The sequence below is a fragment of the Sorangium aterium genome (genome assembly GCF_028368935.1).
Taxonomy (GTDB): domain Bacteria; phylum Myxococcota_A; class Polyangia; order Polyangiales; family Polyangiaceae; genus Sorangium; species Sorangium atrum.
The window spans coordinates 115,344-173,014 of sequence record NZ_JAQNDK010000006.1 but is presented as its reverse complement, the minus strand read 5'-3'; the positions used below and the strand labels follow the sequence as shown (position 1 = coordinate 173,014).

At 70.4% G+C, this 57,671-nt stretch carries 36 protein-coding genes (2 of these 36 cut by a window edge); 18 read left to right on the top strand and 18 right to left on the bottom strand.

Going from position 1 to position 57,671, the window contains the following annotated elements:
• On the top strand, window positions 1-854 hold the 3' portion of the coding sequence (locus POL72_RS44725; RefSeq protein WP_272103033.1) for a CAP domain-containing protein. Its footprint begins 703 nt before the window's first position; only the last 854 of its 1,557 coding nucleotides appear in the window; its start codon lies beyond the left edge, outside the window; it ends in the stop codon at window positions 852-854.
• Between the two features lie 318 nt (window positions 855-1,172).
• Here POL72_RS44725 and POL72_RS44720 read toward each other — a convergent pair whose 3' ends face one another.
• On the bottom strand, window positions 1,173-1,931 hold the full coding sequence (locus POL72_RS44720) for a DUF3455 domain-containing protein (RefSeq protein WP_272103032.1): 759 nt from the start codon (window positions 1,929-1,931) through the stop codon (window positions 1,173-1,175).
• Between the two features lie 528 nt (window positions 1,932-2,459).
• Here POL72_RS44720 and POL72_RS44715 point away from each other — a divergent pair.
• Together POL72_RS44715 and POL72_RS44710 are read left to right on the top strand one after the other, a co-directional pair.
• Window positions 2,460-3,197: a hypothetical protein gene (locus POL72_RS44715; RefSeq protein ID WP_272103031.1), complete on the top strand. Its 738-nt coding sequence runs from the start codon at window positions 2,460-2,462 to the stop codon at window positions 3,195-3,197.
• 179 nt (window positions 3,198-3,376) lie between these two features.
• Window positions 3,377-3,970, top strand: a complete 594-nt coding sequence (locus tag POL72_RS44710; protein ID WP_272103030.1) for an HdeD family acid-resistance protein — start codon at window positions 3,377-3,379, stop codon at window positions 3,968-3,970.
• A 43-nt stretch (window positions 3,971-4,013) separates the two neighbouring features.
• Here POL72_RS44710 and POL72_RS44705 read toward each other — a convergent pair whose 3' ends face one another.
• Window positions 4,014-5,144 (bottom strand): alpha/beta hydrolase family protein, encoded by a 1,131-nt coding sequence (locus POL72_RS44705; protein ID WP_272103029.1) that lies wholly within the window; start codon window positions 5,142-5,144, stop codon window positions 4,014-4,016.
• A 217-nt stretch (window positions 5,145-5,361) separates the two neighbouring features.
• Complete coding sequence (gene sigJ / locus POL72_RS44700; RefSeq protein ID WP_272103028.1) at window positions 5,362-6,243, bottom strand: RNA polymerase sigma factor SigJ; 882 nt, start codon at window positions 6,241-6,243, stop codon at window positions 5,362-5,364.
• A 100-nt stretch (window positions 6,244-6,343) separates the two neighbouring features.
• Between sigJ and POL72_RS44695 the strand changes: the two genes are divergently transcribed.
• Window positions 6,344-7,207 (top strand): hypothetical protein, encoded by an 864-nt coding sequence (locus tag POL72_RS44695; protein WP_272103027.1) that lies wholly within the window; start codon window positions 6,344-6,346, stop codon window positions 7,205-7,207.
• A 114-nt stretch (window positions 7,208-7,321) separates the two neighbouring features.
• Here POL72_RS44695 and POL72_RS44690 read toward each other — a convergent pair whose 3' ends face one another.
• Together POL72_RS44690 and POL72_RS44685 are read right to left on the bottom strand one after the other, a co-directional pair.
• The gene (locus tag POL72_RS44690; RefSeq protein WP_272103026.1) at window positions 7,322-7,723 is read right to left on the bottom strand and encodes a YciI family protein; all 402 of its coding nucleotides are present in this window, start codon (window positions 7,721-7,723) and stop codon (window positions 7,322-7,324) included.
• 160 nt (window positions 7,724-7,883) lie between these two features.
• Window positions 7,884-8,798: an AraC family transcriptional regulator gene (locus POL72_RS44685; protein WP_272103025.1), complete on the bottom strand. Its 915-nt coding sequence runs from the start codon at window positions 8,796-8,798 to the stop codon at window positions 7,884-7,886.
• A gap of 123 nt (window positions 8,799-8,921) precedes the next feature.
• Between POL72_RS44685 and POL72_RS44680 the strand changes: the two genes are divergently transcribed.
• Window positions 8,922-9,530, top strand: coding sequence for an ATP-dependent Clp protease proteolytic subunit (locus tag POL72_RS44680; RefSeq protein WP_272103024.1), 609 nt, complete (start codon window positions 8,922-8,924; stop codon window positions 9,528-9,530).
• 179 nt (window positions 9,531-9,709) lie between these two features.
• Here POL72_RS44680 and POL72_RS44675 read toward each other — a convergent pair whose 3' ends face one another.
• Window positions 9,710-13,108: a DUF7452 domain-containing protein gene (locus POL72_RS44675; RefSeq protein ID WP_272103023.1), complete on the bottom strand. Its 3,399-nt coding sequence runs from the start codon at window positions 13,106-13,108 to the stop codon at window positions 9,710-9,712.
• Window positions 13,109-13,119: 11 nt separating this feature from the next.
• Window positions 13,120-14,565 carry a DUF1501 domain-containing protein gene (locus POL72_RS44670; protein WP_272103022.1) on the bottom strand — a complete coding sequence of 482 codons (1,446 nt, stop codon included), beginning with the start codon at window positions 14,563-14,565 and terminating at the stop codon, window positions 13,120-13,122.
• An 850-nt stretch (window positions 14,566-15,415) separates the two neighbouring features.
• Here POL72_RS44670 and POL72_RS44665 point away from each other — a divergent pair.
• Window positions 15,416-16,318 (top strand): nuclear transport factor 2 family protein, encoded by a 903-nt coding sequence (locus POL72_RS44665; RefSeq protein ID WP_272103021.1) that lies wholly within the window; start codon window positions 15,416-15,418, stop codon window positions 16,316-16,318.
• A 56-nt stretch (window positions 16,319-16,374) separates the two neighbouring features.
• On the opposite strand, the gene POL72_RS44660 is transcribed toward POL72_RS44665, so the two are convergent.
• Window positions 16,375-18,378, bottom strand: a complete 2,004-nt coding sequence (locus POL72_RS44660; protein ID WP_272103020.1) for a bifunctional serine/threonine-protein kinase/formylglycine-generating enzyme family protein — start codon at window positions 18,376-18,378, stop codon at window positions 16,375-16,377.
• Window positions 18,379-18,580: 202 nt separating this feature from the next.
• A complete protein-coding gene (locus tag POL72_RS44655) occupies window positions 18,581-20,962 on the bottom strand; it encodes a glycoside hydrolase family 9 protein (protein WP_272103019.1) in 2,382 nt (793 codons plus the stop codon).
• Between the two features lie 315 nt (window positions 20,963-21,277).
• Between POL72_RS44655 and POL72_RS44650 the strand changes: the two genes are divergently transcribed.
• From POL72_RS44650 to POL72_RS44630, 5 genes are all read left to right on the top strand, one after another.
• A complete protein-coding gene (locus tag POL72_RS44650; RefSeq protein ID WP_272103018.1) occupies window positions 21,278-21,544 on the top strand; it encodes a hypothetical protein in 267 nt (88 codons plus the stop codon).
• A gap of 161 nt (window positions 21,545-21,705) precedes the next feature.
• On the top strand, window positions 21,706-22,080 hold the full coding sequence (locus POL72_RS44645) for a carbohydrate kinase family protein (protein WP_272103017.1): 375 nt from the start codon (window positions 21,706-21,708) through the stop codon (window positions 22,078-22,080).
• Between the two features lie 237 nt (window positions 22,081-22,317).
• Window positions 22,318-28,056 (top strand): AAA family ATPase, encoded by a 5,739-nt coding sequence (locus POL72_RS44640; protein ID WP_272103016.1) that lies wholly within the window; start codon window positions 22,318-22,320, stop codon window positions 28,054-28,056.
• A 290-nt stretch (window positions 28,057-28,346) separates the two neighbouring features.
• Window positions 28,347-34,316, top strand: a complete 5,970-nt coding sequence (locus POL72_RS44635; protein ID WP_272103015.1) for an AAA family ATPase — start codon at window positions 28,347-28,349, stop codon at window positions 34,314-34,316.
• A 111-nt stretch (window positions 34,317-34,427) separates the two neighbouring features.
• Window positions 34,428-36,185 (top strand): ATP-binding protein, encoded by a 1,758-nt coding sequence (locus POL72_RS44630; protein ID WP_272103014.1) that lies wholly within the window; start codon window positions 34,428-34,430, stop codon window positions 36,183-36,185.
• A 23-nt stretch (window positions 36,186-36,208) separates the two neighbouring features.
• On the opposite strand, the gene POL72_RS44625 is transcribed toward POL72_RS44630, so the two are convergent.
• Window positions 36,209-37,525: a metallophosphoesterase gene (locus POL72_RS44625; protein ID WP_272103013.1), complete on the bottom strand. Its 1,317-nt coding sequence runs from the start codon at window positions 37,523-37,525 to the stop codon at window positions 36,209-36,211.
• A 201-nt stretch (window positions 37,526-37,726) separates the two neighbouring features.
• Here POL72_RS44625 and POL72_RS44620 point away from each other — a divergent pair, with 201 nt between their 5' ends.
• The 6 genes from POL72_RS44620 (at window position 37,727) to galK (ending at window position 44,500) form a co-directional block, all read left to right on the top strand.
• The gene (locus POL72_RS44620; RefSeq protein ID WP_272103012.1) at window positions 37,727-38,629 is read left to right on the top strand and encodes a bestrophin family protein; all 903 of its coding nucleotides are present in this window, start codon (window positions 37,727-37,729) and stop codon (window positions 38,627-38,629) included.
• A gap of 176 nt (window positions 38,630-38,805) precedes the next feature.
• Complete coding sequence (gene aroE, locus POL72_RS44615; RefSeq protein ID WP_272103011.1) at window positions 38,806-39,630, top strand: shikimate dehydrogenase; 825 nt, start codon at window positions 38,806-38,808, stop codon at window positions 39,628-39,630.
• Between the two features lie 441 nt (window positions 39,631-40,071).
• Window positions 40,072-40,836, top strand: a complete 765-nt coding sequence (locus POL72_RS44610; RefSeq protein WP_272103010.1) for a dienelactone hydrolase family protein — start codon at window positions 40,072-40,074, stop codon at window positions 40,834-40,836.
• Between the two features lie 29 nt (window positions 40,837-40,865).
• Window positions 40,866-41,594 (top strand): hypothetical protein, encoded by a 729-nt coding sequence (locus tag POL72_RS44605; RefSeq protein ID WP_272103009.1) that lies wholly within the window; start codon window positions 40,866-40,868, stop codon window positions 41,592-41,594.
• A gap of 304 nt (window positions 41,595-41,898) precedes the next feature.
• Window positions 41,899-43,101, top strand: a complete 1,203-nt coding sequence (locus tag POL72_RS44600) for a vWA domain-containing protein (RefSeq protein ID WP_272103008.1) — start codon at window positions 41,899-41,901, stop codon at window positions 43,099-43,101.
• 286 nt (window positions 43,102-43,387) lie between these two features.
• On the top strand, window positions 43,388-44,500 hold the full coding sequence (galK, locus tag POL72_RS44595; protein WP_272103007.1) for a galactokinase: 1,113 nt from the start codon (window positions 43,388-43,390) through the stop codon (window positions 44,498-44,500).
• Between the two features lie 73 nt (window positions 44,501-44,573).
• Here galK and POL72_RS44590 read toward each other — a convergent pair whose 3' ends face one another.
• From POL72_RS44590 to POL72_RS44560, 7 genes are all read right to left on the bottom strand, one after another.
• A complete protein-coding gene (locus POL72_RS44590) occupies window positions 44,574-45,566 on the bottom strand; it encodes an NAD-dependent epimerase/dehydratase family protein (RefSeq protein WP_272103006.1) in 993 nt (330 codons plus the stop codon).
• 24 nt (window positions 45,567-45,590) lie between these two features.
• Window positions 45,591-46,595: an ABC transporter permease subunit gene (locus tag POL72_RS44585; protein WP_272103005.1), complete on the bottom strand. Its 1,005-nt coding sequence runs from the start codon at window positions 46,593-46,595 to the stop codon at window positions 45,591-45,593.
• A 2-nt stretch (window positions 46,596-46,597) separates the two neighbouring features.
• Window positions 46,598-47,680: an ABC transporter permease gene (locus tag POL72_RS44580; RefSeq protein WP_272103004.1), complete on the bottom strand. Its 1,083-nt coding sequence runs from the start codon at window positions 47,678-47,680 to the stop codon at window positions 46,598-46,600.
• The gene (locus POL72_RS44575; RefSeq protein ID WP_272103003.1) at window positions 47,673-49,211 is read right to left on the bottom strand and encodes a sugar ABC transporter ATP-binding protein; all 1,539 of its coding nucleotides are present in this window, start codon (window positions 49,209-49,211) and stop codon (window positions 47,673-47,675) included. The genes POL72_RS44580 and POL72_RS44575 overlap by 8 nt, the downstream gene beginning before the upstream one ends.
• Before the next feature lie 98 nt (window positions 49,212-49,309).
• Window positions 49,310-50,338, bottom strand: a complete 1,029-nt coding sequence (locus POL72_RS44570) for an ABC transporter substrate-binding protein (protein WP_272103002.1) — start codon at window positions 50,336-50,338, stop codon at window positions 49,310-49,312.
• Between the two features lie 937 nt (window positions 50,339-51,275).
• Window positions 51,276-51,791: a hypothetical protein gene (locus POL72_RS44565; RefSeq protein ID WP_272103001.1), complete on the bottom strand. Its 516-nt coding sequence runs from the start codon at window positions 51,789-51,791 to the stop codon at window positions 51,276-51,278.
• 106 nt (window positions 51,792-51,897) lie between these two features.
• On the bottom strand, window positions 51,898-54,369 hold the full coding sequence (locus POL72_RS44560; RefSeq protein ID WP_272103000.1) for a U32 family peptidase: 2,472 nt from the start codon (window positions 54,367-54,369) through the stop codon (window positions 51,898-51,900).
• Window positions 54,370-54,749: 380 nt separating this feature from the next.
• On the opposite strand from POL72_RS44560, the gene POL72_RS44555 reads away from it, so the two are divergent.
• Complete coding sequence (locus POL72_RS44555; protein ID WP_272102999.1) at window positions 54,750-57,506, top strand: MXAN_6577-like cysteine-rich protein; 2,757 nt, start codon at window positions 54,750-54,752, stop codon at window positions 57,504-57,506.
• Window positions 57,507-57,601: 95 nt separating this feature from the next.
• On the opposite strand, the gene POL72_RS44550 is transcribed toward POL72_RS44555, so the two are convergent.
• On the bottom strand, window positions 57,602-57,671 hold the 3' end of the coding sequence (locus POL72_RS44550; protein ID WP_272102998.1) for a CheR family methyltransferase. The gene runs 902 nt beyond the window's last position; only the last 70 of its 972 coding nucleotides appear in the window; its start codon lies beyond the right edge, outside the window; the stop codon is at window positions 57,602-57,604.

The following is a 57,671-nucleotide window of genomic DNA, read 5'->3' as shown; positions in this document are numbered from 1 at the left end:
TCGTGCTCGACAGTGGCGGGGTCGTGTTGGCCCCGACGCCGAAGCGTTTCTCCCCCGGAGACACCCTGGCGCTCGACCTGCGCGCCCCTCCCGGCCTGGTCGATCCCGCGTTCTACATCGGCGCGGAGGGGGGCAAGGTGACAAGACAGCGCGTCACGCCCGGGCCGGACGGGAAGATCACGTTGCGTCACAAGCTGCCCATGAAGCCCGGACGCTACTTCGTCGAGCTGAACGCGATTCAGGTCACGAGATCCGACGTGGCTCCCGACGAGCTCTGGCACCGGCCAGTCTTGCTGTTTCCCGTCCATGTCGGGGTCGCCGAGCCGGCGGCGCCCGACAGCTTCATCCTGAACCCATCGCCCAATCCGCCGGACCGCGCGGCCTGGGCGGATGCGATCGTGGCCGCGTACAACGCGGAGCGGCGTCGGTTCGGCCTCGCGCCGCTCACTCTGGACCCGGCGGTGGGGGCGATCGCGGCGAGGCGGAGCGAGTCGACCGCGCGCGCGGACGAGGTTCTGCCGCCAGACGATACCCTCGCTGCACAGCTGAAGGCGAACGGGGTATTGCCAAGGCAAACCTGGCAGTTCACGGGGAGCGCTGAGTTCATCTCCGAGCACGTGGCCGTGATGCTTCAGAACCCTTCGTCGAGGTATGCTCTCCTTTCTCCCGGGGCGACCCGGATCGGGATCGGCATCACCGCCGGCGCTCCTCCTCCTGCCGAGGATCCATCTTCCGAGGAGCCATCAGGCGAGGTGCCCAGCTGGTATGTCGAGCTGGTCGTGAACGAGAGACCGGCGCAACCAGGTGAAGCGCGGCCAGCGCAACCAGGTGAATCGGCGCGACCGGCTCAATAAGCCCAACCGGCTCAGCCGGCCCAGAACGCCCCTGTTCGGCAGCCGCTGGCCGAAAGCAGCCAGCGGATGGCTCGCGCGTCTCACCCGCGACCGATGCACGCGTCAGGCCAGGGAGGAGAGTGCGCTCCGCTGGCTACGCAGGCGCACCCTCGAGCCCAGGCGCCGGCCGCAGGACGTAGGCGGGGACCACCACCCGTTGGCGTGCGCCTACGATCGCCTCCGCGGCTGCGCCGCGGCAGAGATCGCGCCGCTCGGACGAAAGGGCGATGAGCAGATGCTGTTCGAGAGGATCGCAGCGGGCTCAGAGATCGAGCAAGCTCACGGGTTCGCGTAGAAGTAGTAGGCCGCGCTGTAATCGACGCGCGCCTCGGCGCCGTCGTGCGCTTTGTCGCAGCCGTCCGCCGGAGCCTTGCCACCCACGGTCTGAACGCGCTGAATCCACGCGACGTGGCTGAGCACGCCTTGCCCCTCGGTCGATTTGATCTCCAGGAGCAGCCAGGGGATCGCGGTGGCGTCGGGAGCATCGACCTTGGCCTTCATGGCGCCGACGACCTTGCTGCCGTCTGCCGCTTCCCACGTCGGGCCGCCGTAGTGCTTGCCCAGCGTTTTTCCTGCCTCGTCCGACAGCGTCGCGTCCGGGGCCTTGAGCGTCCATTCGAATTTCGCCTTGGGCTCCTTCTTCTTGCCGCACACGTAGATCTGTGCGCCCTTGGCGTTCGCCTTCAATACGAGGTTGGCCGTGCTCGGCGCTTTGATGGCATCGGGTGTTTCGGGGGGCGCCAGCTTGGGGACGCTCGCAGGCGCCGCAGGCTCGGTCGCGGGCGTCGCTTGCACAGGCGCCGGTGCCGACGGCGGGGGCGCGACGGGCGCGGGAGCTTCGGCGCTCGCAGGCGGCTCGCTCGGCGGCGGGCTCGAGGGGCTCGGCGTCGACCCCGCGCAACCAAAACCAATGAAGATGAACCCAATCGCATAACGCGCATTCATGATGAATTCCTCTCTGATCGCAGCGGCACGGGGGTCAGGAAATCCAAACGCGATCCGAAAGTCAATCTCCTCGTAGTGGCCGTCCCACCGCACAGCCGCTCTGAAGGGCGGCCGTCCTCCGCGCTGGTAAGCGGCTCCGACGCCAGCGGCGGACGCGTGGTGACCGAGAGGCGGGCAACCTGGGGTAAGCCCGGGGTGCGGATGGGGACGCTCCGTCCGCTCGCGGCGCCCTCGTCAGCCGGAGTGGGCAGGTGAAGCGCATCCACTGAGCGAAATCGTCAACGGCGACGGGCACCATCACCTGCAGGGGTAAAATGTAAAATCAACCAGGCCGGCGGCCCTGCTCGTGAGGGCCGGCGCGGGCGGGGCGCGGGCAGGCGCGGGCAGGCGCGGGCGAGGCAGGCGCGGGCAGGCGCGGGCGAGGACTGACAGCCGACCGAGGTGCGGCGGAGGTGGCAGGAACACGATCTCGCCGGTGGCCGCGACGCTTGACGACGGGGGGCCGGACTCGATGTAGCGCGCATGGGGCGACCATCCACCGGGCGACGTCCGCAGTTCCCTTCCACGGTGCCACGACCGGTCCGGGCGCGCGCCGGGCGCACACCGACCGAGCAGACTCCGTTGGCGGTGCGGACCTTCGGCGTCGGCGTCGACGAGGCGACAAGAGCGCACGTGCGCCAGAGCCTCGGGGCCAAGCTCGGGCGGTTCGCGCGTAGCATCGAGCGGCTCACGGTGCGCTTCACGGACGTGAACGGGCCACGCGGCGGCGTCGACGTCGCGTGCGACGTGAAGGTCGTCCTGAGCGGGCACCCCAGCGTCGTCTACCAGATGCGAGGCCACGAGCCGCGCGAGACGATCGACAGAGCCATCCCGGGGATCGTACGGGCAGTGCAGAGCGCCCTCGAGCGCGCGCCGCGCGCCGCACCACGCGCGCCGGCGCGCGGCACGAAGCGCACGGCCCGAGCGGCGAAGCGCAGCGCCGCGGCTCCGGCGCGGCTCGGCCATCCGTCGCCCGAGGGCAGCTTCATCGGGCGGCGCGTGGGGCGCAGCGAGGAGAACCTCGAGAGCGCGCTGGAGCGGCCGGAGAAGTCGCGGCGTGACTTTCCGGTCGACACGGCCGCTCCGGGGCGGAGCGCGACCGACCGAAAGGCGGGCGGCGGCTCGACGGCGCGGCGTAACACGATGCGGAGGGCACGGAAGGCCACCGCGACGCTGGAAGACTCGGCGCAGGACCGCCCGTCGCGCAAGTCGACGCGCAAGAGCGCCAATCGCGCGAAGCAGGGCTCGAAGCTCCAGCGACGCCAGGTCCGGCAGGCGGCCACTCCGAGCGCCAGGGCCGCGAAGGCCACCGCCCGCTGATCCGGCGGTGCGCTCCTGGCCGCCCTCGGCCGTGACGCCTCCTACGAGCGCCAGGCACAATGTTCCCGCCGGCGCGCTGGCACGGACGATGCTCGAAGCGGACATGGTCCCGGCCACCTCGTCCGCGCGCGGCGGGCGACCGACGGGACACGCATGCTCCACGAACCAGAGGAGTGTCCATGGTCGGTCCGCTCGGAGAGTCCCCGAAGCCGCTGCGCTTCGCGCCCGTCGACGTTGCCACCGTGCGGGAGAACCGCGGTTGGTTCCTCGCGATCGGCGTGGCCTCGATGGTGCTCGGGGTGCTCGCGTTCCTCCTGCCCTTCGTCGCCCCTCGGGCCACCGCCATCGCCCTCGGCTGGTTGATCGTGCTCGCCGGCGTGGTCGAGGGCAGCCACGCCATCCAGAGCCGCGGCTGGGCCGGCGCCGGCGGGGAGTTCGTGAGCGCCCTCGTGCAGGTGGCGTTCGGGCTTCTCCTTGTGCTCTCCCCGATGACCGGCAAACTCGCGCTGATGGTGATCGCAGCGGCGTACTTCGTCGCCGAGGGCGCGCTCAAGCTCATCCGCGCCTATCAGCACCGCGGGCTGCGGGGCTCGGGGTGGCTCGTGTTCGACGGCGTCCTGTCGCTGGCGCTCGGGATTCTGATCCTCACGGGCGGCGTCACCACCGCCGTGAGGGTGCTCGGCTTGCTCGTCGGAATCAGCCTCCTGACGGGCGGCATGTCGATGATCCTGATCGCGCTGGGCGCCGCTCGCGTGCTCCACACGCGAGCGTGACGGAGACGGGGATCATCGGACGCCGGTTCGAGGGCGATCCCCTCTAGGGCAGATTGGCAGAAGAGATGTTCCAGGTCCTGTCGCTGCAGAAGCGGCAGTTCGCGCCGACGAGCATGCCCTTGCCGGTGGCCGATTCGTCGCCCTTGAGCCACCAGTTGAGCCACGCCAGGCTGACCTGCGTGAACTCGCCGCCGTTCCGGGCCCACAGATCGCCCCCGTGGTCCGCGCCGACCTTGGCGAACATCATGACCGGGATATCCCCCTGGGCGGCGATGTTCTCGAAGTCTCTCGCGCCGTTCTCGTTCGCGCCCAGGCTATCCGCGGTGCCGGTGACGATCAATACGGGGGTGTGAATCGAGTTGTAGAAGGCCTGATTCACCGAGAAAGAGCCGCTGCTCGTGTGTCCCCATGTCGTCATTCTGGGATCTGCGGCGGTCCCCGCCGCCATCAAGCCGCCGCAGGAGAAGCCGTTCGCGGCGACCTTCTTGGTGTCGATCTTGTGGTAGTAGGCGCTGCAAGGCTTGTCGTTCTCGGCGATCACCCAGTCGACGTAGGCGAGCAGCACGTCACCTCCGCCCCCGAGCTCGCGGTTGGGCTCCTTGCCCCCCGGTGTCCCGTCCGCCACCACGAAGTAGCCATGCGAGGCGATCTCGGCCATGGCCGCTTCCGTCGCGAGCCCGTCTCGCGAACATGCGCCCTCCCCCCAGACGTAGATCGGATACTTGGCGTCCCCGTCGAGATCCGCCGGACGAAAGATGGTGCCCTGGTTGATGCCCGGGTCTGAATTCGTCTCGACGACCACCTTATGAGGGCCGCTCCCCGACACGTTTCGACCAGCCGATTTTGACGCGGTGCACGTGCCTGTAAAGGCGCCGCCGCTGCCGTCGCCCGAGCCTCCGTTCCCGCCCGTCATGTCCCCGCCGCCCGCAGGCGCGCCGCCCGAGCCGGCGGGCTCAGCCCCTCCGGCGGTGCTTTGTGAGCCGCCCGGGCCCGTGGGCAGAGGCCCTCCGGTGGTGCTCGCCTGCTCGCCGCCGGAGCCGCTCACGCTCCCTCCCGCCCCCGCCGTGGCTCCGCCGCTCCCACCAAGGTTGCCGTCGTCATTCGAACCGCTGCAGGCGCCGACGATCATGCCCAGCGCGGCGCAGGTGAAAGCCCAACTCAATTTGTTCTTCATAGCGACACCGTATTGGCTCGAACGACGGGGCACACGGTCACGGTCGTCAGGCGCCTCACGGACCCTGGCGGCACACCGTCGATCGCCGAAGCAAAAGGATAACCCCTCACACGCCAGTGTGAGCGTTCACATTTTGGATGTCAATTCCAATCGACCGGCCTTCGGCTGTCGTCGATCTCTGTTGACATCCACAAAGGCGCTTGGACTTCTTATCCGCTCAAGGATCGCGGCCAGCGTTGAGCCACCGCAGCTTGTCGGGATTGGCCATCGCCCGGATGGCGCGCACCACGCCGCCGTCGATCTCGAGCGTGATGACGACGCGGATCGCTGCGTCCGTGCGGCCGCGCAAGAGGAGCGCCGGCTCACCGTTGATGTCGCCGATCGCCGCGTCGAAGGGGCCGGCCGGGAGCCGCGGCGCCGAGGCGACGAAGCCCGCCACCGCCTCGCGGCCGCGCAACGGCGCCAGCACGGCGCCGGGAAATCGCCCGCCGCTGTCGGCGTCGAGCACGACGTCCTCGGCGAGCAGGTCGACCAGCCCGCGCAGGTCGCCCGAGCCCACGCTGCGGGCGAAGCGCGCGACGAGCTCGCGGTGGGCCTCGGGGGTGGGCGGAAACCGCGGCCGCTGCCGTTCGAGGTGCTCGCGGGCACGAGACCCGAGCTGGCGGCAGGCGGCGGGCGTGCGCTCGACTACCCGCCCGATCTCGGCGTAGTCGTAATCGAACAGCTCGTGCAGGACGAAGACCGCGCGCTCGAGCGGCGAGAGCTGCTCCAGCACCACCAGGAACGCCACCGACACCGACTGCCAGCGGGCCAAGGGGGACGAGGCGTCGAGCGCGTCGGCGTCGCTCCAGATCGGCTCGGGCAGCCAGCTGCCGACGTAGGTCTCGCGCCGGCGTCGCGCCGAGTCCAACAGGTTGAGGGACAGCCGCGTGACGATGGTGCCGAGCAGGGCCTTCGGCGACTCGACCTCGGCCTCGGGCACGGCCAGGTAGCGGATGTAGGCCTCCTGCACCACGTCCTCGGCGTCGGCCGCGCTGCCGAGCATGCGGTAGGCGATCGCGAACAGGAAGCGGCGGTGGAGCTCGACGTCGGGTTTCATGGTTCTTGGCTTGCCTCGATCATGGACAGCGCGGCCGGCGCCGATGTGACATCGGCCCGGATGTCACACGACGACCCGCTGCGCGGTCTTGCGGGCCACCATGCGCAATCTCACCTTGTTCGTTCTCGCCCCGCTGCTGTCGGCCTGCAACGGCTCCTCGTCGCCGTCGGGCTTCGAGGGCACCTGGAACTACGACCTGCCCGACCGCGCCAGCGGCACCAACCTGGCTCACCTGTCCTGTCCGGCCCAGGGCGACGCCCCGGCGGTGGAGCTCGATATCCCGCAGATCGGCAACCTGGTGCTGGCCCGTGACGGCGACCAGACGCTCGCCGGCCGCACCGATCAGGGTTGCTCGTGGAGCTTCCACGAGGCCGACGACGAGCACGCGAGCTTCGCATCCGCGGAGGCGACCTGCCATAACCCGGTCATCGGATCGAGCTACACCATCACCGGCTGGACACTGGCCCGCGACGGCGTCGGCGCCGCCGAGGTCGTCGACGCCATCAGCCACCGCCCCGGCGGCGCCGACTGCGACTTCGTGCTCGCCGCCGGCAAGCGCACCTGGGTCGACCCCGATGCCGACGACGATCCCGCCGCCGCGTTCGCCGGTTCGTGGTCCTACGTCCCGCCCGATCCGGCCACCCGCACCAACGTCGCCACCGTCGCCTGCGCCGACGCCGAGGGCGACCCGCTGCCGCCGAGCTACGAGCCCCAGCTCGGCAGCATCGCGATCGAGCGCACCGGGCCGCACACCGCTGCCGCCACCGACGGCGACGGCTGCACCTGGACCTTCGCGGTCCACGGCAACACCGCTCTGCTCGACCCCCCGGCGCAGCGCTGCGGCCCGCTCACGCTTCATCACTGGGCCCTGGCCGGCGACGGCAGCCGCGCCTTCGAGGTCCGCAGCGGCGAGCGCGCCGGCTGCCGCGTCCTCCTGACCATCGGCGAGCGCACGCGCCCGTAAGAGCTCATGCGGCCTAGGGGCGGGGGTCGTCGCCGACAACCCGAACGAGGTCGGGCGGCGCACCGCTCACCGCGCTCGACAAGTTCACCAGCGCGGTGTCGAGCGCGGGTGAGCTCACAGGAGCTCTTTGGGGAGCTCGCTCCCGCTCATCACCTGCCGCACCTCGATGGCCATGTTGAGCGGCTCGCCGCCGAGCCCGGGCGCGGCGGACGCCTGCGCGGCGAGCTCGTAGGCGCGCTCGGGGCTCCCGACGTCCACCATCCAGAAGCCGGCGAGGAACTCCTTGGTCTCGGGGAACACGCCGTCGGTGATGGGCTTGCCGTCCTTGCCGGCGCGCACGAGCCTGGCCTGATCGGGCGCGGTCAGCGCTTCGATCCCCACGAGCTCGCCCGACTCGCGGAGCTTCTGGTTGAAGCTGTTCAGGAACGCGAGGTGCGCCTGCAGGTCCTTCGGCGGCCAGCTCATCAACTCGTAGGGATCTCTGGTCGGCACGTGCATCATCAGGACGTATTTCATCGTCAGCTCCCTTTCAGCGGGCGCCCCTCGCATCGGGCGCGCGTTCACAGAGGAGTCGGAGCCCAGGCGGCGTTCTCGACATCGCGGAGCGACGATACTCTTCAGTGGAGAAGTCCACGCACAATCAAGGGTGCCCAGCCCGCGGCGCCGTCGTCTTGGCTCACGCCGCCGCGCGGACCGGCGGCAGGCGGAACGCGGCCCCCTCGGAGCGGCTGCGCCGGCGGAACGCGCCCGGCGCCTCGCCCGTGTGCCGCTTGAACGCGCGGCTGAACGCGAACTCCGAGTCGTACCCGACCTCGGCCGCCACGGCGGCCACGGAGCCGTCGCCCTCGGCGAGCAGCTCGGCGGCCCGCTGCATGCGGAGCTCGGCGAGGTAGCGGAGCGGCGGGACCCCCAGCTCGGCGAGGAACCGCCGCGCCAGCGCGGCGCGGGAGAGGCCCGCCGCCTTCGCGAGCGCCTCGACCCCCCAGCGCTCGGCCGGCTTCTCCTGCATGAGCCGGAGCACGCGCGCGACGCGACGGTCGAAGGCGCGCGCGCCGCGCCGGTCGAGCGCGCGCGACGCGCGCCCTTCGCGCGCATGCTCGTGGCAGTGCAGCGCGTAGGCGAGCAGCGGCTCGAGGAGCGAGCGCGCCAGCTGGGCCTGCCCCGGGGAAGCATCCGCGAGCGCGGCGCGCAGCAGGCCCACGACCGCGGAGAGCCCCCGCGCGCGCCGCACCTCGCCGGCAGGCAGGTGGACCACGGGCGCGAGCGAGGCGAGCGCCCCGCCGGGCGCGGCGGCGTAGGTCGCCGAGATCAGCTCCGCGTCGGCGGGAGCGCGCCCGGGCGGCGGCGCGACGCAGCGGAGGCTCTGCTCGCGGGGCCCCGCGCCGCGCGGGCCGAACCCGAGGAGCACGACGTCGCCGGCGTCGAGCTCCAGCGCGCACACGCCGTCCTCCGAGAGGCGAAAGGCGCCCTGAACGACGACGTGGAGGCTCGGCGGATCGCCCGCGCTCGCGCGCCAGGGCGCGCCTGGATGGCCGTGATGCCGGGAGACCACCACGCCGCGGGGAAGCAGCCGCTCCATCTCGTCCGCCATGCCCCATGGTTGCCCGCGCCGAGGCCGCTCGTCCAGCGCTCGCTCGCGGATCGAGACGCGCGAGCATGACTCCGCGCCTCGCGGTCATGGCGCGCGGGCGAGGGCCGCCGGAAGCTCGGGGCCATGACGCGCCTCGATTCCACGCCGAACGATCCCACGCCGAACGACGAGCCGCACCCCCGCGCGCTGTCCGAGAAGGTCCAGAGCAGCCTGCTGAGGAGCCGGACCGTCCTGATCTTCGGGGAGATCACCAGCGAGCTGGCGCAGGCGACCACCGCGCAGCTCCTCGCCCTCGCGAGCGACGATGGCGAGAAGCCGATCCGGATCCTGATCCACTCGCCGGGCGGGCACGTGGAGTCGGGGGACACGATCCACGACGTGATTCGCTTCATCCGGCCCGAGGTCAAGGTGATCGGCACCGGGTGGGTCGCCAGCGCGGGCGCGCTGATCTTCGTCGCGGCGCGGCGGGAGAACCGGTTCGCGCTCCCGAACACGCGCTTCCTCCTGCACCAGCCGCTCGGCGGCGTGCGCGGCCCCGCGTCGGACATCGAGATCGAGGCGGCCCAGATCATGGCCGCTCGCGACCGGCTCAACCGCATCTTCGCGGAGGCGACGGGGCAGGCGCCCGCGAAGATCGCGCAGGAGACCGAGCGCAACCTGTGGATGACGGCGCGCGAGGCCCAGGAGTACGGCCTCGTGCATCGCATCGTCGAGAGCGCGCTGGAGGTCTGAGCGCGCCGCGGCGGCCCCTCCGGCTCACCGCTGGCAGCCGCCGGGCGCAGGCGCCCTGAGCAGCTCGACCGCGGAAGGCGCCGGGCTGTGTATGGCATCGACTCGGCCTGCTGCAGGGCGCATGGATGTGCCCTGCAGCAGGCCCTCTTCGCCGCGGAAAGGACCTACGGGAAGGGCCGTCAGTAGCCGCGGTGCACGTGGAAGACCAGGTTGTTCGCGACGGTGGTGCCGTCGCGGTTGATGATCGTCCACTTCTGGAGCGTCGTGTCGTAGCGCAGCGCGCTCCGCTTTGTGTGCAGGGTGCCCGTGCCGCTGAAGCCGTGCGTGAAGAAGAGGCGGGCGTCGGCCACACCGTTGATGTTCGGCTCGTCGATGACGAGGGCGGTACCGACCCGTGTCGCCGGGCTCGATGTCACCTTGAAGTCGCCGCCCAGCTTGACCGCGAACAACGCTCCGGGCGAGAGCGTGCCCTGGTCCTCGTTGTAGACGGTCCACTTCTGCACGCTCGTGTCATACGAGACACCCACAGGATGGTTGTTGTAGACGCCCGGTGCTCCCGGCAGGTTCCAGATGCGGCTCACCTGCACGGCGATGGACGAGCGCCCGTTGAGCGCTGGATGATCGATGGTCGAGATCGAGCCCGCGGGTTTGTTGGCAGCCGTGACCTCATGGATGAAGACGCTGCCGCTGGGCGGCATCGCGCGGACCGAGAAGCGCACGCCCAGCGGCATCGCGGCGAGGTCCTCGTTGTAGACGGCCCACCGCTGCAACGCTGTGTCGTACCAGACGCCCACGTGGTGGTCGTTGCTGACGGCGCCAGCGACGGGCGACACGAGGAGGATGAGATCCGGCTTCCCGTTGAGCGCCGGATGATTGATGTGGCTCATGTTACCCGTCGTGGACGTCACGTCGTGGAACAACGAGACGGACCCCGCCTCCTCGTTTCGCGCCGCTTGGCGCATCGCCTCCTTGACGGTGCTCGCCGTGTTCATGTCGACGGTGGTCGGCGTCATCTCCGTGGGATCGGGCAGGCCGTTCGGACCGGTGGCCATGAACAGATAGGTCTGCGCGCTCTGATTGGGGGGCATGCCTCCCGTGGGGTTCTCGAATACCTGCCCGCTGGGCGCCACGACCTTGAATTTGTCTCCCGCCCACAGCTCCAGGCTGTCGCCGAGCTGGAGCACCATGCCCGGCGCAGCCGGCGTGCTCTGCCCGTGCGCGTGGACGAACCGCGCCTGTCCGCTCACTTGCACGATGGTCGCCCCCTCGGCCCAGGCCAGGAAGACGCCGCCGCGCGCCGGCGTCATCGGCATCGGCAGGTCGGTCACCACGCGCGGATCCACCGGCGGCGGGAGCGTCGTGAACCAGTCCGAGTCGAACGAGCAGCCGAGGCAGGGCCACGGCCGCGGCAGATCGGGCAGGACCGCTTCTCGGTAGACGCACCCCCCGGAGGGGCAGATCTTCGACCAGTCGATGTTCTGAGGGAACGACTCGTCCGCGCAGTTGACCGAGATGCCATCGAACGCCGTCTGCGGATCGACCCAGCTCTCGCAGGCAGCAGAGGGCGTGTCAGCGGCGAGCGTGCCGTCGTTCTTCATGTCACCCACTTGGAGCTGCGGGGGCGAATCGAAGTCGGTCTCGGAGACCCCGACGCCGTGGGGGACGCCCTCCAGCATGAACTGCGGCGTCTTGACGAACACCTCGCAGAGATCTCTCAGGGCGGCATTCCCCAGCCCCGCCGTCGTGTACGCGCTCGCAAACGTCGCGGTCATCGATTTCCCGAGGAACGTGCTGAGGGCCGTCGCCTCGCCGGAACCGGCCGAGAGGCCGCGCCCGAGGAGGCGGAAGCGCAGCGCCTCGACGGCGCCGCGCACGGTGACCCCTCCGGTCATGGCGCGGTCGGCGAGCGCGTCGATCCAGTCGCGTGAGATCGCCGCCGGTCGATCGCAGCGGCCCGCGGAGGCCTCCCACCCGAGCATGGAGTACTGCGATGACGTCGGGTTCGCCGCGCTCAGGCGCGAGAGATGAAGGCCCATCGCCTCCGCCTGGGAGGGCGTCGGGTACGTGGTCGATTGGGGGAAGTGAGTGACCCAGAGCTTGCCGCCGGCCTTCCACTGGAGCGCCGACGCCTTCATCCGAAAGAGCAGATCCGCTGAGCGTCGATGAACGGCGTCGCCCACGTAGTCCTGGGCCGGCGTATCGATGAACGGCTCGAAGACCTTGGGCATCGTCGCCGAGGATTCAGCCAAACGGTTGAAGTAGGGCGACGTGACGATCTCGGTGAGCAACCCCTTGAGCGACCAGCCCCGCCCGACGACGTGGTTCTCGGCGAGGTTCCAGAGCAGTTTGTGCTCGTGCGTGTTGCGGGAGGTGAAGTTCGAGATGGTCAGCGGAGCGCCGAAGAACTCCCTCCAGACGTCGTTGGCGAAGGCGGCCGCGAGCCAGAAAGCGCCGAGCGTCCGGCCTTGATTCGCATGGTTCGCCCCCGTGTCGAGATCACCGGAGTCGTACGATTTCCGCAGCGCGAGGAACCCCTCCTTCAGCCGATCATCGAGCGCCCACACCGTCGTGCTGCTCGCGTCGGGGAGCAGGAGGCCGGTCCCGCCCGGTGTCTGGGTCGACGTGTCGTTCGAGAAGCTGCCGCAGCTCGCCCCGTCCCAGCCGGCGAAGGGGACGTTCGTCCCCGGGGACTGACGGAAGGACCCTACCCAGTCGGCGTCCGTCGGCGCCTGGAACGAACCGGCGGTCGCCCATGCCGAGAGGCCCGAGAAGACGCGCCCCTCCTGCCCCTTCGCCCAGTCGTAACCGGGAGTGAAGAGGGACGCCGACGACGACGACACCGAGCTGAAGTGCGTGCGATGGCACTTCAGGCATTCCATCGATTTGTTTGCATAGACCTGCGTGAAATGATCCGCGATCTGGCGCTGCTTTTCGTGCGTCTTTGCATCATCGGATCCATACTGGCGTACCAGCGCGAAGACGAACCCGCGGTAGGCCGGAAAGACGTTGTCCATGAGGAGCGACCCGCGCACGACATCGGCCATGTTGTACGTGCCCGGGGACGCCGAAACAGGGGGCTCCGCCACGGCCTCCGACAGGGAGAGGGCGTTCCCGAGGCGCCGCGTGTAGAGGACGACCTTCGCCGCCCTGATCTTGTCGTTATCGCTCGACAGCAGCGGCTGGGAGAAGCAGTCCGACTGGCTGCGCGATCCCTCCCGATCCACGCGCATGCGGTCGAGCAGCACGCCGGTCCAGCGATCGACGAAGGCCGGATGGCTCATGAGCGCCTCGGCCATGCGGGCGCGGCCGACGCGCGCGGTCATGACGGTGAGGAACTTGAGCTCGCCGAAGCTGCGCACAGGCCTGCCGAGCAGCGCCGGTACGACCTGCTCGACCCAGGCCGCGTTGCCCGCGTCCACTCCACCGGGGGACGTAGGCTCCGGCGCGAGCGCCGCTTGGCTCACGCCGGGAGGGGCTTCTTGCGGCTGCGGCTCGGTCGTGCTGCAGCCCGCCAGCAAACCACCGGCGAGCAGCACGGCGAGCGCTCCCCGCGCCGACTCCAACCTCTTGAGTTTCATACGATCTCCTCTCACGCCTGGAAGAACGGCTGCTCGTACGACGACGGCATCCCCGGCGGCAGCTCTTGGAACGCAAAGTTGTCCGTGCCGTGCGGATCGATGCCGGCCGCGGTCAGGGCCACGCACGCGAGGTTGGCCGGCGTGTACCTGCCGGCCGGAGAACCAGCCGTCCAGTCGATGGTGCCGATCAGCTTCGGCTCCCCCGAGGCCGTGGGCTGGATGGGACCACCGATGAGCACGACCACGTAGCCTCGACCGTAGTGGTCGCGGCCCGTGCCTCCGCTTCCTTGCGGGTCCGGGGTGCGGCCGAACTCCGTGTTGAGGATGATCAGCGTGTCGTCGACGCTGATGCGGTTCGCCGCCGGCGTGGCCGTGCTCGTCACCCGAGACAGCTCCTTGAGGAGCAGAAACAAGTTGCCGAACGTCACGCCGGCGGTATGCCCGTGGCCGTCGTACGCGGCTCCGGTGTCTTTTCCGATGCCGACATCGACCATGCCCACGTAACGCGTGTTCTTCGTGTTGAAGAGCCACGCCGCCATATCGAGGCATGCCGCCGTGGTGTTGAACGGCGTTCCAGGGGCGACCACGCTCGTCGAGCAATGCGCGAGCGACGCGCCCTCGCCGCGGAGGCTCGAGTTGAATACGCTCGTGAGGTTCGGGCTCCCGGGCAGGCTGTCGAGCGCGGCCCTGTAAGCGTCGTACCCGCGAGATCGAGATCCGTCGAGGTTGGTCTCATAGAGGTCGGCGTAGTAGCTCGTCAGCGCATCGGCTCCCGCGTTGACGCCGGTCCGCGAGGCCCAGTCGGCCATCTCGCTCACGCCGGAGCTCATGGGGACGAGCACGGGCCGCGCCGCGGAGCCGTGCGCGCCGACCGAGAGCCACGCGGAGAACGCCTTGTCGTCTCCGCCGAAGAAGCGCCCGCTGTCGGGCATCAGGACGTAGGACGTGTGCTGTTCCGGGTGGCGGCGCTTGATCGCGGCCCCGAGGCTCGCCGCGCGCGCATCGCCCAGAGGACGTCCCGTGAGCGCGAGCGGGATCGCCACAGGATGCGCGGAGAACTCGTGCGTCATCGTGACGACGCGCGTACGGGCCAGGAGGTCGGGCCGGCTCCACAGGGGGGACGTCGCGACGCTCCATTTCATCCCCCCGAGCGTCTGCACGGTCGCTCCAGTCTGGGTACTTCCGCAGTGCGTCAGCAGCGCCGTCGAATTGAATGCGCTGAGCAGGTTGGCTTTGAACAGGGTGTCTCGCAGATCGACATGGAACGACTCCCAAGCGGAGAGCCCCCCGTAGAGGAAGATCTCGAGGATCTTCTTCGGCCCACCCCAGGTGGCCACGCTCGGATACGGGGCCCAGGACTCCCCCACTGGGCCATCTGCCCAGACGGGTCGGCCAGGCAACGCCGCTGCGGCGGCGAGCGCGCCGGCGCCCGTCAACAGTTTTCGTCGAGAGATCATGCTCTTCTCCTGCATCTCAACACGGGACTGAAAGAAGCGCCGCGCCCGGCCGTGATCGCGATCGACGTGCCGGGCTGCGCAGCGGACGACGCGCTCGCGGAATCGCGAGCGAAGCGAGGCCCATGGCAAGTTCCATTCCTGGTGGGTGAGCTCGGGACGCGGGGTGGCGATCGCTCAACGAGGGCGCGCGAGCGTGGCTCGTGCTTCGACGGCGCCGCGGACGCGAGGGCACGTGCGCACGCGCACACCGGACGAGAGATGAAGACGGGAGGAGGAGGCGGGACGATAGCCCGCGCAAAGCCATTCCGACCCAGAATTTTCCGCCGACGACCGGCAGCCGACACAGCGTACAGAAAGTGCGGATCCGCCTATAAAAACGAACAGATTCAACGAGCTCAATCGGCTGTGGATGATTGCCTGCACCGCGCTGAGACCATCTCCTTGTCGCCGGGGATTGGTCCCCGAGCGACCGCCTCGCCGGGCGCCCGGCGCTCGCTCCACCGCACGAGGCGCCCAGTCATGCCCGAGCGTGACATGTCACGGATCGAGCGTGACATGTCACGGATCGAGCGTGACCCCATGGGGACGAGCGGAGCCCTGGTAACACGTCAGACCGGGAGCCCCGCCGGATGCGGCGAGGAGGACGGCGCTGGTGGCAGTGCGGCGGGGGCGGATCGAGGCGTTGGCGGTCGCGCTGCCGCCTCCGGCCCACAGGCGAGCGAGGGCGCAGCAAAACAGCGCGCGACGCGACGCGGAGGCCGCCTGTGGGCTGGCGCGGCGAGGGCAAGATCGATTCGAGGTCCGCGCGCCGCGGATTGCCTACCGGCGAGCGGTGCGATACACGGTACAGGTGCACTTCGCTCCTTGGCTCGGACTGGCGTCAATCGGCTTCTTCGTGGCGTGCGCCGGGGAGCGGGACGATCCTCCGGACGGACGCGGCGGCGCCGCCGGTGACACGATGACAGCGGGGAGCGGCGGCAACCCAGCCGGCGTCGGCGGGGGCGGTGCAGGGGGAAGCGGCTGTGATCCGGAGCTCGGGCGCGCGAACAAGGCCCTCGTCGGGCAGGCCCTCGACGAGCTGCTCGTCGACAAGGACGTCACGGCGGTCGATCGCACCTGGGCTGACCCGTACCTCCGGCACCATCCGGGGGCGCCGAGCGACCTCGCGGCGTTCAGGACCCTGATGAGCTATGAAGTCGCGTCGCTGGGGTTCGGCTACGAGCGCCTGCGCACGCTGGCCGAGTGCGACCTGGTGGTCGTGCATGGCCGCTACTCGGACGCCGGCGTGATCTTCGACATGTACCGCGTCAAAGACGATAAGATCGTGGAGCACTGGGATTCCAACACGGCCGAAGCATCGGATGCCGCCGGCCCGACGGAGATCGAGGACGAGGCGCTCACGGCGCAGAATCGCGCGCTCGCGCTGAGCTTCATCGACGCCGTGCTCGTCGACGGGGAGCACGCGCGCGTCTCCGAGTTCCTCGACGCGAGCTACGTCGAGCACCGCTATGCCACGGCGACCGGCCCCGCCGCGCTCATCGAGTACGTGGAGAGGGACTACCTCACCTACTACAAGGTGCATCACGTCGTCGCCGATGGAAACTTCGTATTCACCCTCTCCGAAGTGTCGCGCGGCGGAGGCGCCTACGGTGTATATGACCTGTTCCGCATCGACGATGGCGCCATCGTCGAGCACTGGGACTCACGGCGCATCGTGCCCGCCTCGACCGACAGCGAGCTCCCGATCTTCTAGTGTCCCGTCCCTGAAGAGCGCGAAATGACTTGGCTCCCGCTCTTCAGGGACGGGGCCTAGGGGTCCTTGGCGCAGCGGAAGCCGATGCTCCAGCCGCGCGCCGTGGAAGCGCTCGGGCGGCGGTGGGCGGAGCGCACGTACTGGCTCTCGACCGTGTCCCACCCGCCGCCGCGGAGCACACGGCGGGAGTCGTCGCAATCGTCCCTGTCGTAGGGGCAATAATGGCTCTCGGTCCACTCCCAGACGTTGCCGGCCAGGTCCAGGGCGCCGGCAGGCGATTTCCCGGCCGGCGATCGCCCGACGGGGGCAGTCGCCGGGGCCGCGTCGCCGTCGTTGTACATGCGAGGCCACGGCCCCTTCCCCACCTTCTCGAGCCGCTCCGTCAGCATCCGGCTGCACTCCGGCCCGCAGGCGTTGAGGCGTTCGCCCGAGGGGGGCGCGTGGCCCCAGGGGTAGGTCCATGCGTCCTTGCCGCGCGCCGCGAGCTCCCACTCGGCCTCCGTGGGCAGCCGCTTGCCGGAGGCGGCGCAATACGCCTTTGCCTGGTACCAGTCGACGCAGTTGATGGGGTGGTCCAGCGCCTCGGGGCCGTTGCAGAACTGGCTCCAGAAGGAGCGGCCGTTGGGCGTGAGCCCCTCCGACTCGACGGTTCGCCGCGGGCGCTCGCAGGCCTGGCAGTCCGAGTAGGCCTTCACCGTCACCTCGGTGATGTCGAGGCAGAGCGGCCTCACGGTCACGCCGTGCCGCGGCGTCTCGTCGCTGGGCGTCTCCGCGTCCGCGTTGGAGCCCATCTGGAACTCGGCGCCTTCGATGAGCACCATGCCGTCCGGGCAGCCGCCCGAGCCGGCCGACGGCTCGCGCAGGAACAGGAAGAGGACCACCCCCGCGCCCGCAGCGCACGCCGCGGCGGCGAGCGGCGCGGCCCGCCGGAGGCGCGTGGCGCGCGCGCCCGAGGGGCCCCGCGCCCCGGGCCGCTCCGCGGCGCGCTGGTGGAGCACGGTGTGGCCAGCCCCGGAGTCAGGGGCAGGGCTCGCCGTCCCAGGATCGCCCGCGAGCGCGCCTGAGGTGACAGGCTCTCTCGCGAGCTCGTCGGCAGCGTCAGCCGCGCCCAGAAGAGCGACCGGCGCGGCCACGGTCGTCGCGAACGCGGCGGGGTGATGGCGGCCAGCGGGCGCGTCGACCTCCGCGGTCCGGGCCTCCAGGCTCGGAAACGCATCGACCATCTCGCGCGCCGACTGGAATCGGCAGGTCGGATCGACGGAGAGCGCCTTGGAGAACCAGTCGTCGATCGGCGCCGGCAGGCCCGGCCTCTGCTCGCAGGCGGGGCGGAACCTCCCCTTCAGGACCGCCGCGCCGACGGCGACGAACGAGCTGCCCTGGAACGGCAGCGCGCCGGTCAACACCTCGTAGACAATGACGCCGAGCGACCAGAGATCGGAGCGGAGATCGACGTCCTTGCTCCCCTCGAGCTGCTCGGGGCTCATGTAAGGAGCCGATCCGATCACCATCCCGGTCTCGGTGAGCGCGGGGTTCGCCGCCGGCACCGCCGCGTCGCCCGCGACCTTCGCGACGCCGAAATCGAGCACCTTGACGAAGAGCGGGTATCCCTGGCCCCCCTCCGTGATGAAGACGTTGTGGGGCTTGATGTCGCGGTGCACGATGCCGAGCTCGTGGGCGCTCTCGAGCGCGCTCCCCACCTGCCGCACGAGCGACCTCGCGGTGGCGAAGCTGAGGCGGCCGCCGCGCTCGAGGAGCTCGGCCAGCGAGAACCCGCGCAGGAGCTCCATCACGAGGTACGGCACGGCGCCGCCGACGACGCCGTAGTCCATGACCTGCACCACGTGCGGGTGCGCGATCCGCGCCGTGGCCCTGGCCTCGCGCTGGAAGCGCGCGACGAGGGCAGGACGCTCCGCCGCCCGCTCGGGGCGGATGAACTTCACCGCGACGTCGGTGTCGAGGGCGAGGTGCCGCGCCGCCCACACGACCCCCATCCCGCCCTGCCCGAGGGGCCGCAACAGGTGCAGCTTGTCCGCGATGACGAGGTCGGGTCGGAGCTCCACGAGGACCAGGCGATGGTACCACCGGCGCGCCGGCGGCTGCACCGCGGCCGGCGGAGCCTGCCGTCAGGTGGTGGGAGAACTCCCCCACCCTGCCGGAAGGATGAAACCGCCAAGGCGCCACAAGACGCCAAGATTTTTGTATCTCACTTGGCGTCCTTGGCGTCCTTGGCGGTTCAAAAGACCCCGCCTTCGGCCAGCGCGGCTACGGCTTCGCCTTCTCGTCGAGGAAGCCGGTCACCCACGCGAACGGCGCGTTCCAGTTGATCGTGATCTCGTTCAGGCTCCAGGCCTCGATGTTGTCCACGAAGCACCGCTGCGGGACGCACCCCTTGAGGCCGGCGCTCTGGGCATAAGGATCCTGGAGCGAGGAGTTCGGCCCGCCGGAGACGGCGCCGGGCGGCGCCTTCGGGTACTTGCTGTTCGCCTGGTGCGCCCAGAACCGGTGGTGCGGGTTCTCGAGCGGCTTGTCGCCGTAGCCGGTCACGTACGACTGCCCGAGCGGGTTGCGCCCGAGGATGTAGTCCATGCCCAGCACCACGCCGTCGAGGTACTTCGGCTGCTTGGTGAAGTCGTGGGCGAGCGCCACCACGAGCATGTTGTTCAGCAGGCCCGAGTTCGAGCCCCAGTCGTACTTGCCTTCATGCGTCCGAGCGATGAGCGTCCGGTACCCCTCCTTGTCGGCGATGGCGAGGTACTGGTCGGCCGCCTTCGCGATGCGGCCGCGGATCTCCTTCTGCCACGCCGCGTCCACGTGGCCGGGCACGATCGCCATCGAGATCTGGCCGAGCGCGTCGGTGACCCGCCAGTTCATCGACGCCGCGCCCCCTTCGACCTCCGTCGGGAACCGCGCGTTGAGCGGCGAGTCCTGAAGGAACTTCTTGTACTCCGGCTTCCCCGTCGTGACGAAGAGCTCCGCCGCCGCCCAGTAGAACTCGTCCTTGACGTCGGTGTCGTCGTAGGGCCCGCCGCCCTTGTCGCCGCCGGGCGGCGCGTAGAGGGCCGGGTTCTGCTTCGCCGCCGCCCAGGCGCGCTCGGCGGCCTTCAGGCACTTCGCCGAGAACGCCGCGTCCACCGTCTTCCAGATGCGCGCGCACTGCGCCCCCGTGGCCGCGACGTTGAGCGTCGCCGCGGTGCTCGGCTTGTGGAGGAAGCGCGCCAGCTTGTCCTCGTGCGGCGCGAGGCCGACGCCCGTCCACGACTCGTCATGCATCTTGTGGTGGACCATGCCGGCGAGCGGCTTGCCTTCCGGCACCTGCATGCCCATCAGGAACTCGAGCTCCCAGCGCGCCTCGTCGAGGATGTCGGGCACGCCGTTCTTGCCCTCGGGGATGTTGAGCTTGCCGTCCGCGAAGTCGGCGCTCGAGGCGCCGAGGTGCTTCGTGCGCTCGTACCAGTTGAGCAGCGTCCACACCGAGATGCCGCCGTTGACCACGTACTTGCCGTGGTCGCCGGCGTCGTACCAGCCGCGGGACGCGTCGAGCGCATAGTCGCAGCCGCTGTCCTTCAGGCAGCGCGTGCTCTTGTCGCTGAGGTGCCCCGCCGGGCGCGCCAGCTCGGGCTTGCCGGCGAACGGCATCTTGATCTCGATGCCGCTCCGGTTGTGGTAGAAATACGCGAGCGCGTCGTACTTGAGCTTCTGGTAAAGGCCCGTTCCGATGTCGAACGGGAAGCTCTTCTCCTCCCCCACCTTGAGCACGTAGCCCTGGCCCGGCGCCTTGACGGCCGTGAAGTCGACGAGGTGGACGTGATCGCCGGAGGCGCCGTCCTTTCCGAAGACCTTGGTCTGACCGTGGGCGACCGGCTTGCCGGAGGCGTCGAGCAGCTCCCACGCGACCGGCGCTGTCGCCGCGCTGTTCACGCTGGCGATCTTGATGGCGCCGGGCAGATACCCGACCTGGTTCACGGCGACCTTCGGCGCCGCCGACTCGGTCACGGGCGCGGCGGCCTTGAACTGCGGGTCGTCCAGGCGGATGTCGTCGATGCAGACCTCGAACGGCTCCTTGGCCGACGCCATGGCGCCGCCGATGTGGAACGCGAGCTCCGCCGTGGCGTCATCGGCCTTCCCCATCGTGAACTTGCCGGAGAAGGTCTTGGGCTCGGTCCCGAGGATCACGGTGTCCGACCAGTACTCCTCGTAAGGCGGCCCCGACATGCCGACCTTCGGGCGCGCCTTCGTGGGCGAGGACGCCCACGCCTTGTACTGGAGGGTGTAGCTGTGCCCCTTCTGGATCACCATCTCCCGGTGGCGGAACTGGGCATCCCAGTTGTTTGACCCCTTGTTCGTCACCGTGACGCAATAGGCCCCCTTCTTCACCTCGGCGCTGCCCGCGCCAGGCGCGGTGAACGAGGTGTTCCAGGGCAGGCTCTTGTTGTCGTCGAAGTCGGATGCCTTGAGCAGGTTGGTCCGCGCGGGCTCGGAGCCCCCCGAGGCGCTCGCGTCGGGGCCCGCGCCGGCGGGAGGGGCGGCCCCCGCTCCGGGGCCCTGCGTGACAACGCATCCAGCGCTCAGCCCGAGCGCGAGCGCGAGCGCGGACACCCGCCCCGCCCGGCGGAGGATCGACTGCTTGAGAAAAAGGTCCTTCATAAGTCCTCGGTTCACGACTGGGAGCAATCGGCGCATAGAAAGCGGCGATTCTGTCCGTCTTGTCAAGCGCAATCCTTACGGACGCGCGGGTTCGAGGCGTCGCGGCGGCCGTCCCGTCAACGTTCGCCAGCCAGCGATGCGCAGCCTGCCATCACCCGCCATCCCGCGCGGCCCTGCGGCGCGCAGCGATTCCGCGCGATCTGCGGCGCGCGGAAGGCCCAGCAAGTTCGCGCTGGTACCCGTGGCGAGGCCGCACTAACCTCCGCCGCACCTCGCGCCGTACCAGGATGGCGATCGAGCACCCCAGGAGACGACATGGCAAAGCACAGCTTCTCAGTCCCCTTCAGCGGTTCCTCTCAAGACATCGTCGCGAAGGCCAAGGCGGCGATCGAGAAGGCCGGCGGCAAGTTCACGGGCAACGAGGGCAAGGGCGACTTCTCGGTGCCGACGCCGGCGGGGACCGTGAAGGGGACGTATGCCGTCTCGGCTCAGAGCTTCTCCGTGGACATCACGGACAAGCCCTTCATCGTGCCCGGCAGCGCGATCGAGTCCCAGGTGCGCAAGTTCCTCGAGACGGCCTGAGCCCTCTCGGGGCGCACGCCGGCGAGCGCTCCCGCCCCGGAGCGGGAGCGCTGTGGCTCGGAGCAGGAGCGCGGTGACATCGAGTCGCGACGGTCTGGTGACGGTGACGCTCGACGCGGCCGTGGACCAGACGGGAGTGCCCGGGCTTCGCGGCCGGCGCGGTGAACCGCGTCGCTGCCCAGACCTTCACGGCGGGCGGCAAGGGCACCCACGTCGCCGCGTTTCTGGCCGAGCGCGCCGGGCGCGCCGGTCGGGTCACGACGACGGGCTTCCTCGGCAGCGACGACGCGGCGCCCTTCGAGGCGCTGTTCCGCGAGCGCGGCATCGAGGACCGCTGCCTGCGCCTGCCCGGCGCGAGCCGGGTCGACATCAAGGTGGTCGACCGCCTGGGCCCGGAGGGCCCGAGGGGCACCGACATCAACCTGCCGGGCCTCGTCGTGCCAGAGGCGGCGCCTCGGGACGGCCTTCGCGGCCGGCAAGCTGGCCGCGGTCGGGCCGGTGCCGCCGCCCGACGAGCGCCTCCAGGAGCTCCGTGACGCCACGCGGATAGAGCCTCTCGACGACGCCGCGTGATCCCTCGCTGCGTGCTGGAGGCGAGAACGCAACGCAAGGCACCATAGAAACCAGCGCGTGCGATCGAGCTCATTCACGATAGCGAGTGACAAGCGCCATCGCATCGTCGAGAATGAAATATGGACCACGTTACGGGGGAGGTCCTGCAGACGGATACGTGCGTCGCTCGAGCGGCCGAGTCCAAGAGCTGCGCGCCAGCGATGCAGAAGGCTCCCTGCGACGAGCCGCCGAGTCCGCGCGCGCTCGCGAAGCCTGTCCTCGTGCTGGAGCCCTGGGGCGATACCTCGCTGGCGCGCGTGCTCGACCAGGGCCCGCTGCCGGTGGGGGACGCGCTGCGCCTGGGCGCCGCGCTTGCGCGCAGCCTGGGCGAGGTGCACCGGCGCGGCGTCCTCCACCGCGACATCAAGCCGCACAACGTCCTGGTCGACGCCGAGCGGACGCGCGCCTGCTTGATCGACGTCGGGCTCGCGACCTCTTGCGCGCCCCGGCTCGCCGCGCAGAGGTCGCCGGAGGCGGTCTCCGGAACGCTGGCGTACATGGCGCCCGAGCAGACGGGCCGGATGAACCGAGCGCCGGACGCCCGGGCGGACCTGTATGCGCTGGGCGCCACGCTCTACCAGCTGCTGACCGGCGCGCTGCCCTTCGACGCGACCGACGCGCTGGAGCTGATCCACGCGCACATCGCCCAGGCGCCCGTGCCCCCGCACGAGCGCGCGCCCGAGCAAAACATTCCCGAGGCCGCGAGCGCGATCGTGCTCAAGCTGCTGGCCAAGAGCCCCGAGGACCGCTACCAGACGGCGAGCGGCGCGGCCTGGGATCTGGAGCGGGCGGCGCGGGCCTGGGTCGAGACGGGAACCGTGGCGCCGTTTCCGCTGGCGAGGCGCGACTGGGACGATCGGGTCCGAGCGCCCTCGCGCCTGTTCGGCCGGGAGCGCGAGGGCGCCGCGCTCGAGGCGCTGTTCGACCAGGCGTGCGGCGGCGCGACGGTCCTGGCGCTGGTGGCAGGGCCCTCGGGCGTGGGCAAGTCGGCGCTGGTGCAGGCGCTGCAGGAAAAGGTGCGCGCGCGGCGGGGGATCTTCGCCGCCGGCAAGTTCGACCAGCTGCAGCGCAGCACGCCGCACGCGGCGCTGGCGATGGCGCTGCGGTCGGTGGTGCGGCGGCGGCTGGCGGATCCGGCCGAGGTGCTGGAGCGCTGGAGGCAGGCCTTTCAGGGAGCCGCGGGGCCGAACGGGCAGATCCTCGTCGAGCTCATGCCCGAGCTGGCGCACATCCTGGGCGAGCCGAAGCCGCTGGTCGAGCTCGGGCCGATGGAGGCCAAGCTCCGCTTCCAGACGACGGTGCTGCGCTTCGTGCGGACGCTGGCCACGGCCGAGCACCCGCTGGTGCTGTTCATCGATGACCTGCAGTGGGCGGACGCGGCGTCGCTTTCGCTCTTGGGCGAGCTGCTGAAGGAGCCTGCGGGCCAGCACCTGCTCGTGGTGGGGGCGTACCGGGACGAGGCGGTGAGCCCGGAGCACCCGTTGAACGCGCTGCTCTCGGCCTCCGCGGCCCCGGGCGCCGTGACCGGACGGATCGCGCTTTCGCCGCTCGGCGCGGAGGCGGTCGCGGCGATGGTGGCGGACATGCTCGATCGGCCCGCGGCCGAGGTGGAGGAGCTCTCGCGGCTGGTCAAGGACAAGACCGACGGCAGCCCCTTCTTCGTCGGGCAGTCTCTGCAGCTCTTGCACGAGCGGAAGGTGCTTTCGCGCGACGCGGAGACGGGGCGGTGGCGATGGAAGCGAGAGGCGATCGAGCGGGCGGGGATCACGGACAACGTCGTTGCGCTGCTGACCCGCAGGCTAGAGCTGCTGTCGCCCGAGCTGAAGCGCGCGCTGCAGACGGCGGCGTGCGTCGGCGACCGGTTCGACGCCGAGCTCTTGGCGCACCTTTCGGGGCAAGAGGCGGAGACGGTCAGCGCCCTTTTGGCGGAGGCGGCGCGCGAGGGGCTCTTGGTGCACGAGGCCGAGCGGGGGCACGAGGCCTACGCCTTCGTGCACGACCGGGTCCAGCAGGCCGCCTACGAGGCGCTCACGGCAGAGCAGCGGCTGTCGCTGCACCTGCGGATCGGCCGAGCGCTGCGGGCTCGGCACGGCGTCGCGTGCGCCGATGGGGAGCTGTTCGCGACGCTCTACCACCGCAACCGGGCCGCCGAGCGGCTGACGGACGCCCAGGAAAAGCGCGATCTTTCCGAGCAGAACCTGCGCGCGGGGCAGCGGGCCAAGGCCAGCGCGGCCTACGCGCAGGCCGCGGCGTTCCTCGGGACGGCGGCGTCGCTGCTGGGCGAGGAGGGGTGGACCGAGGCCCCGGAGACGACCTTCGAGGTGCACCTGGTCATGGCCGAGGCCCTCTGGCTCGCGGAGCAGGTCGACGAAGCGGAGCGGCTCTTTCAGCGCTGCCTGGAGCGATCGCGGGACCCGCTCGAGCGCGCGCGCGTGGCCAGCGTCTCGATCGTGTTTCTCCATGTCACAGGCCGCTCCGCGCAGGCCATCGAGCTCGGCCTCTCGGCGATGGCGTGGCTCGGGCGGCCGCTGCCGAGGACCCCGGAGGAGCAGCAGGCGCTGTTCGACGCGCTCATCACCGAGATCGAGCCCGCCCTGCATCGCATGACCGTCGAGGACTGGGAGGCGCTGCCGATGAGCGCCGACCGCGCCCACGCGCTGCGGTGCAAGATCCTGGAGGTGCTGGGGCCCTGCGCCGCCTTCTGGATGTCCTCGCTGAGCCGGTGCTGCTGGCCGATGATCGTGCTGGAGACGCTGCGGTACGGGCTGACGAAGAGCTCGTTCGCGGGCTGCGTGTGCACGGCCTTGCTCCTGGCCTACCTCCTGGGGAAGCTGCCTCTGGCGCGCCAGCTGAACGAGCCCATGCTGGCGCTCATCGATCGGTACGACGTCGCGCGCGCCACCGCGCGCTTCAACGCCACGGTGGCCGCCATGTACTGGACGCCGCCTCCGAAGATGAGGGAGCTGTACGCGCGCGCGGCGCGCACCGCCGCCGAGGAGCGCGACCCTGTCGCCGAGGCGTTCAGCGAGATCCAGGGGGCGATGTTCCAGCTGATCGCCGGAGATGACCTCGATCGCGTCGCGCGCGACCTCGACCGCATGGCCTACCGCGACCCGATGGCCATGGACTTCCGGAACATCATCGCCCGCTCGGTCGCCGCGCTCTCGCAGGCCCAGGCCGCGCGCGCCGTCGAGCGGACGCTCGCGGAGATCGCGCGACCCGCTCGAGACGCGACAGCGATGGCGCTCCTGACCGCCACGATGGCCCTGGCGGGGTGGACCGGGGTCCATTTCGGCGCTGACGCGTGGGCGGTCGAGGCGGTCCTCGCCGTCGAGCCGGAGTGGCAGGTCTCGTGGGGAACTCCCATGCTCATCGCCCTGACGTCCGCGCTCTGCGTCGCCGGAGCGCACGCCCTCCCCACCGCCACCGCCGAGCGGCGCGCGCTGATCGAGGATCGGCTGGCCTTTCACGGCGCGCGCCTCTCCCTCTGGGCCCAGGGTTGCCCCGAGAGCTTCGAGGCGGTGCGCCTGCTGATGGAGGCGGGCCGCGCTCGCGCCCGGGAAGAGCACGAGGAGGCCGGGCGGCTGTACGACCAGGCCATCGAGCACGCCCGCGACCAGGATCTGGTCAGCACGGAGGCGCTCGGCTTGCGCTTGGCCGGCGAGCACCGCCTCGCCCGCGGGCACCGCGCGCTGGCCCGCGCCTATCTCTCGGCCGCGCACGACGCCTACCTGCGCTGGGGGGCACGCGCGGCGGCCGCGCGGCTCGCACGGCGCTACCCGGACAGCATCGCGGCTCCGGGCCGCCCGGCGCTCGCCGCGGACGAGCCGCCGGAGGGGGCGTCCGCGCCGACGAGCACGATCATCACCGACCGCACGCTCCACGCGTACCTGGACATCGCCTCCGCGCTGCGCGCCGCGCAGGCGCTCTCCGGCGACCGAAACCTCGGCTCGCTCGTCGGCCGCATGCTCCGCCTGCTCGCCGAGTACTCCGGCGCCGAGCGCGCCGTGCTCGCCCTCATGCAGGGCGGCGAGCTCGTCATCGCCGCGCTGCTCACCGTCAATCCCCGGCAGGTCAAGTTGGCGCTCGACGAGCCCGTCGCCGGCTCGACGCGGCTGCCGGCGACGCTGGTGCAGTACGTCGCGCGCAGCAAGGAGCCGGTGGTGCTCGGGCAGGCGGCGCGCGACAGCCGCTTCGACGAGGACCCCTACCTGCTCGCCCACCGGCCCGGCTCGGTGCTCGCCGTGCCGCTTGTGCACCAGGGGCGCCTCTCCGGGGTGATGTACCTGGAGCACCCGAGCGTGGAGGACGCCTTCCCCCAAGCCCGCGTCGAGCTGGTGACGCTCCTCGGCGCGCTGGCGGCGACGGCGGTGGAGAACGCCACGTTCTACACCGAGCTGTCCGCGTACAACGAGCGGCTGGAGCGCGAGGTGGCGCAGCGCACCGGCGAGCTTGAGGCCGCCAAGGAGGCGGCCGACAACGCCAACCGCGCCAAGAGCGAGTTCGTATCCAGCATGAGCCACGAGCTGCGGACTCCGCTCAACAGCATCCTCGGCTATGCCCAGCTGCTCGGCCGGATGACCGATCTGCCCGCCAAGGCCGCCGACTCGGCCCGCATCATCCACACCGCCGGCACGCACCTGCTCAGCCTCATCAACGACGTGCTCGATCTGGCCAAGATCGAGGCCGGCAAGATGGACCTGCACCCGACCCCGGTCGACCTGCCCACGCTCCTCCGGATCGTGGCCAACCTCTGCCGGGTGCGCGCCGTGGAGAAGGGTCTCTCGTTCGCTTACGAGCGTGCCGGCCCCGAGCGGCTGGTGGTGCGCGCCGACGAGAAGCGCCTGATGCAGGTGCTGCTCAACCTGCTGGGCAACGCCATCAAGTTCACCGAGCGGGGCGTGGTGACGTTGCACGTCGAGGTGCTGGAGCCGCCGGAAGAGCGAGGGCGCACGGTGCGCTTCCAGGTCGAGGACACCGGCCCCGGCATCGCCCCCGAGCACCTGGGGCGCATCTTCGAGGCCTTCGAGCAGGTCGGTGACGAAAGGCGGCACGCCGAGGGCACGGGCCTCGGGCTGGCGATCACGAAGAGGCTCGTCGAGCGGATGGGCGGCAGCATCGAGGCCAAAAGCCAGCTCGGCCACGGCTCGGTCTTCGCGGTGACGCTCCGGCTGCTCGAGGTGGCCGCGGCCAAGGCCAGCGCGGGGCTGTCGTGGGAGGCGATCCTCGGGTACGAGGGCGAGCGCCGCACGATCCTCGTGGTGGACGACAAGGCCGAGAACCGCGCGCTCTTGCGCGACTTGCTAGAGCCGCTGGGCTTCGAGCTGCTGGAGGCCGACAGCGGCGAGCGGGCGCTCGCGCTGGCCGTCGAGCGAACACCGGACGTGATCGTGTTGGACCTGGCCATGCCGGGCATGGACGGCTGCGAGGCGACACGGCGCTTGCGGCAACGGCCCGAGCTCGCCCGAGTCGCGATCATCGCCTCGTCCGCCAGCATCTCGGAGGCCGAGCGGCAAACGAGCCTCAGCGCCGGATGCGACGACTTTCTGCCCAAGCCGGTGCAGGCCGGCGCACTCTTGGAGCTGCTCCGAGCGACGCTCCAGCTCGAGTGGAAGCGCCAAGCAGGGCCGGGCGCGGCCGTGACCCCTCCCCCCATGACCGATGCGGAGATCGGCCTGCTCACCCCCCCATCGGCAGAGGAGCTTTCGCGGCTCCTCGATCTGGCCGACCAAGGGCACGTCTCCGGGGTGCTGAACGAGCTCGGTCGGCTCGACGAGGCCGATCCGCGGCTCGGAGCGTGGATCGAGCAGGTGCGCGCGGTGGCGCGGAGCTTCCAGATCAAGCGGCTCCGCGCCCTTCTCCGGGCACAGGTCGCGAGCGTGTCACGGCAGCTCCCCTGACCGCACCTCTGGAGTCCGCTCACGCGGCCAGGGACTACCAGCAGCTCGACGGCAATGGGTCGCACATCCAGTACCTCTACAACGTGCAGCCCGCGGGGGGAGTTCGGCAAGGGGAGCACGTACGACGGGTACGATGATTCGCCCTTCATATCCTCGAATCGTTTTGCTTTCCTCCCCCTCTCTTCCCCGTGCTGTGCGGGCGAGCCCAACGAGCTTTTAGGGATGGCACGAGCGAGCTCGTACACGATGAGGCATGACGCTCGTCAGCTCATGAGCGAGAATTATGCCCCATGGAGTACGTTCTCGGCGAGGTCCTGCACTCCGGAGCGGACATGCGCATCGTGCGAGCCACCCACGCCAAGACGGGCGGCAAGGTGGTGCTCAAGCTGCCGCATGGCGAGCCGCCGAGCCCGCGCGCGCGGGAGCAGCTCAAGCACGAGCACGCCGTGCTGCGCGCGCTCGATGTCCCCGGGGTCATCCGGGCGCTCGGCCTCGAAGAGCACGACCGCAAGCCGGTGCTCGTGCTGGAGGCCTGGGGCGACACCTCGCTCGCCCGCGTGCTCGACCAGGGCCCGCTGCCGCTCGGGGTCGCGCTGCGCCTGGGCGCCGCGCTCGCGCGCAGCCTGGGCGAGGTGCACCGGCGCGGCCTCTTGCACCGCGATATCAAGCCGCACAACGTGCTGGTCGACGCCGAGCGGACGCACACGTGCTTGATCGACTTCGGGCTCGCGACCTTTTGGACTCCCCAGCTCGCCGCGCAGACGTCGGTGGAGGCAATCTCGGGGACGCTGGCGTATATGGCGCCCGAGCAGACGGGCCGGATGAACCGAGCCCTGGACGCGCGGGCAGACCTGTACGCGCTGGGCGCCACGCTCTACCAGCTGCTGACCGGCGCGCTGCCCTTCGACGCGACCGACGCGCTGGAGTTGATCCACGCGCACATCGCCCGGGCGCCCGTGCCTCCGCACGAGCGCGCGCCTGAGCGGAGCATCCCCGAGGCCGTGAGCGCGATCGTGCTCAAGCTGATGGCCAAGAGCCCCGAGCACCGCTACCAGACCGCCGACGGCGCAGCCTGGGATCTGGAGCGGGCGGCGCGGGCGTGGGTCGAGACCGGGACGGTGGCGCCGTTTCCGCTGGCCAAGCGCGATTGGGACGACCGGGGCCGCGCGCCCTCGCGCCTGTTCGGTCGGGAACGCGAGAGCGCCGCGCTCGCGGCGCTGTTCGACGAGGCGTGCCGCGGCGCGACGGTGCTGGCCCTCGTGGCGGGGCCGTCGGGCGTGGGCAAGTCGGCGCTGGTGCAGGCGCTGCAGGAAAAGGTGCGGGCGCGGCGGGGGATCTTCGCCAGCGGCAAGTTCGACCAGCTGCAGCGCAGCACGCCGTACGCGGCGCTGGCGCAGGCGCTGCGGTCGGTGGTGCGGCGGCGGCTCTCGGACTCGGCCGAGGTGCTGGAGCGCTGGAGGCAAGCCTGGCAAGAGGCCGCGGGGCCGAACGGGCAGATCCTGGTCGAGCTCATGCCCGAGCTTGTGCACATCCTGGGCGAGCCCAGGCCGCTGGTCGAGCTGGGGCCGATGGAGGCCAAGCTCCGCTTCCAGACGACGGTGCTGCGCTTCGTGCGGACGCTGGCCACGGCTGAGCACCCGCTGGTGCTGTTCATCGATGACCTGCAGTGGGCGGATCCGGCGTCGCTTTCGCTCTTGGGCGAGCTGCTGAAGGGGCCTGCGGGCCAGCACCTGCTGGTCGTGGGCGCCTACCGGGACGAGGCGGTGGGCCCCGAGCAGCCGCTGAACGCGCTGCTGGATGCCTCCGCAGCTCCGGGCGCCATGACCGGGCGGATCGCGCTTTCGCCGCTCGGCGCGGAGGCGGTCGCGGCGATGGTGGCGGACATGCTCGATCGGCCCGCGGCCGAGGTGGAGGAGCTCTCGCGGCTGGTCAAGGACAAGACCGACGGCAGCCCCTTCTTCGTCGGGCAGTTTCTGCAGCTCTTGCACGAGCGGAAGCTGCTTTCGCGCGACGCGGAGACGGGGCGGTGGCAATGGCAGCGAGAGGCGATCGAGCGGGCAGGGATCACGGACAACGTGGTCTCGCTGCTGACCCGCCGGCTAGAGCGGCTGTCGCCCGAGTTGCGGCGGGCGCTGCAGACGGCGGCGTGCGTCGGCGACCGGTTCGACGCCGAGCTCTTGGCGCATCTCTTGGGGCAGCAGGCGGAGACGGTCAGCGCCCTGCTGGCGGAGGCGGCGCGCGAGGGGCTCTTGGTGCACGCGGGCGAGCGGGAGCACGAGGCCTACGCCTTCGTGCACGACCGGGTGCAGCAGGCCGCCTACGAGGTGCTGACGGCGGAGCAGCGGCTGGCGTTGCACCTATCGATCGGCCGAGCGCTGCGGGCGAAGTACGGCTTCGCGTGCGCCGACGGGGAGCTGTTCGCGACGCTCTACCACCGCAACCGGGGCGTCGAGCGGCTGACCGAGGCCGAGGAAAAGCGCGATCTGGCCGAGCAGAACCTGCGCGCGGGGCAGCGGGCCAACGCCAGCGCGGCCTACGCGCAGGCCATGGCGTTCCTCGGGACGGCCGCGTCGCTGCTGGGCGAGGAGGGGTGGACCGAGGCGCCGGAGACGACGTTCGAGGTGCACCTGGTCATGGCCGAGGCGCTCTGGCTCGCGGCGCAGATCGACGAAGCGGAGCGGCTTTTTCTGCGCTGTATCGAACGAGCGCGGGAACCGACCGAGCGCGCGCGCGTGGCCAGCATCTTCATTGGCTGTCTTCATACCGTCGGCCGCTTTGCGCAGGGCATCGAACTTGGCCTTTCGGCGATGGCGTGGCTCGGGCGCCCGCTGCCGAGGACCCCGGAGGACCAGCAGGCGCTGCTCGGCGCGATCATCGCCGAGATCGAGCCCGCGGTGGAGCGCATGACCGTCGAGGACTGGAAGGCTCTGCCGATGAGCACCGACCGCGCCCACGCGCTGCGGTGCACGCTCCTGGAGGTGCTGGGGACCTGCGCCGCCTTCTGGATGCCCTCGCTGAGCCGGTGCTGCCGGCCGATGATCGTGCTGGAGACGCTGCGGCACGGACTGACGAAGAGCTCGTTCGCGGGGGTCGCGAACACGGCCTTGCTCCTTTCGTACGCCCTGGGGAAGGTGCCTTTGGGGCGCCGGCTGACCGAGGCCATGCTGGCGTTCATCGATCAGCACGACGTCTCGCGCGCCGTCGCGCTCCTCAGCGGCGCACTGGCCTCCATGTACTGGACGCCGCCTTCGAAGGTGGGGGAGCTGTTCGCGCGCGCGGCGCGCACCGCCGCCGAGGAGCGCGATCTGTCCTATGAGGCCTACAGCGAGCTCTGTGGGGTGATGCTCCGGCTGTTCACTGGAGCCGACCTCGATCGCGTCGCGCGCGACTTCGACCGCATGTCCTGCCGCGACCTGATGGCCACGGCGTTTCGAGACATTCTCGCCCGTTCGGTCGACGCGCTCTCGCAGGCCCAGGCCGCGCATGCCGTCGAGCAGACGCTCGAGGAACTCGCGCGGCACGTGCGGGGCGTGAAACCGCAGCTTTTCTACGCCGGTACGATGGCGGGCTTTACCGGGCTCCACCTTGGCGCCGACACGCGGGCGATCGAGGCGGCCCTCGCCATCGAGCCGGCCTGGCAGGCGTCGTGGGGCACCCCCCCGCTCCTCGCCTTCACCTTCACGCTCTGCGTCGCCGGGGCGCATGCCCTCCCCACCGCCACCGCCGAGCAGCGCGCGCTGCTCGAGGACCGGCTGGCCTTCCACGGCGCGCGCCTCTCCCTCTGGGCCGAGAGCTGCCCCGAGACCTTCGAGGCCATGCGCCTGTTGATGGAGGCGGGCCTCGCCCGCGCCCGGGAAGAGCACGAGGAGGCCGAGCGGCTGTACGATCGGACCATCGAGCAGGCCCGCGATGACGGCCTGATCGACGCGGAGGCGCTCGGCCTGCGCCTGGCGGGCGAGCACCGCCTCGCCCGCGGACAGCGCGCCCTGGCCCGCGCCTATCTGTCGGCCGCGCACGACGCCTACCTGCGCTGGGGCGCGCTCGCCGCCGCCGCGCAGCTCGTTCAGCGCTACCCGGACAGCATCGCGGCCTCGGGCCGCCCGGCCCTTGCGGCCGGCACGTCGGAGGGCGAGCCGCCGGACGGGGCGTCCCTGCCGACGAGCACGACCATCACCGACCGCACGCTCCATGCCTACCTGGACATCGCCTCCGCGCTGCGCGCCGCGCAGGCGCTCTCCGGCGACCGAAACCTCGGCTCGCTCGTCGGCCGCATGCTCCGCCTGCTCGCCGAGCACTCCGGCGCCGAGCGCGCCGTGCTCGCCCTCATGCAGGGCGGCGAGCTCGTCATCGCCGCGCTGCTCACCGTCAATCCCCGACAGGTCAAGTTGGCGCTCAACGAGCCCGTCGCCGGCTCGACGCGGCTGCCGGCGACGCTGGTGCAGTACGTCGCGCGCAGCAAGGAGCCGGTGGTGCTCGGGCAGGCGGCGCGCGACAGCCGCTTCGACGAGGACCCCTACCTGCTCGCCCACCGGCCCGGCTCGGTGCTCGCCGTGCCGCTGGTGCACCAGGGACGCCTGTCCGGGGTGATGTACCTGGAGCACCCGCGCGTGCAGGACGCCTTCCCCGAGGCGCGCGTCGAGCTGGTCACGCTGCTCGGGGCGCTGGCGGCCACGGCCGTGGAGAATGCCACGTTCTATACCGAGCTCTCGGCCTACAGCGAGCGGCTGGCGCGCGAGGTGGAGCAGCGCACCGCCGAGCTGGAAGCCGCGAAGCAGACGGCCGACCACGCCAGCCGCGCCAAGAGCGAGTTCCTGTCCAGCATGAGCCACGAGCTGCGCACGCCGCTCAACAGCATCCTCGGCTATGCGCAGCTGCTCGGCCGGCTGCCCGACCTGCCCGCCAAAGCCGCCGACTCGGCCCGCATCATCCACACCGCCGGCACGCACCTGCTCGGGCTCATCAATGACGTGCTCGATCTGGCCAAGATCGAGGCCGGCAAGATGGACGTGCGCCCGACCGCGGTCGACCTGCCCACGCTCCTCCGGACCGTGGCCAACCTCTGCCGGGTGCGCGCCGTGGAGAAGGGTCTCTCGTTCGCTTACGAGCGTGTCGGCCCCGAGCGGCTGGGGGTGCGCGCCGACGAGAAGCGCCTGATGCAGGTGCTGCTCAACCTGCTGGGCAATGCCATCAAGTTCACCGAGCAGGGCGGGGTGACGTTGCGCGTCGAGGTGCAGGAGCCGCCGCAGGACCGATGGCGCACGGTGCGCTTCCAGATCAAGGACACCGGCCCCGGCATCGCCCCCGAGCACCTCGGGTGCATCTTCGAGGCCTTCGAGCAGGTCGGCGACGAGAAGCGGCACGCCGAGGGCACAGGCCTCGGGCTGGCGATCACGAAGAAGCTCATCGAGCGGCTGGGCGGGAGCATCGAGGTCGATAGCCAGCTCGGCCACGGCTCGGTCTTCACGGTGACGCTCCGGCTGCTCGAGGTGGCCGCGGCCAAGGCCAGCGCGGGGCTGTCGTGGGAGGCGATCCTCGGGTACGAGGGCGAGCGCCGCACGATCCTCGTGGTGGACGACAAGGCCGAGAACCGCGCGCTCTTGCGCGACTTGCTAGAGCCGCTGGGCTTCGAGCTGCTGGAGGCCGACAGCGGCGAGCGGGCGCTCGCGCTGGCCGTCGAGCGAACACCGGACGTGATCGTGTTGGACCTGGCCATGCCGGGCATGGACGGCTGCGAGGCGACACGGCGCTTGCGGCAACGGCCCGAGCTCGCCCGAGTCGCGATCATCGCCTCGTCCGCCAGCATCTCGGAGGCCGAGCGGCAAACGAGCCTCAGCGCCGGATGCGACGACTTTCTGCCCAAGCCGGTGCAGGCCGGCGCACTCTTGGAGCTGCTCCGAGCGACGCTCCAGCTCGAGTGGAAGCGCCAAGCAGGGCCGGGCGCGGCCGTGACCATGCCCTCGATGACCGACGAGGAGCTCTGCACGCTCCCCGCCCCACGGGCCCAGGAGCTGGCGCGGCTCGTCGAGCTGGCCAACAGAGGGCTCGTCTCCCAGGTGCTGAACGAGCTCGATCGGCTCGAGGAAGCCGACCAGCAGCTCGGAGCGTGGAGCGGGCAGGTGCGCGCGGTGGCCCGAAGCTTCCAGGTCAAGCGGCTCCGCGGTCTGCTCCAGGCGCAGCTCCGATACGGCATCAAGCCAGCTCCCCCGACCGCGCAGCCCGAAAGACGGCAATGGCGGGCGCGCCCAGGCGAAAAATTTTAGTGGAGGGGACGTGTTAGAAGATTGTCGCGACCGGTTCACGCAGGCGCTACGTTGCCATCGTCTCCGATGAACAGAACCTCAGAGCCTGGTGTCCCGTCGTATACCATCCTGATGGTCGACGATGTACCGGAAAGCATGGCCGTGACAGCCGCTCAGCTCGAAGAGCGAGGCTTTCGGGTGGCGGTCGCTCAAGATGGTGAAGATGCGTTGGAGCGGGCCGAGCTCCTCTCTCCCGATTTGATCCTGCTCGACGTATTGATGCCGGGGATGGACGGCTTCGAGACGTGCCGGCGCCTGAAAGCGTCTGAAAGCACCAAGGGCATTCCGGTGATCTTCATGACCGCCCTGGGAGAGACGGCCCACAAGGTGGCCGGGTTCGAAGCCGGCGGCGTCGATTACGTCGTCAAGCCTCTGGAGCTCGACGAGGTTCTGGTGCGAGTCAAGACACACCTGGAATTGTATACGATGCGCGCGGAGCTCGAGGCGCAGAACGTTCAGCTGCGGCGAGAGATCGAGGAGCGCGAGCGATTGCAGGCCGCGCTGCGCTGCGCCCACGATAAGCTGGAGCGGAGAGTGGCGGAGCGCACGACCGAGCTCGCCGCGGCCAACGATCTCCTGAAACAAGAGAACAGCGAGCGTAAGCGGGCCGAGGAGACATTGCGCGAAAGCCAGGGCATGCTGCACGCGATCATCGACAATTCGGCGGCCATGGTCTACGTCAAGGACCTGCAGGGCCGATACCTGCTGAGCAACCGCCGTTTCAGGCAGCTGTTCCACGCGACGCTGGAGTCGAACGAGCCGATCGCGTCGATCGCGTCGATCGATTCGATCATCGGCACGACCGACCACGATCTCTTCCCCCCGGAGCAGGCGGAGATACTCCGCTCGTTCGACAGGCGGGTGCTGGAGGCCCAGGAGCCCCTGGAGACCGAGGAGGTGGTGCCGCAGGGCGACGGGATGCACACCTATATCTCGGTCAAGTGCCCCCTGTTCGACGCCGAAGGCAAGCCCTACGCTGTGTGCGCTATCTCCACGGACATCACCGAACGCAAGCGGGCGGAGGAAGAGCGGGAGAGGCTGCTGGCCAGCGAGCAGGCGGCGCGTTCCAAGGCCGAGGCCGCCGACCGGATGAAGGACGAGTTCCTCTGCACGCTCGGCCATGAGCTGCGAACGCCGCTGACTTCTATCCTCGGCTGGGCGCATATTCTTCTCCGCGCGGACAAGTCGGACGTAGCCAGGGTGCAGCGCGGCCTCGAGGTCATCGAGCGCAACGGCATGGCCGAGCTGGAGCTCGTCGAGACCCTGCTCGACGTCTCCGCCATCCTCTGCTGCCAGGTGGACCTGAAGCGGCAGCCGGTCAGCATGGCCGAGGTCATCCAGGCGGTCGTCGACTCTGTAACTCCAGCCTCGGAAGCGAAGGACGTCTGCATTTCGCTTTCGCTCCGCTCAACGACCGGCCGGGTCTTAGGCGATCGCGGTCGCCTGGAGCAGATCGTGCGCAATCTGCTGAGCAACGCCGTCAAATTCACGCCCGCTGGCGGGCGCGTGGCTGTGTCGCTGGAGGAGATGGGAGCGAAGACCCAGCTCCGCATCAGCGACACCGGCGAGGGAATCAGCGCAGATTTTCTTCCCCACGTGTTCGACAAATTTCGCCGGGCAAACAGCTCGACCACCCGCTGGCACAGCGGACTTGGCCTGGGGCTCTCGATCGTGCAGGATCTGGCGAGGATGCACGGCGGAGAGGTTCACGCCGAGAGCGCCGGTGAGGGTCGGGGCGCGGTGTTCATCGTGGACTTGCCTTTGATGCCGGTGGTCGAGGAGACCGCTGCTCCGCCTTCGGCCGACGCAGGGGAAGCGCGCTCGGTCTAGCACCACTGCGGGAAGTCGGCCCGTCAGACGCCGTCGCCGGCGAGGTGGACCTTGAGCACGCTCTCCTCCGCCGGCACGCCGAGCCGGAGGGGAAACCCGTAGTGTCCTGTCCCGCGATGGACGTAGAGCCGATCGGGGCCGCGGGCCCACAGGCCATGATCGGGCATCTTCACGAAGAGCTGGAGGGCGGTCCAGGAGCCTCCGAGGCTGACCAGGCCGAGCTGCCCGCCGTGGGTGTGGCCCGAGAGCACGAGATCGCCCTCCCCCTCGCCGAGGTGGCGGAACGCGCCCGGATCGTGGAGCAGGACGAGCCGGAGCGCCCCCTTCATGCGCGGGTGACGGGCGCAGACCGCCGCCATGCGCTCCGCCCGATCGCGGTAATGGAAGTCCATCCCGAGGACCTGGACCGGCCCGGCGGCGGTCTCGACGAGCGCCGCGTCGTCCACGAGCAGGCGCGCCCCCGCGCGCGCGAGCGCGGTCGCGACGTGGCGGGGCGACTCGTGATCATGGTTGCCGTGGCACGCGAACACACGCCCCTCCAGGGCGCGGAGCGGGGACAGGGCCTCGGCGAGGTGATCCGCGGTGTCCTGCGACTCCATGGTCAGGTAATCACCGGTGAGCACGACGAGATCGGGATCGCGCTCCACCGCGCGCTCGCAGATGCCGCGGAGCCGAGCGACCGACATGAACGGACCGAGGTGCGGATCGGTGATCTGCACGATGCGGAGGGGCCGGCGCGCGCCGGGCGCCCCCTCGCGCGGGAGCGGGTAGCGGCGCAGCCCGTCGACGGGGGCGCGGTCGACGACGAGCTCGATCTCCTCCCGGCGGGCGGTGAGCGACTGGAGGATACCGACGACGGCGAGGGCGAAGGGCACCCAGAGGCCGTACGGCGTCGCCCCGAGCCCGCTCGCGATGGCCCACGGGAATGACAGGAAGATCGCCGCCACGAAGTAGGACGCGGGGATGCTCACGAGCACGCGGTAGGCGAGCGGCCGCATCCGGGGGCGCGAGAGCAGGAGGAAGTGCAGGTACACCGCGCCCTGGAGGTACGCGAACCCCGGCGCGAGCGGGCCGACGTGGCGGAAGAGCGCGCACGAGATCAACGTGTGGATGCCGAGCAACACGCCGACGAACCGCGCGTAGAGCCCGCCCCGGCGGCGCCTCGCCGCCGCCACGACGACGAGCCAGGCCAGGACGGAGGCCGCCCAGAACAGGACGATGGGGGACACGAACTTCAATCGACGGCTCCAGGCGACCCAGGCGCACAGGACCACCGTGGTCAGCTCTGCCTGGACGGACGCGGAGTGTCCCGCGTCCAGCGCGTCCGCGCCAGGCGCCACCGGAGACCGACCGCCTGATTTGCGGGGCGCCGGCGTGGACGCGCCGGTCGGGCGCCCTGCTCGCCACGCTCGCCGCCCGGCGCGCTCCCGGCGGCGTTGCGGCGCGAGGATTGGTACGTTCGATGAGGGGCTGAGGCCTCTTCATGATGTCCATGGCTCCTTCCGGTGCTCCGGGAGGGCATCGCCGCGAGGGTCGTCCCGATGATCCCCTACACCCGACGCGCTTGGCTGCCGATGCTGGTCTCGCCGCGGGGCTCCTTGTCGCCGGGCGTGATGCGACGCGTGCTGGCCTTCGGGGTCATCGCCGCGGCGCTCTGGCTGGCGCACAGGCTCATCCCCCGCGTGTCGCTCTCGATCGGCATTCACGAGGTCGCCGGCGCGGTGATCGCGCTCATCCTCGCGTTCCGCACGAACACGGCCTATAACCGCTTCTGGGAGGGTCGCACCCTCTGGGGCTCGATCGTGAACTCGAGCCGCAACATCACGCGCATCGTGAACGCGCACGCCGGGGTCGACCCAGGCGCGGCGCGCGAGGTCGCCGTCTGGGTGGTGGTGTTCGTCCACGCCGCGCGGCGCTCGCTGCGCGGGCAGGTCGAGCGCCCGGAGATCGACCGGCTGCTCCCGGCGGAGCAGATCGGGGCCCTCGCGGAGCACGCTCACCCGCCGCTCCGTGCAGCGCAGCAGATCTCCGAGCGCCTCGCGGCCTTCGTCCGGGCCGGGAGCCTCGAGCGCAACATGGCTGTGTGCGCCGAGGAGCAGCTGAGCGTCCTCGTCAACTGCCTGGGAGGCTGTGAGCGCATCCTCAAGACCCCCACGCCGCTCGGCTACATCCTGCTGCTACAGCGGGGCGTGGCGCTCTACCTGGCCACGCTGCCCCTCGCCCTCGTCGAGGCGCTCGGGGTGCTGACGCCCCTCGTGACGATGATGGTGGCGTATCCCGTCCTGATGATCGAGGCGCTCGGCGGTGAGCTCGACGACCCGTTCGGCCACGAGCCGAACGACCTGCCCCTCACGCGCATCTGCGACACCATCGAGCGCGACCTCCTGGGGTCGTCGCCGCTCAACTTGGTGATGGCGTCGAAGGCCGAGAGCTACCAGGACTGAGCGCGGCGCGGCGATGGGGGCTCCTCTCTCGCCCCTTCCCGAGGAGGGCGGTGCAAGGCGCTCTGCCTCTCAGCCGCCATGGCGACGCCGCGCGCTCTTGGCAATCTGCTGGACAATATCGTAGATCTGCGGCGCTCGCGGGCGTGGCCCCGCGTCGCTGAGGCCTGGACGCACCCATGACCGACCGCTACGCCATCATCGGCAATCCCATCTCCCAGACCAAGTCGCCGGCGCTGCAGACCGCCTTTGCCCAGCAATGCAGGCAGGACATGGTGTACGGCGCGATCCTCGGCGAGCTGGATGGCTTCGCCGCCGCCGTGCGCGAGTTCCAGAAGAGCGGCGGCAAGGGCATGAACATCACGATGCCCTTCAAGCTCGAGGCCTTTGCGCTGGCCGACGAGCTGACGCCGCGCGGCCGTGCCGCTGGAGCGATCAACATGTTCACGTTGCGCGCCGACGGCACCCTCCTCGGCGACAACACCGACGGCTTCGGCATCGTGCGCGACATCACCCACAACCTCGGCCGCTGCCTCAAGGGCGCGCGCGTGCTCCTCCTCGGCGCTGGCGGCGCGGTGCGCGGCGCCTTGTTGCCGCTCTTCGATGAGCAGCCGGCCGAGATCTTCGTCGCCAACCGCACGGCCAGCAAGGCCGTGGAGCTCGCGGCCGAGTTCGGCCCGCATGCCGGCGCCATCCAGCTCGCCGGCGGCGGCTTCGCCGACATCGCCGGGCGCTTCGACGTGATCATCAACGGCTCCGCCTCCTCCATGGCCAACGAGGTGCCGCCCCTGCCCGCCGACGTGTGGAACGAGGGCTCGCTGGCCTACGACATGGCCTACAAAAAGGAACCGACCGCCTTCGTGCAAGCCGCACGCGCGGCCGGCGTGGGTCAGACCACCGACGGCCTCGGCATGGTGGTCGAGCAGGGCGCCGAGTGCTTCACCCTGTGGCGCGGCATGCGGCCCGACACCGCGCCCGTGCTCGCTGCGCTGCGGAAAGCCTGAGAGGCGCGCACGGCGTGGATGAGCTCACCGAGCTCGACATGCGCTCTGGCGCATGGCTGACGGCCCGCCGACACCTCGTCTCGACGGATGACTCCGGGGCTGGCGGGACGCCAAGGAGCAGACGAGCCCCTGCGATTGCGCGACCGAACATGCCAATAGCGTACCAACGACGGAGACCGCGTCGAGACGGCATTTTCGCCACCACGGCGGCGCGACGCTGCTGCCTGAGAAGCAGCAGATCAGCAGCTCCGCTGCTCAAGGCGCAGGACGGTCATGGAGTGACTGGTCACCTGGACCGAGCGCCGGTCGCTGGACACCGAGGCCGTGGCGAGGCAGCGTTGTCGCCGCCAGCCCGAGAAGGACATCGCACGAGGCAAGTGTGCTTGCCACGGCGAGAGGAGGAGAGTAATTCACACGCCAAACGTCGAGCAGGAGGAACAGATGTCACGAGCTACAGTCACGTTGAAGACCCGAGATGGCCAGACCGAAGCGTCCGTCTTCCGTCCCGACTCTGGCAAAGGTCCCTGGCCCGCGGTGCTTGTGTACCAGGATGGCCGCGGCATTCGGCCCGCTCTCTTCGAGCTGGGGGAGCGCATCGCGCAGGGCGGCTATCTCGTCCTGCTGCCAGATCTCTTTTACCGCGGCGGGCCCTACAAGGCGCCGGACGCCGAGGCATTCAGCCGAGATCCGGAGTTCCGCAAGCAGTGGCAGCAGAAGTACATGGCCACGGCCACCAAGGCCAACGTGCGCTCGGACACGGAGGCGTTCCTCGCCTTCCTGGCAGCCGAGCCCGATGTCCGCTCCCTGTCGATCGGCACGACCGGCTATTGCATGGGAGGTGGGTTGTCGCTGGCGGCGGCCGGCCATTTCCCGGATCGCGTGATCGCAGCAGCGTCCTACCACGGCGGCAACCTGGCGACCGACGATCCAGACAGCCCGCACCTCCTCGCGCCGCAGATCCGCGCGCGCGTGTACGTGGCGGGCGCGATCGAGGACGCCTCGTTCCCTGACCAGCAGAAACAGCGCTTGACCGACGCCCTCCAGCAGGCGGGCGTGCAGCACACGGTCGAGACGTATGAGGGCGCGAAGCACGGCTGGGTCCCCTCCGATTCAGCTGTGTACAACAAGGCCGCCTCCGAGCGCCATTACCAGACATTGCTCGCGCTGTTCGACGCGACGCTCACGTCGGCACCTCCGAAGAGCTGAGCGCTGAACCCCGAAGGTCGGCTGCGAGCGTGGTGTTCTCCAAGGCTTTTTTCGACCTGCAGTTCTCGTTCGCGGAGAAGGTGCGGGCCTTGTCGGGGATGTCCCTGGGAAGCGCCCTCTTCGGGTACACGAACCTCTATGTTCGGTTCGGCCTCGGGCGCGCGTTCGACGCGCAAAACGAGACGTGGCAGGCCTATGTAGCCGGTCTGCCCGGCACAGAAGGCGGGGAAGCCGGCCGCGAGTGGACGTACCATTTCTATCTGAAGGATCCCGAAGCGACGACCGCGCCGCCCGTCGTCGCGACCTCTGGATGCTTTTCTTACGCCCTGTCGAGCGTCGATCGCGCTCGTTTGCACTTCCGGAATGCAGAGACGGACGGCAGCTCGCCTCTCGGCGCCGCGCGAGTCGAGCGGCGACGGGCTGACCTGTCGGCGCTCGTCGAGCACATGAAACGAACGACAAGCGAGGTCAACCTGGTGACCGGCGGTTCGTGGCTCTACAACCTCGACGCGTACCGCCGACTGTTCCCGCCGGCGTACGGCTCGTCCGCTCACGTGGTTCCCGCCCGGTACCAAAGCATGACGCTCTGGGGTCAGTTCCTTGATCATCACGGCCAGGTCAAGGAATCCATGACGCGTCCATTCCTGAGGTCTCTCGCGCAGCGCGCGAGCCTCGATCGCCTGGAGGAGTGCTTCCCCTTCCAGGTGCTCGCAGTCCACGCTCCGGCGCAGGAGTTCTACGATTTCTATGCCGTCTAGAGCGCGGAGCAGGTCCCCCGTGGGGCGCCATGCGGGCGGCTCGGCCTGCTGACCGGCGTTCGCCGTGCGCTCACTCCGCGCAGCGCGTCACATCGACATCACCCACAACCTCGGCCGCGACCTCACGGGCACGCCCGAGCCGTCGAGGTCACGCTCCGGCGCGCCTTGGCACAGAACGCACCACGTGTAATCGCGCAAGTACATGAAATCACACTGTTCTTACTCGGTACGCGCCGTGCATCGCGGCATGCCCGGCCGCGTCCGACGTCGGCATGTGACGACCCTGGCGGCCGAGGAGATCCCAATGCATACCCGTTTCCGCTTCGCTTTCATGGTGGGAGGCCTTCTCGCGCTGGGAGCGTGCTCGGGCGGATCGAGCTCGGCAGACGGCGGCGACGGAGAGATCCCCGGGAGGGGCGCCGGCGCTGACCCCGGTGCTGGCCCCGATGCGAGCTTCGGCACAGGCGCTGCGGTCGGCTCAGCCGCTTCGGGAGGTGTGTCGGATGGAAGCGGTCCTCCGAGCGAAGGCTCCCCCGGCGGAAGCCTGGGCACAGGAGGCAGCGGAGGCGCAGGCGGCGGAGGCGGCGGAGGCGCAGGCGGCGGAGCCAGCATCGCGCCTGGCACGCTCACCGCGGGCGTCTGGGACGACAACCGCAACTTCGACTTCTTCCTCTCGTACCGGAGCACGCTCTATTCGCAGCAGCTCCCGGGCATCTTGCCCTTCACCGCGGCCGACCATCAGGCCGCGCACAGCCTCTTCGCGGCGCCTCCAGGAAAGAAGGAGACGCTGGACGTAGCGCTCGTCATCGACACGACCGGCAGCATGGGCGACGAGATCACGTATCTCCAGACGGAGTTCATCGCGCTCTCCGACTCCATCTTCGCCAAATACCCGAACGCCCAGCAGCGCTGGTCGCTCGTCCTGTACAGGGACACCGAGGACGATTACATCGTCCGCTGGTTCGACTTCCGCACCGATCCCGACGAGTTCCAGGAGAAGCTCGCCGAGCAAGGGGCGAACGGCGGCGGCGACTTCCCGGAGGCGCCGGACATGGCGCTCTCCAAGACGGCCGACCTCTCCTGGCGCACGGGCGACGACACCGCGCGCCTCGCCTTCTGGGTCGCGGACGCGCCCCACCACGAGAACAACGCCGCGGCGATGGCAGGCGGGATACGCGCCCTCAGGGACCTCGGGGTCGCTGTCTATCCCGTCGCGTCGAGCGGCGTGGATGAGCTCACCGAGCTCAGCATGCGCTCTGCCGCACAGCTCACGGGCGGCCGATACCTCTTCTTGACGGATGACTCCGGGGTCGGCGGAGCGCACAAGGAGCCGACGATCCCCTGCTATTACGTGACCAAGCTCGATCGCGCGATCCTGCGCATGGTCGACATCGCGCTCTCCGGCGTCTACCGCGAGCCGGAGCCGTCCGAGATCCTCCGCACCGGCGGTGATCCCCAGGACGGCGCGTGCGAGCTCGCGTCAGGGAGCGAGGTGCTCGCGTTTTGATCGGACCGCCTGTCGTCGCCCCCGCTGCGGCGGCTGACGTCGCCCGCAGGCCCTGGAGCCAAGGCGGCTCCCGCGGGCCGCGGAGTGAATACCGCCCCTTCGATCGCCGCAGAGACGAGCGCGGTTGCACGCACCGCGTCTTCACGAGACCGGGCGGACCGGAGTAAAACCGGCGTAAAACCGACGTAAAAACTGCTCTGCCAGCCCGGCGCAGATCCCGCAGTTGTGGCTTGACGCCTCCGGAACATTTGGGTTTCCTGTGCCCCGTCGACATGGGTGCGCTGCAATGACGGTGAAGGGGAAGGGCTTCGAGGTCGTCTTCGGCCGCCCGGTGAAGGTCCTGGGCGAGGCGCCGGGGCGGGTGAACCTGATCGGCGAACACACCGACTATAGCGGCGGCTACGTGCTGCCGACGGCGATCCCGCAGAAGACGCGCGTCGAACTCGCGCCGCGGGACGACCGGCTCATCCAGGTCGCGACGGCGAACGTGGACGGCGGCGCCCAGCTCTCGTTCCGCGCCGGCGAGGAGGCGCGCCGCGGACTGTGGCTCGACTACGTGCAGGGCATCACCGCGGTCCTCCGCAGCCGGGGCGCATCGATCCCCGGCTTCGACGCGAGGATCGAGTCGACGGTGCCGCTCGGAAGCGGCCTGTCGTCGAGCGCATCGCTGCTCGTGGCGCTCGCCCGCGCCCTGCGGACGATGCTCGGCCTCTCCATCGACGACGTGGAGATCGCCCGGATCGCGCACGCCGCAGAGCACGACTTCGTGGGCGCGCCGGTGGGGACGATGGATCAGATGGCCGCGAGCCTCGCCGACGAGAGCACGGCGCTCTTCATCGACACGAGGACGCTCGCGTTCGAGCGCATCCCGCTGCCCGCGGAGGCCGAGCTGCTCGTGATCGACTCCGGGGTGGCTCACCAGCACGCGAGCGGCGACTACAAGACGCGGCGCGCGGAGTGCGAGCGCGCGGCCGCGGCGCTGGGCGTCCCGGAGCTCCGGGACGTCGACGCGACCGTGGAGCCGCGCATCGCGTCGCTGCCGGCGCCGCTCGACCGGCGCGCGCGCCACGTCGTGACCGAGAACGCCCGGGTGCTCGCCGCCGTGGCCGCGCTCCGCGCGGGAGATCTCGCCCGTCTGGGCGAGCTCTTCGACGCGTCCCACCGGTCGATGCGCGACGATTTCGAGGTGTCCGTGCCGGCGGTCGACGATCTGGTGCAGAGCGCGCGGGCGCAGCCGGACGTCTTCGGCGCCCGGCTGACCGGCGGCGGCTTCGGCGGCGCGATCGTGGCCCTGGTGAAGCGCGGGCGCGCAGCGAGCGTGGGGCGGGCCGTCGTGGAGGCCTACGCGCGCACGCCGAACCGCCGGGCGAGGGTGCTTGTAGGCGGGCTCGTCCCCTAGCAGAGAAGCTCGGCGGCGTGATCGTCAGGCTCCTCCACCGCGGGAAGGAGCCGCCGTGGGGAAGCGGGGCCCGTCAACCGGGGTACCACGTGACGCGCGGGTCATCGGGCGCGCGCACGTAGTCGAAGGCGGCATCCGTGAGCCGCGCCAGGTCGTACTGCGGCCGCCAACCGAGCAGAAACTTCGCCTTCGAGTTGTCCAGCCACGTCGAATGGAACGGCGTCTTCACCCTCACGCTCGGCAGGCCCCGCGTCGCCTCCAGGTAACGCGCCAGCTCCCCGTAGTCCACCGGCTCGTCCATGCAGATGTTGAAGGTCTGCTGGCGAGCCTTCTCATGATGGACGGCCTTGAGGATCGCGGTGACCAGATCCTCCACATGCACGAAGTTCCGCTTCACCGGCTCGCCGCGGCGGTCGAGCATCACCGGCACGGCGCCCGAGCGGACGTACCCCTCTGCCGCCTCGGCGCCGACCAGATCGCGCCACCTCGGCCCTCCGAACACGTCGTCGCCGAAGGACAGCTGCGCCTTGAAGTCGTCCTTCTCCATGATCCAGGGCGCGCGCAGGCAGCATCCGTTGAGCTCATATTGAATGTAATATTGCTCGAGCATGACCTCCTCGAGCACCTTGGACAGCGCGTAGCAGCCCGGGTAGGCGCTGTGCCGCTGGGTCTCCGTCACGGGGACGGGGTGCGGATAGAAGAAGTGGCCCATCCCGGCGTCGCCCCCGACCAGGATGAATTGCTCGAACGAAGGGCTGACGCGGCAGGCCTCCAGCAGCCAGAACATGCCTTTGACGGCTACGTCCATGATGCTCTCGGGGGTCTCCTTGCTGGTCGCCAGGTGCAGCACGTGGCTCACCCCCTCGGTCGCCTCGTTGACGACGGCCCTGTCCTCGATGGTCCCACGCAGCACCTCCACGCGCGCCGTCCGCTCCAGCATGCGGTTGTGGCACAGCGCACGGACCTTCCACCCCTCGAACGCGGGGTTCGACAGGAACCTTCGGATGAATGTCTGACCGACCTTGCCCGCCGCCCCTGTGACCAGAATTCGCTTGGTCTCGTTCATTCTATCGCTCCTCGCTCTCCGGCATCATGGATGATGACCGTACTCCACCCCCCTGGCTGCAGGGGCCGATCGGATCAGGACCTGCTGCATGACGATGAAGACGAGCAGCAGCAGCCCGATGCTGATGTGGTGCCAGGGCGACGGCAGCCGTCCATCCAGGTTGATCACCGCCCGCACGATGCCCGTGATCATCACGCCCATCACGGTGCCGACGACGCTGCCGGCGCCCCCGGTCAGCAGCGTTCCACCGATCACCACCGAGGCGATGGCCTCGAGCTCCAGCCCCGCGCCGATGTTCGGCTTTCCGGCGCTGTCGATCAGCGCCGTCGTGACCCCGCCGAGGCCCGCGCACAGGCCGCACAACGCATAGAGACACACCGTCGTGGCGCCCAGCGGCACCCCCATGAGCAGCGCGGCCTGCCTGTCCCCGCCGATGGCGAGGACGTTCCGGCCGAAGCTCGTGCTACGGCCAAGGATCACGCCGAGCACGAGGACGATCAAGAACAGGAGCGCCGTCGCCGGGACCCAGGTCCGGTCCAGTCCCGGGATCGCCAGCGCGAAGCCGAGCTCATCGACGATCCAGTCCAGCGCAGGGTGATCGATGCCGATGGGCTGCATGCTGACGAGGAACGCCGCGCCGCGGGCGAAGAACATGCCCGCGAGCGTCACGAGGAACGGGGGCAGAGAGAAACGATGGATCAGGTGCCCCGTCATCGCGCCGAACGCGACCGACACCGCGAGGCCGACACAGAACGCCACCACCGGGTGGCAACCACCGGCGACCAGCGTGCCCACGAGGACCGTCGTGAGCGCGACGACGGAGCCGACCGAGAGATCGATGCCCCCCGACAGGATGACGAAGGTCATCCCCACCGCGCAGAGGCCCATCGCCGCGTTCCCCTTGATCAGGTCGACCAGGAAACGCAGGCTACGCGCCGCGTCGTAACAGACCAGCACCCCCGAGTAGAGCGCGATCAGGAGGACCGCGGTCACCATGAGCGGCAGATCCCGCCGATCCCAGCGGAGCATCCCTACTGCCCCCGCTTGAGGCCGAGCAGCTCGAGCAGCCGCCGGCGCGACTCCTCCGAGACCAGCAGACAGCTGAGCAGCATCACGCCGGCTTTGGGCATCGGCTCGATCTCCGAGGGGACATGCTGGATGTACATCGTGGTGGAGAGCGTTTGTATCAACAACGCTCCTATCAGGGTGCCACCCAGGTAGAAACGCCCGCCGGTGAGCGCCGTACCGCCGATCACCGCGGCGAAGATGGCGTCCAGCTCCCGCAGGCGCCCCACGCGATCGGGGTCGGCCGTGGAGATGTACGAGGCGGCCACGAGGCCGGCGATGCCGGCGCACAGGCCGGAAAAGCCATACAACCAGAGCTTGATGCGGCGGTCGTCGACGCCGGCGAGCCGGCTCGCCCGCTCGTTGTCGCCGATCGCTTCCATGAACAGGCCGAGCGCCGTCCTCCGGCAGAGCAGCGCGGCGACGACGAACACGGCGGCCACCAGCACCATGGAGAACGGCAAGCCACCGATGTGACCGTTGCCGATGAACGCAAACGTCGCATCCGTGTGCGTCACGGGCTCGGCGCGGGTGATGAGCATGGCGACGCCGCGGACACCGACCATGCTGATCAAGGTCACGATGATGGGCTGGATGTTCAGCGCCGTCACCAGCGCGCCGTTGAACAGACCGACGCCGCCGGCGACGGCGAGCGACAAGAGCGCAGCCAGGAGCGGCCCGCAGTGAGCCTCCTTCATCAGGATCACGCAGGTGGCGCCGGACAACGCCATGACCGAGCCGACCGATAGATCGATGCCCCTCACGGCGATCACCAGGGTCAGGCCGATCGCGAGGAGCATCACCTCCGAGCCCTGGTTGAGCAGGTTGATGGGCGTCCCGTAATAAGCCCCGTCGCGCTCGACGATGGAGAAGAAATTCTTGGACAGGACCGAATTGAACAGGAGGAGCGCCAGGAGGCCGAGCAAAGGCCAGGCCTCGCGGCGCCCGCGCAGGAGCAGCAGGGCGCCGGCGCACCCGGTGAAGAGGAGGATTGCGATGCCGGTGAGGTTGGCGTTCGTGGGCGCCGCTTCCGTGATCTTCTCAAGCATCGGACGGCGCCTCCTTCTGATGGGCGATGGCCTGGATGATGGACGAAGGCGTCACGGACTCTCCCACGAGCTCGCCCTGCTGCTTGCGGTCTCTCAGGACCACCACCCTGTAGCAGTTGCGCGCGACCTCCTCGAGCTCCGACGAGATCAAGACCGTGGCGACCCCCTTCTCGCTGAGCGACTTCACCAGCGCCTCGATCTCCAGCTTGGCGCCGATGTCCACGCCGCGCGTGGGCTCGTCGAGCAGCAGGATCCGCGGCTGCATGGCCATCCAACGCGCGAGCAGCACCTTCTGCTGGTTGCCGCCCGAGAGCAGCTTGACGGGCGTCTCCGGGGACGGCGTCTTGATGCTCAGGGTCTTGATGTAGTGCTGGACCAGACGCTCCCGCTCGTGGCGCGGGAGCACCCGCAGCGCCCCCTGGGAGGCCTGCAAGGCGAGCAGGAGGTTCTCTCGCACGGAGAGGTTCGGGATGATGCCATCCACCTTGCGGTCTTCCGGGCAGTACGCGAGGCCGGCCCGGATCGCGTGCCGCGGCGTCTTGATCTCGGTCGCGCGTCCGTTCACCGCGAGCTCGCCGCGATCGGCGGGCTCGATCCCGAAGAGCATCCTGGCGGTCTCGCTTCGACCCGAGCCGAGCAGCCCCGCCAGCCCCACCACCTCGCCGGGCCGCAGCGCGAGGTCGATGGGTCCGATGACCCCCTTTCTCTCGAGGCCGCGCGCGGTGAGCGCCGGCTCCGCGGCGCTCGCCTCCCCTCCCGGACCGGCGGGGCCGCCTGGCGCGGCCCTGTCTTTTGCGCCGAGCTTGACGCCCAGCATCGCCTGGACGAGCTCCAGGCGAGGCAGCGCGCTGCTCGCGTACTGCCCCACCAAGCAGCCATTCCTGAGCACCGTGATCGTGTCGCTGACCGCGTAGACCTGATCCAGGAAGTGAGTCACGAAGAGGATCGCCAACCCCTGCGCCTTCAGCCCCCGCATGACGTCGAAGAGCCGCAGCGTCTCCGCTTCATCCAGGCTGGAGGTGGGCTCATCCAGGATCAGGATCCGCGCGTCCACGGCGAGCGCGCGGGCGATCGCGACCATCTGCTGCAGCGCGGTGGGCAGCGCCGCCACCGATCGCGACACGTCGAGATCCAGCGAGAGGCGCGCGAGGGCCTCACGCGCCTTCGCGCGGACGGCGCGCCCGTCGATCAGGCCGAAGCGCCGAGGCTGCCGGCCCAGCATGATGTTGTCCGCGATGGAGAGGTGCGGGATCAGGCTGATTTCCTGGTGCACCGCGCTGATCCCCAGCGATTCAGCGTGGCGGGGAGAGGTCGGCCGGATCACCGTACCGCCGAGGCGCAAGGTCCCGGCGTCGGGAGAATAGACGCCGGTGAGCAGCTTGATCAGCGTCGACTTGCCGGCCCCGTTCTCCCCCATCAACGCCTGGATCTCGCCGGCGCGCGCCTCGACGTGCACGTCGTGCAGAGCGCGAACTCCGGGGAACGATTTGCTGAGGCCCTCGACAGAGAGCAAGGCTTTCGAGACAGGCATGCGGCTGCTGCTCCGTACGTGAGCGCCGCGCGACGAGCGAGCTCACGAGCGTGATGGCGCTCGCGCCGCCCCAGCGGGGCGCCAGCGCCGATCTCTCCTCAGTAGGGCCGCGAGCCGATGGCCGCCGCCGCCTGCTCGCGTTCGAAGATCTGGCCAGGGACGATCGTGCGCTTCGGCACCTTCTCACCGCGCACGATCTTGTCGATCGTATCGAAGAGCAGGGGGCCGTGCAGGGGGTTGCACTCGACCGTCGCGTTCAGCTTCCCCTCCATCATGGCCTCGAACGCCGGCTTCACGGCGTCGATCGATATCACCTGGATGTCCTGCCCGGGTTTCAACCCCGCCGCCTGGATCGCCTGAATCGCCCCGAGCGCCATGTCGTCGTTGTGCGCGTAGACGGCGTTGATCTCGCCCTTGTGGGCCGCGAGCAGCGTCTCCATCACGGCTTTTCCCTTGGTGCGCGTGAAGTCACCGCTCTGGCTCGCGATGATCTTCATGTCCGGGTGCTTCGCGATGGCCTCGGCGAAGCCGGTCTTGCGCATCACCGCCACGTCCGCCGCCGGCGTGCCCACGAGCTCGATGATGCGCGCGCTGCCGTTCGTCTGCTTCGCGAGCCACTCGCCTGCCCGGCGCCCCTCCCAGACGAAGTCCGCGACCATCACCGTCGCGTACAGATCTTCCTCGGCGTCCACGCCCCGGCTCGTGAGCACCACCGGGATCCCGGCGCGCTTGGCCTCCTTCAACGTGGGCTTCCAGCCCACGGATTCTTGCGGCGCGATGACGATGACGTCGACGCCCTTGGTGATGAACCCGTTGACGGCGTTGACCTGGTTGTTGTGCACGTTCTGGCCGTCTGCGAAGAGGAGCTGCACGTGGCGCTTCTCCGCTTCCTCCTGGATCGACTTGCTGTGCGCGATCCTCCAGGAGCTCTCGGCGCCCGTCTGCGAGAAGCCGACCACGATCTCGGACAGCTTCTTCGGCTTCCGCCCCGCGGCATCGGCCTCCGACGCCGGCTTCTGGGAGGCGCGCGCCGCGTCGCTCTCCTCGCGGGAGCAGCCGGCGGCGACGGACGCCGAGCCCAGGATGGCCAGGAAGAGCCTCCGTGACACGTGGTTTTGAGGGTTCATGCTCTTCGACATAGATCACGCCACCCCCGACGGTCGTCAGCCGGCCGCGTCGCCAGCACCGCCGGATCTTTGTAAGGAATCATCTCCGGTGAACAGCACTCGAGATTTCACGACAGCCGCCGGACGAGCGCGGTAGGGCGTGTTCTCTGGGAGCACCCTCGGCCCGATGCCAACCCCCATCGTTCAGCGATCGCTTCCGCGACGACCGAGCGAACGGAGCTGGTGTAAAAATCGTTCAGACGACGAACGCCTCGGTGCACGTGGCGACCCGGGCAAGGCACAGCAACAAGGATACTCCTCGCCGACAATGTGAACGATCACATGAGCACCGTCAATTCCAATCGACCGGGCCGTAAGGTTCCCGAGCCCGAGGGAGCACGAGGCTGGAGGGGCTCCTCCGGAGCGCCGCGGCAAGAGGCGCGGGCGCCTTACCGCGATCATCGCCGGCCCGCCGCGCGCCGGCGGCGACGGCGCTGAAGCGCCTGTGTGACCGCAGCCCGATGCCCGCCCCTCTTGACGCGGCGCTCCGGAGGAAACCTGTCCGCCGTCGGGGCGCGAGGACGGTCGCTGACGGCAGTTTCGAATTGACATCGGTATTGTGAACGTTCACATTATGCCTCTGGGCCCCTTTGGCTTTGCCCAGGACTGGGGTCGTCATGAGGACCGGGACCTCTGTCATCCGGACCGATCTCGCCCCCCTGCCTGGGAGACTGCGAGCGCATCCTCAAGACACCCACGCCGTGCTGCTGTTGCAGCGGGGTGTGGCGCTCTGCCTGGCCACGCCGCCCCTCGCCCTCGTCTCGCCGAGGGGAACTCTATGGGTTATCTGCTGGGTTGAAAATGGAGTCGAGAGGTCCGAGGCCGCTCCGCAGAGCCGAGCGCACGGCGCGGCGCCAGCGCGGGCGACTCGGCCTGCTGACCGGCGTTCGCCTTGCGCTCACTCCGTGCAGCGCGTCACGTCGCTCGTGTCGGGCTGGAAGCAAGCGACTCGCGAGCCGCCCCCTTCTTCGCCGCAGTCCTTATAGAAGTACGCCACGTAGCCGTAGCGGTCGTCGAAGAAAACGTCGCGGAGCTCGCAGTCGCTCTCGCGCTCTGCTCGGTCGAACAGGGCTTCCACCGGATCCGCTTGATCGGGCGCTTCATCGAACGTCCAGTCGCCGCTCGTCGGCTCGTCGAACTCGCTGTGAGCGGCGGCGACAACGGTATCGCCGGAGACCGCGGCGAGCGTACATCCGCGGTCGAAGCCTGTGCCGCACATCGAGATGACATAGTCTTCTGGCCGGTCGGCCCGCCACTTCGCGCGGTTTTCGTCGAAGTCGGGACCGTTGCAGCCAGCGAGCAACCAACACCCCACCACCACCATACCCGATGTTTTCATGCCCTCGGAGCTCAGCAACTCACGTGCCGGCGCGAGAAGCGAGCGGGATTGGCCGACGAGGAGCGCGCGACACATGACACTCGGATCATGACCGCCGGCCACCCTGCCCGGTGTGCCGTCCCGAGGTCTGGGTGTCCTTCTCCTCAAGTGAGGATCAGGTCGAGCGCCATGGCCGTCCCTGTCACGCCTGCAGCACGCGCAGCGACCCCCGCACCACCCCGTAGCTCCCCTCGGCCCGCAGCCCGCGAGCGACCTCCGCCGGCGCCACCTCCCCGGCGAGCAGCCGCCGGTACGCCTCCACCACGCGCCGCGCCCCCTCGGCGTCCTCCCGCACCAGCTCGATCCGGAACCGCCGCACGCCGCTCTTCGCGAGCCTCGGCACGAGGTGCGCCGCGCTCTGCGGCGCCGCGTGGAACACCGTGTTCCGACACCCCACGTCCGCCTCCAGCGGGTGATCCATGCCCGCCCGGTCCCGCAGCGACAGCGCGTGCTGCTCGCACGGGCGGCCGCAGGTGCGGTGATCCTTGCCCTCGGACAAGGCCGCCGCGATCACGCAGTGCTCCATGTGGAAGAGCGGCATCGGGTGGTGCACCACCACCTCGGCGAACGGCCCGAACGGCGAGTCCAGCAGCGACTCGAGCTGGGCGGCGTCGAGATCGAACGACGGCGTGAACGCGGCGAGCCCCCGCGAGAGCACCTCGCGCGCGGCCAGCTTGTTCGTGACGTTCAGCGAGAAATCGCCGATCCGGGGCACGCCCGGCGTGGCGTCGAGCAGCGCGCCCAGGCTGCGGACCAGGATCGCCGCCGGCCCGAGCGAGAGCAGGTACCTGTCGATCTTCTCCTCGCCCGGCTTGCGGATCCGCGGCGGCGCCACCCCGACGGAGGCCCCGGCCGCCATCAGCTCGCGCGCCGCGGCGCCGAGGCCGACCATCTCCAGGAAATCGAGGTAGACGCCGCTCGCGCCGGCGTCGAGCGCCGCCCGCGCCTGCACCACGTTGCGGCACAGCACGAAGAGGCCCGGCGCCGGCGGCGGGGCGTCCGGCGGAGCGATCCCGGCGACGAGCCCCTCGGCCTCCAGCGGCGCCGACGGATGGGGGCGGTGCGACGCCTCGATCAGCGCCGCGACGAGCGCCCGGCGGGCGCGGTTGAGCGCCGACGGCGGCACGAGCGCTGGCCCGTCGAGCGACAGCCCGAGGCCGCGGAGGACGAACGGCGTGTCGCCCAGCCGATCCAGCTGCTTCCGCAGCGTGGCCTCGTCGAGCGGCGATCGATCGGCGCGGCCGAGCGGGGTGTCGATCTCGACCGAGGCCGACGCCCCGCCCTCCGTCGCCGCCGAGAGCCGCGGGCGCTCGCCGAGGCGGCCCTCGAGGCGGACGTCGATCGCCACCCGCCGCGGGGCGCGGTCGAGCGCCTCGCGGACCGCGCGCGTGGCGACGGGGTCGCTCGTGCGAAAGACCCGGCGCCCGCGCAGCCCCCGCGCGCCGCTCAGCACGTCCTCCGGCAGGCGCCGGTCCGGCCCGAGCCAGACCTCGACGTCGCCCCCCGCCGGCGCGCGCTCGACCTCGCGGCCAGCGGCCCACAGGCCCCAGATGCGGCCGCCGATCTCGCCCTCGCCGGCGAACCCGCCCTCCACGAGGATCCCCTCGCCGCGCGCGAGCGGCTGCGCGGCGCGGACGACCACCACCTCGTGGCCGCGCCGGCGCCCGGCGCCGCGCGCCTCGCCGACCTCGATGCCGCGGTGATCGCAGGTGCGGCCGTCGACAAGGCGCTGGTGGTCGACGCCGCGCAGGAAGCCGGGGCCCGAGCCCCGCGAGAACGCCTGGAGCGCCGCCTCCCGGTCCGTGGCCCCGGGGCCCGCTCCCGCGCCGACCGCCGCGTCGATCGCGGCGCGGTAGAGCCGCGCGGTGGCGCCGACGTACTCCGGGCCCTTGAGTCGCCCCTCGATCTTCACCGAGGCGACGCCGAGCGCGACGAGGTCGGGGATGGCGTCGGTAGCGTCGAGGTCCTCCGGCGACAGGAGGTAGGCCGCGTCGCCGAGGTCGCGCAGCGCGCCGTCGACGACGAGGCGGTACGGCAGGCGGCAGGCCTGGGCGCAGGCGCCGCGGTTGGCGCTGCGGCCGCCGATGGCCTCGCTCGTCAGGCACTGCCCCGAGTAGGCGATGCAGAGCGCGCCGTGGACGAAGACCTCGAGCTCGACGTCGGTCGCCCGGCGGATGGCGGCGATGTCGTCGAGCGAGAGCTCCCGGGCGAGGATGACGCGCGCGGCGCCGAGCGATCGCGCGAGCTCGACGCCGGCCGCGTCGGTGCAGGTCATCTGCGTGGAGGCGTGGATCGGGAGCCCGGGCGCGAGCGCCCGCGCGAGGCGCATCACCCCGAGGTCCTGGACGATGACCGCGTCGACGCCGGCCGCGGCGCACGCCTCGATCGCGCCGCGGACCGCCGGGAGCTCGTCGTCGAACACCAGCGTGTTCAGGGTGACGTAGCCCTTCACGCCGTGGGCGTGGAGGAAGCGCACCGCCTCCTCGAGCTCCGCCGCGTCGAAGTTCGCGGCCCGCGCGCGGGCGTTGAAGGGCGACGCCGCGCCGCCTCCCGCGGCGCCCCCCCGGAGGCCGAAGTAGACGGCATCGGCCCCGCCGCGCACGGCGGCTTCCATGGCGGCGCGATCACCGGCGGGAGCGAGGACTTCAGGGCGCGCGGGCCGCGACATGGGGGCGGTTCTAGCAAGGGGTGGCGCGGTTGTCGCTCTTACCACCTGGCGCGCGCGGGCTCGCCCTCCCGAAGAGCCTGCCAGACGGCGCGCCTTGACCTCGCTTCGCGACGTGAGGCACGATCGTGCAGCGGCCCACCCGGCCGAGGTGCCGTCGGGTCGTCGCCGGCCGGCGCAGCGAGGCCTCGATGGCAGGGTCGGATGAGCGGAGCGGCCACGTCAGCCATCAACCACCAGCGCGGAGCCCGGGAGCCGAACGTCGGAGAGGCGCTCGCATTCTCCGCCGGCTCGCGCGCGTCGACGGCGCGTGCCGCAGGGGGATGCCGATGAACAGACACGGTTTTCGCGTCGGACAGGCGCTGTCGATGGCCGCGCTCTGGGTGCCTGCCGCGGTCCTCTCGGCGACGTCCGCGTGCGGCGGCGACGACGCCCTGGCGCCGCGCTGCGAGGCTCCCTACTCGGTCTGCGACGGCGTCTGCGTGGCGCTGCACGCCGATCCGGAGCACTGCGGCGCGTGCGGCCAGGAATGTCCGGCCGGGGCGGCGTGCGTGAAGGGCGCCTGCGAGCCGCTGGGGACCGGCGGTGACGGCGGCGGCGACGGTGGCAGCGGCGGCGGAGGTGACGGCGGCGGGCCATCCGAGTGCCGCGAGGGCCGCTACGTGAAGCGCTGCGGCGACGAGTGCGTCGACACGCGCACCGACCCGGACCATTGCGGCAAGTGCGGCGCGCAGTGCCCGTCGGGCCGCGCGTGCGCCGGCTCCACATGCCGGCCGATCTGCCTCCCGGGCCTCACCGACTGCGCCGGCAGCTGCGTGGACCTCGCCGCAGATCCGCAGCACTGCGGCCGGTGCGATCGCGCGTGCGACCCCGGGCGCTCGTGCGAAGGCGGCACCTGCGCGTGCAGCGCCGAGCCCTCCCGGGACATCGGCTCCGCCGTCCCGCAGCGGGTGACCGGCACGACGCTCGGCGCCGACGACGACCGCTGGCTGACCTGCGCGGGGCCCGGCGCGGCCGATCAGGCGTTCCTGTTCACGGCGCCTCGCGCGGGGACCTACCTGTTCGACACCTTCGAGTCTCCCTACGACACGACGCTCGGCGCGCTGCGGGCCGACACGTGCGAGGAGCTCGCCTGCAACGACAACGCGGGGAGCCTCCAGTCGCAGCTCTCCGTCGATCTCGCCGAGGGCGAGCGCATCCTCGTGGTGGTGAGCGGCGCGCGCGGCGCGCAGGGCGACTTCACGCTCCGCGTGGCCGAGCCCGGGCCGGTCCAGTGCGCGCCGACCGCCCTCGATCCCGTCGTGCCGCAGACGGTGACGGGCACGACCGTCTTGCGCGAGGACACGGTGTCCGCGACCTGCGACATCAGCGCGACCCCGGACGCGACGTACTCGTTCACGGCCCCGTCGGACGGCACCTACGTGTTCAGCGCGCACGCCCCGTCGGACCTGATCGTCGAGGTCCTCGACGGCGGCACATGCACGGGCCCCTCGCTCAGCTGCCGCTACGGCGCCGGCGAGTCGAACGCGTTCGCGACGCTCGAGGCCGGTCAGACGGTGCTCGTCGCCGTGGCGGACCCGGCCGGCCCGCTGGCGAGCTTCACGCTGGATCTCTTCGAGGCCCCGCCGTGCCCGGGCGTCCAGATCGGCGGACCCCTGCCGCAGACGGTGACCGGGAACAACGAGCACCTCCGCAACCTGATCTCGGCGTGCGCGACGTTCTCGACCGGGGGCGAGGCGACCTACGGCTTCACGGCGCCGCGCGAGGGCCTCTACACGTTCGACGCGTCCGGCTCGAGCTTCCCCGTCCTCATGGAGGCGCGCCACGCCTCGTGCGCCGGCGAGCTCATCGCGTGCGTCGACGGCCTGTTCGAGCCGGCGCTCATCACGCTCTCGCTCACGGCCGGCGAGACCGTCGTCCTCGTGGTGGATACCGCGGGCGCGACGGGCGACTACCGGCTCGAGGTCGACGAGGTGCCGTGCCCGTTGATCGATCTCGGCTCGACGGTGCCGCAGACGGTCACGGGGACGACCGCGGATCTCGCCGATCACCTGGCGCCGGACTGCGCCTCTCGCGGGGCCCCCGAGGCGACGTACCGCTTCACCGCCCCGGCCGACGCGCTCTACGTCTTCGACACGAACGGCTCGGCGCTCGATACGGTCCTGGAGGTGCTGGACGGCTCGTGCTCTGGTCCCTCGCTCAGGTGCAATGACAACGTGGACCCCGCGGGGGTCGTCACCCACTCGCGGGCGAGCCTGTTCCTCTCCGCCGGTCAGACGGTGATCGTCTCCGTGGACAGCGCGTCGACGAGCGGCGATTACACGCTCAACATCACCCAGCGGGAGGCGCCGCCGTGCCCTCTCTTCGAGCTCGACGCCGTGGTCCCGCAGTCGGTCACGGGCAACACCGAGGGCTATCCCGATCTCCTGGCGCCCTCCTGCGCCTCGGTCCCCGGCGGCGAGGCGACGTACAGCTTCACCGCGCCTGTGGAGGGGTTCTACCGCATGAACACCGTGGGTTCCGCGGTCGATACGGTCCTGTCCGTGCGCGACGGCGGGTGCGAGGGCGACGAGATGGCCTGCGTCAACGACAGCACGGACTCGAGCAAGCTCGTGTGGCTGGACGCCGGCCAGACCGCCCTGATCAGCGTCGACAGCCACGGCGCGGAGGGCGCCTACATGCTCAACGTGGACCTGTTCGACGGCACCGGCACGTGCGATAAGCCCATCGAGCTCACGCCCCTCGCCTCCCAGACCGCGACGGGGACGACCAAGGGGAGCCTCGCCGAGGTGGACGCGAGCTGCGGCGGCATCGACGCGCCTGAGGTGGTCTATCTGTTCACCGCCCCGGAGGCGGGGACGTACACGATCGATACGGCCGGCTCCGACTACGACACCGTGCTCGCCGTCTTCGACGGAGACTGCTACGGCGAGGAGATCGCGTGCAGCGACGACGTGCTCGGGGAGGAGCTGCACCTGTTCACGTCGAAGGTCACGGTGTCGCTCGACGCTGGGCAGACCATCGTCATCGTGGTCGACGGCGCGTTCCAGGAATCCGGCGTTTACGAGCTCAACATCCATCCGTAACCGCGCACCGCGCACCGCCGAGCAGCGTCGCGTGTCACCTCGAGAGAGGCTCCGTCGGACGGGCTTCTGTTCAGGAGCAGCTCCCCGGAGGAGCGCTACTGGTTCCGGCTTCCCTTGAGCCCTGCCAGAGGCTCGAGCCGATAAACGGATGGCGCGATGCATCGC

Coding starts and splice junctions, on each gene's coding strand:
- POL72_RS44710 (WP_272103030.1), top strand. CDS start 3,377: ATGGTCGGTCCGCTCGGAGAGTCCCCGAAGCCGCTGCGCTTCGCGCCC.
- POL72_RS44705 (WP_272103029.1), bottom strand. CDS start 5,144: ATGAAGAACAAATTGAGTTGGGCTTTCACCTGCGCCGCGCTGGGCATG.
- sigJ (WP_272103028.1), bottom strand. CDS start 6,243: ATGAAACCCGACGTCGAGCTCCACCGCCGCTTCCTGTTCGCGATCGCC.
- POL72_RS44695 (WP_272103027.1), top strand. CDS start 6,344: ATGCGCAATCTCACCTTGTTCGTTCTCGCCCCGCTGCTGTCGGCCTGC.
- POL72_RS44690 (WP_272103026.1), bottom strand. CDS start 7,723: ATGAAATACGTCCTGATGATGCACGTGCCGACCAGAGATCCCTACGAG.
- POL72_RS44685 (WP_272103025.1), bottom strand. CDS start 8,798: ATGGCGGACGAGATGGAGCGGCTGCTTCCCCGCGGCGTGGTGGTCTCC.
- POL72_RS44680 (WP_272103024.1), top strand. CDS start 8,922: ATGACGCGCCTCGATTCCACGCCGAACGATCCCACGCCGAACGACGAG.
- POL72_RS44675 (WP_272103023.1), bottom strand. CDS start 13,108: ATGAAACTCAAGAGGTTGGAGTCGGCGCGGGGAGCGCTCGCCGTGCTG.
- POL72_RS44670 (WP_272103022.1), bottom strand. CDS start 14,565: ATGATCTCTCGACGAAAACTGTTGACGGGCGCCGGCGCGCTCGCCGCC.
- POL72_RS44655 (WP_272103019.1), bottom strand. CDS start 20,962: ATGAAGGACCTTTTTCTCAAGCAGTCGATCCTCCGCCGGGCGGGGCGG.
- POL72_RS44650 (WP_272103018.1), top strand. CDS start 21,278: ATGGCAAAGCACAGCTTCTCAGTCCCCTTCAGCGGTTCCTCTCAAGAC.
- POL72_RS44640 (WP_272103016.1), top strand. CDS start 22,318: ATGCAGAAGGCTCCCTGCGACGAGCCGCCGAGTCCGCGCGCGCTCGCG.
- POL72_RS44635 (WP_272103015.1), top strand. CDS start 28,347: ATGGAGTACGTTCTCGGCGAGGTCCTGCACTCCGGAGCGGACATGCGC.
- POL72_RS44630 (WP_272103014.1), top strand. CDS start 34,428: ATGGTCGACGATGTACCGGAAAGCATGGCCGTGACAGCCGCTCAGCTC.
- POL72_RS44620 (WP_272103012.1), top strand. CDS start 37,727: ATGATCCCCTACACCCGACGCGCTTGGCTGCCGATGCTGGTCTCGCCG.
- aroE (WP_272103011.1), top strand. CDS start 38,806: ATGACCGACCGCTACGCCATCATCGGCAATCCCATCTCCCAGACCAAG.
- POL72_RS44610 (WP_272103010.1), top strand. CDS start 40,072: ATGTCACGAGCTACAGTCACGTTGAAGACCCGAGATGGCCAGACCGAA.
- POL72_RS44600 (WP_272103008.1), top strand. CDS start 41,899: ATGCATACCCGTTTCCGCTTCGCTTTCATGGTGGGAGGCCTTCTCGCG.
- galK (WP_272103007.1), top strand. CDS start 43,388: ATGACGGTGAAGGGGAAGGGCTTCGAGGTCGTCTTCGGCCGCCCGGTG.
- POL72_RS44590 (WP_272103006.1), bottom strand. CDS start 45,566: ATGAACGAGACCAAGCGAATTCTGGTCACAGGGGCGGCGGGCAAGGTC.
- POL72_RS44585 (WP_272103005.1), bottom strand. CDS start 46,595: ATGCTCCGCTGGGATCGGCGGGATCTGCCGCTCATGGTGACCGCGGTC.
- POL72_RS44580 (WP_272103004.1), bottom strand. CDS start 47,680: ATGCTTGAGAAGATCACGGAAGCGGCGCCCACGAACGCCAACCTCACC.
- POL72_RS44575 (WP_272103003.1), bottom strand. CDS start 49,211: ATGCCTGTCTCGAAAGCCTTGCTCTCTGTCGAGGGCCTCAGCAAATCG.
- POL72_RS44570 (WP_272103002.1), bottom strand. CDS start 50,338: ATGAACCCTCAAAACCACGTGTCACGGAGGCTCTTCCTGGCCATCCTG.
- POL72_RS44565 (WP_272103001.1), bottom strand. CDS start 51,791: ATGTGTCGCGCGCTCCTCGTCGGCCAATCCCGCTCGCTTCTCGCGCCG.
- POL72_RS44560 (WP_272103000.1), bottom strand. CDS start 54,369: ATGGAAGCCGCCGTGCGCGGCGGGGCCGATGCCGTCTACTTCGGCCTC.
- POL72_RS44555 (WP_272102999.1), top strand. CDS start 54,750: ATGAACAGACACGGTTTTCGCGTCGGACAGGCGCTGTCGATGGCCGCG.